The sequence below is a fragment of the Paracoccus aminovorans genome, from assembly GCF_001546115.1.
GTDB classification, from domain to species: Bacteria; Pseudomonadota; Alphaproteobacteria; order Rhodobacterales; family Rhodobacteraceae; genus Paracoccus; species Paracoccus aminovorans_B.
Genome location: NZ_KQ955208.1, coordinates 860,347 through 900,976 on the forward strand (window position 1 = coordinate 860,347; position 40,630 = coordinate 900,976).

The 40,630-nt window shown below is 66.2% G+C and carries 51 protein-coding genes and 1 tRNA gene (1 of these 52 cut by a window edge); 32 read left to right on the top strand and 20 right to left on the bottom strand.

Translation table 11 applies throughout. The features are described from left to right. Positions 1 to 148, top strand: the 3' portion of a protein-coding gene (locus ASV56_RS04425) for a hypothetical protein (RefSeq protein ID WP_018000124.1). It extends 59 nt beyond the left edge of the window; 148 of the gene's 207 nt are visible here — the last part of the coding sequence; its start codon lies beyond the left edge, outside the window; it ends in the stop codon at positions 146 to 148. A 113-nt stretch (positions 149 to 261) separates the two neighbouring features. Here ASV56_RS04425 and rpmE read toward each other — a convergent pair whose 3' ends face one another. From rpmE to ffh, 7 genes are all read right to left on the bottom strand, one after another. After that, positions 262 to 483, bottom strand: a complete 222-nt coding sequence (rpmE, locus tag ASV56_RS04430) for a 50S ribosomal protein L31 (RefSeq protein ID WP_062560942.1) — start codon at positions 481 to 483, stop codon at positions 262 to 264. 11 nt (positions 484 to 494) lie between these two features. Further along, positions 495 to 875: a 50S ribosomal protein L19 gene (gene rplS / locus ASV56_RS04435; protein ID WP_018000122.1), complete on the bottom strand. Its 381-nt coding sequence runs from the start codon at positions 873 to 875 to the stop codon at positions 495 to 497. After that, positions 872 to 1,735 carry a tRNA (guanosine(37)-N1)-methyltransferase TrmD gene (gene trmD / locus ASV56_RS04440; RefSeq protein WP_026155391.1) on the bottom strand — a complete coding sequence of 288 codons (864 nt, stop codon included), beginning with the start codon at positions 1,733 to 1,735 and terminating at the stop codon, positions 872 to 874. Before trmD ends, rplS begins: the two co-directional genes overlap by 4 nt. Next, a complete protein-coding gene (gene rimM, locus ASV56_RS04445) occupies positions 1,732 to 2,238 on the bottom strand; it encodes a ribosome maturation factor RimM (RefSeq protein ID WP_062560943.1) in 507 nt (168 codons plus the stop codon). The genes trmD and rimM overlap by 4 nt, the downstream gene beginning before the upstream one ends. A gap of 4 nt (positions 2,239 to 2,242) precedes the next feature. Next, positions 2,243 to 2,605: a 30S ribosomal protein S16 gene (gene rpsP / locus ASV56_RS04450; protein ID WP_062560944.1), complete on the bottom strand. Its 363-nt coding sequence runs from the start codon at positions 2,603 to 2,605 to the stop codon at positions 2,243 to 2,245. A 47-nt stretch (positions 2,606 to 2,652) separates the two neighbouring features. Then, the gene (locus tag ASV56_RS04455) at positions 2,653 to 2,949 is read right to left on the bottom strand and encodes a chorismate mutase (protein WP_062560945.1); all 297 of its coding nucleotides are present in this window, start codon (positions 2,947 to 2,949) and stop codon (positions 2,653 to 2,655) included. A 295-nt stretch (positions 2,950 to 3,244) separates the two neighbouring features. Next, positions 3,245 to 4,741: a signal recognition particle protein gene (gene ffh / locus ASV56_RS04460; protein WP_062560946.1), complete on the bottom strand. Its 1,497-nt coding sequence runs from the start codon at positions 4,739 to 4,741 to the stop codon at positions 3,245 to 3,247. Positions 4,742 to 4,970: 229 nt separating this feature from the next. Between ffh and ASV56_RS04465 the strand changes: the two genes are divergently transcribed. Beyond that, positions 4,971 to 5,540 carry a peroxidase-related enzyme gene (locus ASV56_RS04465; protein ID WP_062560947.1) on the top strand — a complete coding sequence of 190 codons (570 nt, stop codon included), beginning with the start codon at positions 4,971 to 4,973 and terminating at the stop codon, positions 5,538 to 5,540. Positions 5,541 to 5,660: 120 nt separating this feature from the next. On the opposite strand, the gene ASV56_RS04470 is transcribed toward ASV56_RS04465, so the two are convergent. Beyond that, positions 5,661 to 7,619 carry a protein meaA gene (locus ASV56_RS04470; RefSeq protein WP_062560948.1) on the bottom strand — a complete coding sequence of 653 codons (1,959 nt, stop codon included), beginning with the start codon at positions 7,617 to 7,619 and terminating at the stop codon, positions 5,661 to 5,663. A 257-nt stretch (positions 7,620 to 7,876) separates the two neighbouring features. Here ASV56_RS04470 and ASV56_RS04475 point away from each other — a divergent pair, with 257 nt between their 5' ends. From ASV56_RS04475 to ASV56_RS04490, 4 genes are all read left to right on the top strand, one after another. Further along, positions 7,877 to 8,746, top strand: a complete 870-nt coding sequence (locus ASV56_RS04475; RefSeq protein WP_062560949.1) for an alpha/beta hydrolase — start codon at positions 7,877 to 7,879, stop codon at positions 8,744 to 8,746. A 177-nt stretch (positions 8,747 to 8,923) separates the two neighbouring features. Next, a complete protein-coding gene (gene ccrA, locus ASV56_RS04480) occupies positions 8,924 to 10,213 on the top strand; it encodes a crotonyl-CoA carboxylase/reductase (protein ID WP_062560950.1) in 1,290 nt (429 codons plus the stop codon). A gap of 156 nt (positions 10,214 to 10,369) precedes the next feature. Beyond that, positions 10,370 to 11,722, top strand: a complete 1,353-nt coding sequence (gene gdhA / locus ASV56_RS04485; protein WP_062560951.1) for an NADP-specific glutamate dehydrogenase — start codon at positions 10,370 to 10,372, stop codon at positions 11,720 to 11,722. A 103-nt stretch (positions 11,723 to 11,825) separates the two neighbouring features. Next, the gene (locus ASV56_RS04490) at positions 11,826 to 12,431 is read left to right on the top strand and encodes a hypothetical protein (RefSeq protein ID WP_062560952.1); all 606 of its coding nucleotides are present in this window, start codon (positions 11,826 to 11,828) and stop codon (positions 12,429 to 12,431) included. Here the strand turns inward: ASV56_RS04490 and ASV56_RS04495 are convergent. Next, a complete protein-coding gene (locus ASV56_RS04495) occupies positions 12,419 to 12,871 on the bottom strand; it encodes a type II toxin-antitoxin system RatA family toxin (protein ID WP_062560953.1) in 453 nt (150 codons plus the stop codon). The genes ASV56_RS04490 and ASV56_RS04495 overlap by 13 nt on opposite strands. A 55-nt stretch (positions 12,872 to 12,926) precedes the next feature. Between ASV56_RS04495 and ASV56_RS04500 the strand changes: the two genes are divergently transcribed. Then, entirely contained in the window at positions 12,927 to 13,115 is a 189-nt protein-coding gene (locus ASV56_RS04500; protein ID WP_062560954.1) for a hypothetical protein, read from the top strand. Between the two features lie 119 nt (positions 13,116 to 13,234). On the opposite strand, the gene ypfJ is transcribed toward ASV56_RS04500, so the two are convergent. After that, the gene (gene ypfJ, locus ASV56_RS04505; RefSeq protein ID WP_062560955.1) at positions 13,235 to 14,083 is read right to left on the bottom strand and encodes a KPN_02809 family neutral zinc metallopeptidase; all 849 of its coding nucleotides are present in this window, start codon (positions 14,081 to 14,083) and stop codon (positions 13,235 to 13,237) included. Between the two features lie 162 nt (positions 14,084 to 14,245). On the opposite strand from ypfJ, the gene ASV56_RS04510 reads away from it, so the two are divergent. From ASV56_RS04510 to ASV56_RS04525, 4 genes are all read left to right on the top strand, one after another. Beyond that, a complete protein-coding gene (locus tag ASV56_RS04510) occupies positions 14,246 to 14,842 on the top strand; it encodes a DedA family protein (protein WP_062560956.1) in 597 nt (198 codons plus the stop codon). A gap of 54 nt (positions 14,843 to 14,896) precedes the next feature. Then, complete coding sequence (locus ASV56_RS04515; protein ID WP_062560957.1) at positions 14,897 to 15,391, top strand: disulfide bond formation protein B; 495 nt, start codon at positions 14,897 to 14,899, stop codon at positions 15,389 to 15,391. 72 nt (positions 15,392 to 15,463) lie between these two features. After that, positions 15,464 to 18,214 carry a DNA gyrase subunit A gene (gene gyrA / locus ASV56_RS04520; protein ID WP_172823729.1) on the top strand — a complete coding sequence of 917 codons (2,751 nt, stop codon included), beginning with the start codon at positions 15,464 to 15,466 and terminating at the stop codon, positions 18,212 to 18,214. A 59-nt stretch (positions 18,215 to 18,273) separates the two neighbouring features. After that, complete coding sequence (locus ASV56_RS04525; protein ID WP_253879866.1) at positions 18,274 to 19,347, top strand: AI-2E family transporter; 1,074 nt, start codon at positions 18,274 to 18,276, stop codon at positions 19,345 to 19,347. 14 nt (positions 19,348 to 19,361) lie between these two features. On the opposite strand, the gene ASV56_RS04530 is transcribed toward ASV56_RS04525, so the two are convergent. The 3 genes from ASV56_RS04530 to ASV56_RS04540 form a co-directional block, all read right to left on the bottom strand. After that, positions 19,362 to 21,884, bottom strand: coding sequence for a DUF3772 domain-containing protein (locus ASV56_RS04530; RefSeq protein ID WP_062560958.1), 2,523 nt, complete (start codon positions 21,882 to 21,884; stop codon positions 19,362 to 19,364). 7 nt (positions 21,885 to 21,891) lie between these two features. Then, positions 21,892 to 22,923 (bottom strand): cysteine synthase A, encoded by a 1,032-nt coding sequence (locus tag ASV56_RS04535; protein ID WP_062560959.1) that lies wholly within the window; start codon positions 22,921 to 22,923, stop codon positions 21,892 to 21,894. 78 nt (positions 22,924 to 23,001) lie between these two features. Further along, positions 23,002 to 24,063, bottom strand: coding sequence for an NUDIX domain-containing protein (locus ASV56_RS04540; protein WP_062560960.1), 1,062 nt, complete (start codon positions 24,061 to 24,063; stop codon positions 23,002 to 23,004). A gap of 128 nt (positions 24,064 to 24,191) precedes the next feature. Here ASV56_RS04540 and ASV56_RS04545 point away from each other — a divergent pair. Further along, a tRNA-Ser gene (locus ASV56_RS04545) sits at positions 24,192 to 24,281 on the top strand. Between the two features lie 179 nt (positions 24,282 to 24,460). On the opposite strand, the gene ASV56_RS23405 is transcribed toward ASV56_RS04545, so the two are convergent. Continuing rightward, positions 24,461 to 24,607 carry a hypothetical protein gene (locus ASV56_RS23405; protein ID WP_156429062.1) on the bottom strand — a complete coding sequence of 49 codons (147 nt, stop codon included), beginning with the start codon at positions 24,605 to 24,607 and terminating at the stop codon, positions 24,461 to 24,463. A 98-nt stretch (positions 24,608 to 24,705) separates the two neighbouring features. On the opposite strand from ASV56_RS23405, the gene ASV56_RS04550 reads away from it, so the two are divergent. Together ASV56_RS04550 and ASV56_RS04555 are read left to right on the top strand one after the other, a co-directional pair. Continuing rightward, positions 24,706 to 25,077 (top strand): hypothetical protein, encoded by a 372-nt coding sequence (locus ASV56_RS04550; RefSeq protein ID WP_062560961.1) that lies wholly within the window; start codon positions 24,706 to 24,708, stop codon positions 25,075 to 25,077. Positions 25,078 to 25,144: 67 nt separating this feature from the next. Then, a complete protein-coding gene (locus ASV56_RS04555) occupies positions 25,145 to 25,348 on the top strand; it encodes a hypothetical protein (protein WP_062560962.1) in 204 nt (67 codons plus the stop codon). A gap of 51 nt (positions 25,349 to 25,399) precedes the next feature. Here ASV56_RS04555 and ASV56_RS04560 read toward each other — a convergent pair whose 3' ends face one another. From ASV56_RS04560 to ASV56_RS04580, 5 genes are all read right to left on the bottom strand, one after another. Continuing rightward, complete coding sequence (locus ASV56_RS04560; protein ID WP_062560963.1) at positions 25,400 to 25,765, bottom strand: DUF983 domain-containing protein; 366 nt, start codon at positions 25,763 to 25,765, stop codon at positions 25,400 to 25,402. Between the two features lie 202 nt (positions 25,766 to 25,967). Continuing rightward, entirely contained in the window at positions 25,968 to 26,501 is a 534-nt protein-coding gene (locus tag ASV56_RS04565; protein WP_062560964.1) for a hypothetical protein, read from the bottom strand. Beyond that, entirely contained in the window at positions 26,498 to 26,707 is a 210-nt protein-coding gene (locus ASV56_RS04570) for a hypothetical protein (RefSeq protein ID WP_062560965.1), read from the bottom strand. The genes ASV56_RS04565 and ASV56_RS04570 overlap by 4 nt, the downstream gene beginning before the upstream one ends. Further along, positions 26,704 to 26,901: a hypothetical protein gene (locus ASV56_RS04575; RefSeq protein ID WP_062560966.1), complete on the bottom strand. Its 198-nt coding sequence runs from the start codon at positions 26,899 to 26,901 to the stop codon at positions 26,704 to 26,706. Before ASV56_RS04575 ends, ASV56_RS04570 begins: the two co-directional genes overlap by 4 nt. 1,004 nt (positions 26,902 to 27,905) lie before the next feature. Continuing rightward, complete coding sequence (locus tag ASV56_RS04580) at positions 27,906 to 28,397, bottom strand: YciE/YciF ferroxidase family protein (RefSeq protein ID WP_062560967.1); 492 nt, start codon at positions 28,395 to 28,397, stop codon at positions 27,906 to 27,908. A 296-nt stretch (positions 28,398 to 28,693) separates the two neighbouring features. On the opposite strand from ASV56_RS04580, the gene ASV56_RS04585 reads away from it, so the two are divergent. The 17 genes from ASV56_RS04585 to ASV56_RS23410 all read left to right on the top strand — a co-directional run bounded on the left by ASV56_RS04585 (position 28,694) and on the right by ASV56_RS23410 (position 39,192). Further along, positions 28,694 to 28,852 (top strand): hypothetical protein, encoded by a 159-nt coding sequence (locus ASV56_RS04585; protein WP_156429063.1) that lies wholly within the window; start codon positions 28,694 to 28,696, stop codon positions 28,850 to 28,852. 35 nt (positions 28,853 to 28,887) lie between these two features. After that, a complete protein-coding gene (locus ASV56_RS04590; RefSeq protein ID WP_062560969.1) occupies positions 28,888 to 29,355 on the top strand; it encodes a terminase small subunit-like protein in 468 nt (155 codons plus the stop codon). After that, a complete protein-coding gene (gene terL / locus ASV56_RS04595; RefSeq protein WP_062560970.1) occupies positions 29,342 to 30,733 on the top strand; it encodes a phage terminase large subunit in 1,392 nt (463 codons plus the stop codon). The genes ASV56_RS04590 and terL overlap by 14 nt, the downstream gene beginning before the upstream one ends. After that, entirely contained in the window at positions 30,733 to 32,124 is a 1,392-nt protein-coding gene (locus tag ASV56_RS04600) for a DUF4055 domain-containing protein (protein WP_062560971.1), read from the top strand. Before terL ends, ASV56_RS04600 begins: the two co-directional genes overlap by 1 nt. A 23-nt stretch (positions 32,125 to 32,147) precedes the next feature. Continuing rightward, positions 32,148 to 32,807: a phage scaffolding protein gene (locus tag ASV56_RS04605; protein ID WP_062560972.1), complete on the top strand. Its 660-nt coding sequence runs from the start codon at positions 32,148 to 32,150 to the stop codon at positions 32,805 to 32,807. Positions 32,808 to 32,846: 39 nt separating this feature from the next. Beyond that, positions 32,847 to 33,833, top strand: coding sequence for a major capsid protein (locus ASV56_RS04610; protein ID WP_216635369.1), 987 nt, complete (start codon positions 32,847 to 32,849; stop codon positions 33,831 to 33,833). 52 nt (positions 33,834 to 33,885) lie between these two features. Next, entirely contained in the window at positions 33,886 to 34,068 is a 183-nt protein-coding gene (locus tag ASV56_RS04615; protein WP_062560974.1) for a hypothetical protein, read from the top strand. Positions 34,069 to 34,121: 53 nt separating this feature from the next. After that, the gene (locus ASV56_RS04620) at positions 34,122 to 34,538 is read left to right on the top strand and encodes a hypothetical protein (protein WP_062560975.1); all 417 of its coding nucleotides are present in this window, start codon (positions 34,122 to 34,124) and stop codon (positions 34,536 to 34,538) included. Further along, complete coding sequence (locus ASV56_RS04625; RefSeq protein WP_062560976.1) at positions 34,539 to 34,913, top strand: hypothetical protein; 375 nt, start codon at positions 34,539 to 34,541, stop codon at positions 34,911 to 34,913. Next, positions 34,906 to 35,478 (top strand): HNH endonuclease, encoded by a 573-nt coding sequence (locus ASV56_RS22515; RefSeq protein ID WP_082724730.1) that lies wholly within the window; start codon positions 34,906 to 34,908, stop codon positions 35,476 to 35,478. Before ASV56_RS04625 ends, ASV56_RS22515 begins: the two co-directional genes overlap by 8 nt. A 3-nt stretch (positions 35,479 to 35,481) precedes the next feature. Then, positions 35,482 to 35,832 (top strand): hypothetical protein, encoded by a 351-nt coding sequence (locus tag ASV56_RS04630; protein WP_062560977.1) that lies wholly within the window; start codon positions 35,482 to 35,484, stop codon positions 35,830 to 35,832. Between the two features lie 123 nt (positions 35,833 to 35,955). Further along, positions 35,956 to 36,990, top strand: a complete 1,035-nt coding sequence (locus ASV56_RS04635) for a phage minor head protein (protein ID WP_062560978.1) — start codon at positions 35,956 to 35,958, stop codon at positions 36,988 to 36,990. 6 nt (positions 36,991 to 36,996) lie between these two features. After that, on the top strand, positions 36,997 to 37,416 hold the full coding sequence (locus ASV56_RS04640; RefSeq protein WP_216635370.1) for a hypothetical protein: 420 nt from the start codon (positions 36,997 to 36,999) through the stop codon (positions 37,414 to 37,416). After that, entirely contained in the window at positions 37,413 to 37,820 is a 408-nt protein-coding gene (locus ASV56_RS04645) for a phage tail terminator-like protein (RefSeq protein WP_082724731.1), read from the top strand. Before ASV56_RS04640 ends, ASV56_RS04645 begins: the two co-directional genes overlap by 4 nt. A 14-nt stretch (positions 37,821 to 37,834) precedes the next feature. Next, the gene (locus ASV56_RS04650; RefSeq protein ID WP_062560980.1) at positions 37,835 to 38,287 is read left to right on the top strand and encodes a hypothetical protein; all 453 of its coding nucleotides are present in this window, start codon (positions 37,835 to 37,837) and stop codon (positions 38,285 to 38,287) included. Between the two features lie 96 nt (positions 38,288 to 38,383). Continuing rightward, on the top strand, positions 38,384 to 38,905 hold the full coding sequence (locus ASV56_RS04655) for a hypothetical protein (RefSeq protein ID WP_062560981.1): 522 nt from the start codon (positions 38,384 to 38,386) through the stop codon (positions 38,903 to 38,905). A 113-nt stretch (positions 38,906 to 39,018) separates the two neighbouring features. Further along, the gene (locus tag ASV56_RS23410) at positions 39,019 to 39,192 is read left to right on the top strand and encodes a hypothetical protein (protein WP_156429065.1); all 174 of its coding nucleotides are present in this window, start codon (positions 39,019 to 39,021) and stop codon (positions 39,190 to 39,192) included. Position 39,193: 1 nt separating this feature from the next. Here ASV56_RS23410 and ASV56_RS22520 read toward each other — a convergent pair. Next, positions 39,194 to 39,981 (bottom strand): IS5 family transposase gene (locus tag ASV56_RS22520; protein ID WP_123130128.1). Its coding sequence is split into 2 segments (ribosomal slippage): positions 39,194 to 39,645 and positions 39,645 to 39,981, totalling 789 coding nucleotides; the frame shifts between segments, so codons are not numbered across the junction. Positions 39,982 to 40,136: 155 nt separating this feature from the next. On the opposite strand from ASV56_RS22520, the gene ASV56_RS22525 reads away from it, so the two are divergent. Beyond that, positions 40,137 to 40,630, top strand: a 494-nt coding sequence (locus ASV56_RS22525; RefSeq protein ID WP_216635371.1) for a DUF2806 domain-containing protein, incomplete at its 3' end; no start/stop codon positions are given.

Sequence of the window (40,630 nt, forward strand, 5' to 3'; positions counted from 1 at the left end):
CTATCGCAGCGTGCAAGGCCCGGTGCTGCGGGAATATCGTGACGGCCGCGTCATGATCGATACCGGCCATGGCCCGATGACCGGCCAGCCGCTGAACCGGCCGCCGCGCGCGCCCAGCTGGATGCCGATCCTGGGGCTCGGCTACTGACCCCGCCGCGCGTCGGCACACCTCTCTCCCGTCCGGGGCCGCCCACCGCCCCGCTGAAAACGCAAAACGCCGCCCCTCGGGGCGGCGTTTCCGTTGGCGCCGGTGGCGAGGGCTCAGAAGCCCAGGCCGGCGTATTTGTTCTTGAACTTCGACACGCGGCCGCCGGTGTCCATCAGCTTGGCCGAACCGCCGGTCCAGGCCGGATGCACGGTCGGGTCGATGTCCAGCGACATGGTGTCGCCTTCCTTGCCCCAGGTCGAGCGCAGCTGATAGGTGGTGCCGTCGATCATCTTCACGGTGATGAAGTGGTAGTCGGGGTGAATTTCTGCTTTCATGGCGCGTCTCCTCAGGCCTTGGCGTCGGCTTTGGGCTTGTAGTTGCTGACTTCGGCGATGCGGGCGGATTTGCCGCGACGGTCGCGCAGGTAGTACAGCTTGGCGCGGCGGACGCGGCCACGGCGCACGACGGTGATCGAGTCGATATTGGTCGAATACAGCGGGAAGACGCGCTCGACACCCTCGCCGAACGAGATCTTGCGCACGGTGAACGAGGCACCGATGCCGCCGCCCTTGCGCGAGATCACGACGCCTTCGTACATCTGCACGCGGGTGCGGGTGCCTTCGGTCACTTTATAGCCGACGCGGACGGTGTCGCCGGCCTTGAAGTCCGGGATTTCCTTGCCGAGCGAGGCGATCTGCTCGGCTTCCAACTGGGCGATCAGGTTCATCGCTTTGGTTCCTCTTGATGCTCGCGGTGATCCCGCGATTGGTCTGATGCGCCCGAGAGCTGTCGGTCCTTTGCCGGGTCCATGCGGGTTTCCCCGTATGCCCGCCACAGATCGGGGCGGCGTTCCTTGGTCAGCCTTTCGGCCATGTCGCGCCGCCATGTGGCAATAGCCGCGTGATTTCCCGAAAGCAGAACCTCGGGTATCGCGCGGCCTTCCCATAGGGCGGGCTTCGTGTACTGGGGGTGCTCAAGCAGGCCATCGGAAAAGGATTCCTCGGCCAGTGACTCCTGATTCCCCAGCACGCGCGGTATAAGCCGAACCGTCGCGTCGATCAAGACCTGAGCCGCCAGTTCCCCGCCGGTCAGGACATAGTCGCCGATGCTGATTTCCTCGACATCGTGGGCGTCCAGCACGCGCTGGTCCACGCCCTCGAACCGGCCGCAGATCAGGGTCATGCCGGGGCCGTTCGCCAGCTGGCGGGCGCGTTCCTGCGTGAAGGGCTTGCCGCGCGGCGACAGATAGATCACCGGCAGGCCGGGGCCGGCCTCGCGCAGGGCGGCGTCCATCACGTCGGGGCGGATCACCATGCCGGCGCCGCCGCCGGCGGGGGTGTCGTCGACATTGCGGTGCTTGCCGATGCCGAAGGGGCGCAGGTCGGTGGTGCGCAGGTTCCACAGCCCCTCGGCCAGCGCCCGGCCGGTCAAGGAAAGCCCCAGAACCCCCGGAAAAGCCTCGGGGAAAAGCGTGATGACCTGAGCGGTCCAGGCGCCCCTGACCTGCGGCTCCGCCAGCAGGTCGCGGGGTTGTCGGCTTTCACGGATCGAGAGCCGGCCGTGGGATTTCATCCCTTCCGCGCTCATTCCTCGGCATCCTCGGGCGGGTCGGCGATGATGCGGCCGGCGGCCAGGTCCACCGTCGGCACGAAGGCGCGGGTGAAGGGCAAAAGCAGGGTCTGCTTGCGGCCGGGGCAATGGATTTCCAGGATGTCGCCCGCGCCATGGTCATAGATGGCGCGGACCTTGCCCAGCAGCACGCCGCCGGCATCATAGACGGAAAGGCCAATCAGATCCGTATGATAGAATTCGTCGTCGGGCAGCGAGGGCAGCCGCTCGCGGTCGGCCCAGAGCGTCACGCCCTTCAGCGCCTCGGCATCCTCGCGCGTCTCGACGCCCGAGAGCCGGGCGCCCAGGCCGCCGGTCACCGGCCGGGTCAGCTTGAGGGTGAAGCTGCGCTTGCCATCCTCGGACCAGAGCGGACCATATGCAGCGACATCATCAGGTTGCGAGGTAAAGCTCTTGAGCCTTACCTCGCCCCGGACGCCGAAGGCGCCTGCGATCGCGCCGACACAGATCCGCTCGGCCATGGGATTATTCCGAAGCGGCTTCCGAGGCGGCGGCTTCGCGGGCGGCGCGCTTCTCGGCACGCTCTTTCGCGGCCTTGCCCGGCTCGCCTTTCTTCAGGTTCTTGCGCTCGGTTTTCTCTTTCGCGCCAGAGGCTTCCAGGAAACGCGCCACGCGGTCGGTCGGCTGGGCGCCCTGGGCAAGCCAGTATTGCACGCGCTCGAGGTCCAGCTTGACGCGGTCTTCCGAGTCTTTCGCCAGCAGCGGGTTGTAGGTGCCCAGCTTCTCGAGGAAGCGGCCGTCACGCGGCATGCGCGAATCGGTCGCGACGATGGCGTAGTGCGGACGTTTCTTCGAGCCACCACGGGCCAGACGGATCTTCATTGCCATTGGTTTTCTCCTTTGAAATGGCGGGGTTGACGCGGGCGGGCCCTGCGTCAGGTCTGGAAGGTCTCGTGATGCCGGATCACTTCGGCAATCACGAAGTTCAGGAATTTGCGCGCGAATTCCGGGTCGAGATCGGCCTCGCGCGCGAGGCGTTCCAGCCGCTCGATCTGGCTCGCCTCGCGGGCGGGATCGGACGGAGGAAGGTCGTGTTCGGCCTTGAGGCGGCCGACGTTCTGGGTGTGCTTGAAGCGCTCGGCCAGCGTATAGACCAGGATCGCGTCCAGACGGTCGATGCTGGCGCGATGCTCTTTCAAGAGAGCGGCGGCGCGGGCGGCGTCAGTGGTCACGCGGAAATCTCCAAGCCTTTGATTTCGTTCGGGGCGGCTGTACACCGCCCGTACACCGGGCGTACACCGCAGATGCAGCGCGCGTCGCTCATTGCGCCATGCCGGCCGAGGGCGGGCCCTGGTTGCAGACCGTGGCGGGGTATTTGAAAAACAGAGAAGCACCGAGGCCAGGCCCAGCTTTCTCTGTTTTTCAAATACCCCGGCCAGGCGGCCGCCAGGCGCCAGGCCCGAGCGGAACGAGACGACACCGCCCTCCCCGGCCTTGCGGCGAAAGTCTTGGCGCGCGCGGTTGCCATCACTTCTTCCCGAACAGCCCGGAAAGCCCGCCGGGCAGGTTCAGCTTGCCGAGATCGCCGCCCAAGCCCTTGGGATCCTGCAGCATCCTGGTGGCCTCGGCCATCTTGGCCGGATCGACGTCGGCCATGTCGGGCAGGCCGCCGCCCTTGCCGCTCATGGCGCGCATGGCCTGCTTCAGCATGCCGCCCTTGCCCATCTTGCCGAGCTTCTTCATCGTGTCGGCCATCTGTTTCTGCATCTTCAGCAGCTTGTTCAGATCGGCCACCTCCATGCCGGCACCGGCGGCGATGCGCTTCTTGCGGCTGGCCTGCAGCAGGTCCGGGTTGGCGCGTTCCTTTTTCGTCATCGAGTTGATCAGCGCGATCTGGCGCTTGATCGCCTTGTCGTCGAAACCGGCGGCCTCGGCCTGCTTGGCCATCTTGCCCATGCCGGGCATCATGCCCATGATGGACTGCATCCCGCCCATCTTCATCATCTGTTCCAGCTGGCTCTTCAGGTCGTTCATGTTGAACAGACCCTTCTGGAAGCGCTTCATCATGCGCTCGGCCTGCTCGACCTCCAGCACCTCCTGCGCCTTCTCGACCAGGGCGACGATATCGCCCATGCCGAGGATGCGGCCGGCGACGCGGCTGGCGTCGAAGGCCTCCAGCGCGTCCATCTTTTCGCCCAGGCCGACGAAGCGGATCGGCTTGCCGGTGACGGCGCGCATCGACAGCGCCGCGCCACCGCGGCCGTCGCCGTCCATCCGGGTCAGCACCACGCCCGAGATGCCGACCTTGCCGTCGAATTCGGTGGCGACGTTCACCGCGTCCTGGCCGGTCAGCCCGTCGACGACCAGCAGGGTCTCGCGCGGGTTGGCCACGTCGCGGACCGCCTGCACCTCGTCCATCAGCACTTCGTCGATATGCAGCCGGCCGGCGGTATCGAGCATGTAGACGTCATAGCCGCCGAAGCTCGCCTGCTGCTTGGCGCGTTTCGCGATCTGCACCGCGTTCTCGCCCGGGACGATCGGCAGGGTGTCGACGCCGATCTGCTGGCCCAGGATCGCAAGCTGCTCCATGGCGGCCGGGCGGTTGGTGTCCAGCGAGGCCAGCAGCACCCGCTTCTTCTCGCGGTCCTTGAGGCGCTTGGCCAGTTTCGCGGTGGTGGTGGTCTTGCCCGAGCCCTGAAGCCCGACCATCAGGATCGGCGCCGGGGGATTGTCGATCCGCAGCGCGTCGGGCTCGCCCTCGCCCTGCAGCACCTTGATCAGCTCGTCATGGACGATCTTCACGACCTGCTGGCCGGGGGTGATCGACTTGGTGACGGCGCTGCCGGTGGCCTTGGCGGTGACGGATTTCACGAAGCTGCGCGCGACCGGCAGCGAGACGTCGGCTTCCAGCAGCGCGACGCGCACCTCGCGCATGGCGGCGGTGACGTCATCCTCGGTCAGGGCGCCCTGCTTGGTCAGCCGGTCGAAGACGCCGCCAAGGCGGTCGGACAGGTTTTCAAACATCGGCGGCCCTCCAATGGTTGCCGTTGCCCGCAAGGGGCGCGAATAAACAATAACGCCCCCGTGGGCGCGACGCGCTGACGGGGGGCGATCCCCGGCAAGCGGGGACCGGAAGGCCAGACCTTCCGGGAATTGCGGGCTGAATATGCCGAAATCCGGGCCAAGTCAACCGCGGCCCCGGATTGACCCCGCCGCGGCAATGGCCAAAGCTTGGGCGGCAGAGGAGACAGCCATGACCCATCCGATCAGCCGCTTCCCGGTGCCCTCGCTTGACGAGATGCCCGAGGACATCGCCGCCCGCATCCGCAAGGTGGCCGAGAAATCCGGCTTCGTGCCGAACGTCTTCCTGGCGCTGGCGCATCGGCCCGACGAATTCCGCGCCTTCTTCGCCTATCACGACGCGCTGATGGAGCGCGAGGGCGGATTGACCAAGGCCGAGCGCGAGTTGATCGTGGTCGCGACCTCGGGGCTGAACCAGTGCCAGTATTGCGTGGTGGCGCATGGCGCGATCCTGCGCATCCGGGCCAAGAACGCTTTCATTGCCGACCAGGTGGCGGTGAACTGGCGCAAGGCCGACCTGACGCCCCGCGAACGCGCCATGCTGGCCTATGCCGAGAAGGTGGCGCTGCGGGCGCAGGACATCGCGGCAGGCGACCATGCCGCCCTGCATGATGCCGGCTTCTCGCAGGACGAGATCTGGGACATCGGCGCCATCGCCGCCTTCTTCGGCATGTCGAACCGGCTGGTGAATGCCGGCGACATTCGCCCGAACGACGAATTCTACATGCTGGGCCGGGGCTGATCCCGGCACGCCGGCCCAAGCGGCGCTGTCGTGACGTGGGTATTTGCGAAACAGAGAAGACAGAGGCGCGGCGCCCCGTCTTCTTCGTTCCTCAAATACCCATGCGAGCGTGCAACCGGCTCAGGCGGCGGCCTCCTCGGGCTCGACCAGCGCCACGATGTCCATCATGATGCGATTGAGCTCGAAGTCCTTGGGCGTATAGACGCGGGCCACGCCCATCTGCCGCAGCCGCGCCGCATCGTCGTCGGGGATGATGCCGCCGACGACCACCGGCACATGCACCAGGCCCGCCGCGCGCATGCGCGCCATCAGATCCTCGATCAGCGGCAGGTGGCTGCCCGACAGGATCGAGAGGCCGACGATATGGGCGTCCTGCTCTCCCGCGCGGGCGACGATCTGCTCGGGTGTCAGGCGGATGCCCTCATAGGTGATGTCCATGCCGCAGTCGCGGGCGCGGAAGGCGATCTGCTCGGCGCCGTTGGAATGGCCGTCGAGGCCCGGCTTGCCGACCAGGAACTTCAGCCGCCGGCCCAGGCGCTGGCTGACCGCATCCACCGCCTCGCGGATCGGCTCCAGCCCCTCGGTGCGGTTCGAGGGCGATTGCGACACGCCCGTGGGCCCGCGATATTCGCCATGCACCTGGCGCATGACCTGGGCCCATTCGCCGGTGGTGGCGCCGGCCTTGGCAGCGGCGATGGAAAACGGCATCACGTTCTGGCCCCTCTGCGCGGCATCGCGCAGCGCGACGAGAGCGGCCTCGACGGCCGCTTCGTCGCGAGCCCGCCGCCAGGCGTCCAGCCTGGCAATCTGGTCCTGCTCGACCGCCGGATCGACGACCATGATGCCGCCGTCGCCCGCCGTCAGCGGCGAAGGCTCGCCCTGCTGCCAGCGATTGACGCCGACCACCACGGTCTCGTTCGCCTCGATCCGGTTCAGCCGCGCGGCGTTCGATTCGACCAGCCGCGACTTCATGTATTCGATGGCGGCGATGGCGCCGCCCATCTCGTCCAGCGTCGCGAGCTCGGAGCGCGCGCCGGCCTTCAGCTCCTCGACCTTGGCGGCGATGGCCGGGTTGCCGTCGAACAGGTCGCCGTATTCCAGCAGGTCGGTCTCATAGGCGACGATCTGCTGCATCCTCAGCGACCATTGCTGGTCCCAGGGCCGCGGCAGGCCCAGCGCCTCGTTCCAGGCCGGCAGCTGCACGGCGCGGGCGCGGGCGTTCTTCGACAGCACCACGGCCAGCATCTCCAGCAGGATGCGATAGACATTGTTCTCCGGCTGCTGCTCGGTCAGGCCCAGCGAGTTCACCTGCACGCCATAGCGGAAGCGGCGGTATTTCTCGTCCTCGATGCCGTAGCGCTCGCGGCAGATCTCGTCCCAGAGCTCGGTGAAGGCGCGCATCTTGCAAAGCTCGGTCACGAAGCGGATGCCGGCGTTCACGAAGAAGGAAATCCGCCCGACCATGGCCGGGAAATCCGCCGGCTCGACCTTGCCCTTGAGGTCGTCGAGCACCGCGATGCCGGTCGCCAGCGCATAGGCCAGCTCCTGCTCCGGCGTCGCGCCGGCCTCTTGCAGGTGATAGGAGCAGACGTTCATCGGGTTCCATTTCGGCAGGTTCCGTGCCGTATAGGCCGCGACGTCGGTGATCATCTTCAGCGAGGGTTTCGGCGGGCAGATATAGGTGCCGCGCGACAGGTATTCCTTGATAATGTCGTTCTGCACCGTGCCTTGCAGCTTCGTCACATCCGCGCCCTGCTCCTCGGCCACGGCGATATAGAGCGACAGCAGCCAGGGCGCCGTCGCGTTGATCGTCATCGAGGTGTTCATCTGCTCGAGCGGGATCTGGTCGAAAAGCGCGCGCATGTCGCCCAGGTGGCAGACCGGCACGCCGACCTTGCCGACCTCGCCCCGCGCCAGCACATGGTCGCTGTCATAGCCGGTCTGGGTCGGCAGGTCGAAGGCCACCGACAGCCCGGTCTGGCCCTTGGCGAGGTTCGAGCGATAGAGCGCATTCGATTTCTCGGCGGTCGAGTGGCCCGCATAGGTGCGGAAGAGCCAGGGTTTGTCTTTCTCGGCCACGGGATTCCCTCGCAAGATTATTACGACGCGACAAGCGATAGCGTAACATTCCTGCGCCGTCAATTCGCCGCATTGCAGAAAGAACCATGCTGCGCAACGACTGCGCATGTGATGAATCGGCAGGCGATCAAGGCTGTCGCGGCAAGGCCCTTCGCCACGACAGGCGCCGTGCAGAGGTGGGACCGGTTCTGGCTTTGACGATCAATGCGCCTGGAGCCTAAGGTGTCGGCCATGCAGACGAACGAGGGGCAAGACGGATGCCGATGACGCGCCGGGCGGCGCTGGCGCTGCTGGCCGGGCTGATGGCGGGGCCGGCGCGGGCCGGGCCGGGGCTGGTCGATCTGGCCTATTCCCCAGCCTCGCCGCGCAACCGGCTGGACGTGCACCTGCCCGAGGGCGACGGGCCGTTTCCCTGGCTTCTGGACCTGCACGGCGGCGGTTTCCTGGCCGGCGACAAGCGCAGCCTGCCGGTCCCGGCGCAGGTGCTGGCGCGGGGCATCGCCGTGGTGCGGATGAACTATCGCCTGTCGCACCAGGCGCTGTGGCCGGCGCAGGAGCAGGACGTGCTGGCGGCGCTGGATTTCCTGCACCGGCGCGGGCCGGAGCTGGGGCTGATCCCGGACCGGATGGCGCTGGGCGGGCGCAGCGCCGGGGCGTTCCTGGCGGTCTCGGCGGCGCTGACCCTGGCCGAGACCGGGCGGGCGCCGCGCGCGGTGGTGGATTTCTATGGCCCGATGGATTTCGGCAGCATGGATGCCGACATGGCCCGCCTGGGCCGCAAGGTGCGGCGCGCCCCGGCCGATTCGGCGCGCAGCGTCGAATCGCTGCTGGTCGGCTATCCGGTCGGCGCGCGCCGGGCCGAGGCCACCGCGCTGTCGCCGGTCGGCCGGCTGGGCGCCATGCCGCCCGGACGGCACCTGCCGCCGCTGATGATCCGGCACGGCGCGCAGGACAGCATCGTTTCGGCCGGCCAGGCCGAGCGGCTGCGCCGGGCCTGGAAGGCCGCGGACCCGCATGCCGAGATCGACTTCGCCCTGCTGCCGCACGAAGGCCATGGCACCGCCGCCTTCGGCCGGGACGCCGTGCTGCGCCCGCTGGCGGATTTCCTGGCGCGGCATCTGGCCTGAGCGCAAGCACCGGGATTTGCTGCCGCATCGCGGCGTGGCCCTGGCGAAAACGACAGAATATTACAAATTCTGCATCTGCGATGTTGCAATATTGCGCAGCCATTCGTAAAACAGGCCCTGCACCCCGCGTCGATTCTGCGCCGCGGCACGAGGAACGCGCAGCAAGAGGAAAGCAAGATGGCCCTGGACCAACCGACCCCGATCGCGCCCTATGATGCGCCGGAAAAGGACCTCTATGAGATCGGCGAGATGCCGCCCCTGGGCTACGTCCCCAAAGAGATGTATGCTTGGGCGATCCGGCGCGAGCGGCATGGCGAGCCCGACAAGGCCATGCAGGTCGAGGTGGTCGAGACGCCGCCGATCGACAGCAACGAGGTGCTGGTCCTGGTGATGGCGGCGGGCGTCAACTACAACGGCATCTGGGCCGGCCTCGGCGTGCCGATCAGCCCCTTCGACGGCCATGGCGCGCCCTATCACATCGCGGGTTCCGACGCCTCGGGCATCGTCTGGGCGGTGGGCGACAAGGTCAAGAACTGGAAGGTCGGCGACGAGGTCGTCATCCATTGCAACCAGGACGACGGCAACGACGAGGAATGCAACGGCGGCGACCCGATGTATTCGCCCAGCCAGCGCATCTGGGGCTATGAGACGCCGGACGGCAGCTTCGCCCAGTTCACCCGCGTGCAGGCCCAGCAGCTGATGCGCCGCCCGCAGCACCTGACCTGGGAGGAATCGGCCTGCTACACGCTGACGCTGGCCACCGCCTATCGCATGCTGTTCGGGCACGAGCCGCATGAGCTGAAGCCGGGCATGAACGTGCTGGTCTGGGGCGCCTCGGGCGGGCTGGGGTCGTTCGCGATCCAGCTGATCAACGCGGCCGGCGCCAATGCCATCGGCGTGATCTCGGACGAGGACAAGCGCGAATTCGTCATGTCGCTGGGCGCCAAGGGCGTCATCAACCGCAAGGACTTCAAGTGCTGGGGCCAGCTGCCCACGGTGAACACCCCGGAATACAAGGAGTGGTTCACCGAGGCGCGCAAGTTCGGCAAGGCGATCTGGGACATCACCGGCAAGGGCAACAATGTCGACATCGTCTTCGAGCACCCGGGCGAGGCGACCTTCCCGGTCTCGACCCTGGTCTGCAAGAAGGGCGGCATGGTAGTGATCTGCGCCGGCACCAGCGGATTCAACTGCACCTTCGACGTGCGCTACATGTGGATGCACCAGAAGCGCCTGCAGGGCTCGCACTTCGCGCATCTGAAGCAGGCGTCGGCCGCGAACAAGCTGATGCTCGAGCGCCGCATCGACCCCTGCATGTCCGAGGTCTTCCCCTGGGCCGAGATCCCGGCGGCGCATGTCAAGATGCTGCGCAACGAACACAAGCCCGGCAACATGGCCGTGCTGGTGCAGGCCCCCGTCACCGGGCTGCGCACCTTCGAGGACGCGCTGGAAGCCGGCCGGCGCTGAGACCGCAGCCGAGGGGCCGCCTGCGACAGGGCGGCTCCTGCCCGGCAATCCGGCAGAAAATTCGGCAGATTGCCTGAAAACTGTCACTTGCCCATTCAAATTGCTGAAACCTTGGGCTATGCGCGACTCCGTCTCTTGAGGGAAGGATTGCGCGCCATGCCGCAGATCGATGACAAACTTGCGCCCATCTACGAACAGGTCGTCCGCCGCAACGCCGGCGAGCCCGAGTTCCACCAGGCGGTGCGCGAGGTGCTGGAAAGCCTGGGCCGCGTCGTGGCCAAGCGCCCCGACTACCTGGAAGACGCGCTGATCGAGCGCCTCTGCGAGCCCGAGCGGCAGATCATCTTCCGCGTGCCGTGGACCGACGACAAGGGCCAGGTGCAGATCAACCGCGGCTTCCGGGTGCAGTTCTCCTCGGCCATGGGCCCCTACAAGGGCGGGCTGCGCTTCCACCCCTCGGTCAATGTCGGGATCATCAAGTTCCTGGGCTTCGAGCAGATCTTCAAGAACGCGCTGACCGGCCTGCCGATCGGCGGCGGCAAGGGCGGCTCGGACTTCGATCCCAAGGGCCGCTCGGACGGCGAGGTGATGCGCTTCTGCCAGAGCTTCATGACCGAGCTTTACCGCCACCTCGGCGAATATACCGACGTGCCGGCGGGCGACATCGGCGTCGGCGGGCGCGAGATCGGCTATATGTTCGGGCAATACAAGCGCCTGACCAACCGCTACGAGGCGGGCGTGCTGACCGGCAAGGGCCTGTTCTACGGCGGCTCGCTGGCCCGGACCGAGGCCACCGGCTATGGCAACACCTATTTCACCCGCGCCATGCTGCAGACCGGCGGCGAGGATTTCGACGGCAAGACCACCGTGGTCTCGGGCTCGGGCAACGTGGCGATCTACACCATCGAGAAGGTGCAGTCCTATGGCGGCAAGGTCATCGCCTGTTCGGACAGCTCGGGCTATATCGTCGACGAGAGCGGCCTTGATCTCGACCTGATCAAGGAGATCAAGGAGGTCCGCCGCGGCCGCATCGGCGAATACGTCCGGCTGAAGGGTCAGGGCTATTTCGTCAAGTCCGGCGAGGGCTCGATCTGGGACGTGCCCTGCCAGGTCGCCATGCCCTCGGCCACGCAGAACGAGCTGACCGGCAAGGATGCCGCGAAACTGGTCAAGAACGGCGTGCAGGCGGTCGGCGAAGGCGCCAACATGCCCTCGACCCCCGAGGCGATCCGCACCTTCCAGCAGGCCGGCGTCAAGTTCGGCCCCGGCAAGGCGGCGAATGCCGGCGGCGTCGCCACCTCGGCGCTGGAGATGCAGCAGAACGCCTCGCGCGACCGCTGGAGCTTCGAGCAGACCGAGGCGCGGCTCGCCACCATCATGCGCGACATCCATGACAGCTGCTACGAGACGGCCGAGGAATTCGGCGCGCCGGGCGACTATGTCATCGGCGCCAATATCGCCGGCTTCATCCGCGTGGCCGAGCCGATGCGCGCCTTCGGCGTGATCTGAGCCAAGGCGGGTGGGCCGGGATCAGCCGGCCCACCCGCAACCCGCTTGCCAGCCCCCATCACGGCCGCTAATCCGCACGGATGTTTTCGACCGTGAGTTGTCCATGCTGATCTTCGTCAAGCCCCGGATCGTGCTCTTGTCGGTGCCCAAGACCGGCACCACGGCGCTGGAACAGGCGCTGTCCGAACGCGCCGAGATCGCCTTTCGCGGCCGCGCCGAGATCAAGCACCTGAACCTGCGGCAATATATCAACAAGATCCGCCCGCTGCTGCATCCCCTGGGCGGGCCGCGTTTCGAGACGGTGGCGGTGATGCGCGAGCCGCTGGACTGGCTGGGCAGCTGGTATCGTTTTCGCGCCCGCGACGCGCTGATCGGCCGGCCGAACAGCACCGCGCACCTGTCCTTTTCCCGTTTCGTCGAGGATTACCTGCACCCTGGCGAGCGCCCCAGCCACGCCAATCTGGGCCGGCAGTCGGACTTCCTGATCGACAACGACAACCGCATCGCCGTCGACCACATCTTCCGCTACGAAGCGATGCCGGCCCTGGTGGATTTCCTGGCCGCGCGCCTGGGCCAGGCGATCACCCTGCCCCGCGTCAATGTCTCGCCCGAGGCCGCGACCGATCTCGATGCCGAAACCGAAACCCGGCTGCGCACCGCCATGGCGCCGGAATACGCGATCTGGGAACGGGCGCGTCAGGCGCCGTAAAGCGCGCGGGCCCGGTCCTCGAAGGCGCGGACGATGCGGCTCATCGCCTCGCCGAAGACCACGCCGATGACCTTGCCGAGGATGGCGTTGCGGAATTCGAAATCGACGAAGAATTCGACCTTGCAGCCGCCTTCGGGCAGGTCGGCGAAACTCCAGCCGCTGCGCAGGTATTTGAACGGCCCGTCCAGATATTCGGTGTCGATGCGCCTGCCGGCCGGCCACAGCGTCACGCGGCTGCCGAAACGCTCGCGAAAAACCTTGAAGCTGATGACCAGATCGGCCTCGATCACCTGGCTGCCGCCCTCGCCCGGGCGACGGGCGCGGATGCGGGCGGCGGAATTCCAGGGCAGGAACTCGGGGTATCTTTCGATATCGGCCACCAGCGCATACATCTGGTCGGCGGTATAGGGCAGGATGCGGCTGTCGCTGTGCTGAGGCAAGACGTGGTCCCGGGCGGTTTTCCGTTTCGGCGATCCCTAGCAAAGGAAGGGGCGCATGAACAACCTCCTCTGGCTGATCCGGGCATCGCGCTGGGCGCGCAACCCGCCCAGCGCGCGGATGGTCAAGCTGGTGCTGGCCATCGTCGCGCTGGGCTTGGTGCTGGTGGGCCTGGAACATTTCGGCCTCTGGCCCGACTGGGCGACCATGGACCGGCCGCGCGGCATGCCCCGCATCCGGCCCTGACCGCCCGGCTTCTTTGCTCCGCAAATACCCCTGCGGCCGCGCCGCCCGCGGCACCGCCCGCGCCTTTCACCGTTTGCCAAATACTCCGGCAGCGGCGCCATGCGCGCGGGCCGGCCGGCCTACATCCCGGCCGCCTTGAACGTGTCGCACTGCGCCATCTGCCCGGAGCTGAAGCCGCGCTTGAACCATTCCTGCCGCTGCGCGCTCGACCCATGGGTAAAGGCATCGGGCATCGGCGCGCGGCCGGCCTTTTCCATCAGCGTGTCGTCGCCCACGGCGGCGGCGGCATTGATCGCCTCGTCGATGTCGCCCTCGTCGATGCTGTTGAACTGCTGGCTGGCGTGGCTGGCCCAGACCCCGGCGAAGCAATCCGCCTGCAATTCGGTCAGCACCGAGATCCGGTTCGCCGTTGCCTGGTTCGACTGCTGGCGGGCCTGCATGGTCTGGCTCAGGATGCCGAGCTGGTTCTGGACATGGTGGCCGACCTCATGCGCGATGACATAGGCATAGGCGAAGTCGCCGCCCGCGCCCATCTTCTGGCTCATGGTGCGGAAGAAATCGGTGTCGAGATAGATCTTGCGGTCGTTCGGGCAATAGAACGGCCCCATGGCCGATTGCGCCGTGCCGCAGGCCGAGCTGTCGATGCCCGAGAACATCACCAGCCCCGGGTCGGCATATTGCTCGCCCGCCTGTTCGGGCAGGACGCGGGCCCAGACCTCCTCGGTATCGGCCAGCACCACGCTGACGAACTGGCCCGATTCCTTCTCCTCGGCGGTCAGCTCACGCGGCTCGCCCGATTGGCTGCCCTGGTCCAGCCCGCCGACGATGGGCGAGATGTCGATGCCGAAGAAATAGCCCACCGCCAGAATCGCCAGCATCCCGACGATGCCGACGCCCCCGGCGCCCGCCCGGCCCATGCCGCGCCGGTCCTCGACATTGCGGCTGCCGCGTCTGCCCCGCCATTCCATCGCACCCCTCCCGCCGGCGGCCGCGCCGGTCAAATCGCCGTCATGCCAGCTTTATCCAAAGCCCTGCCCGGCGCAACACCGACGCGGGCCCGACAGTTCCGCCGCCCCCTTGACAGTTCCGGCCCGGCCCCGCAGCACGGGGCGCAAACGAAGGGGGCGGGCATGTTCGACTGGGTGGTTTCGACGATCGAAAGCTGGGGCTATCTGGGCGTCTGGGCGCTGATGGTGGCCGAGAACGTCTTTCCGCCCATCCCGTCCGAGGTCATCATGCCGCTGGCGGGCTTCCTCGCCGGCGCGGGCAAGCTGTCGCTGACGCTGACCATCCTGGTCGGCACGCTCGGCTCGGTCCTGGGCACGCTGATGTGGTATTGCGTCGGGTTGTGGTTCGGCGAAGAGCGGCTGAAGCGCTTCGCCGCCCGCCACGGCCGGCTCTTGACCCTGTCGCCCGGCGACATCGAGGCGGCGCATGACTGGTTCCAGCGCCACGGCGCCATGGCGGTGTTCTTCGGCCGCATGATCCCGGCGATCCGCACGCTGATCTCGGTCCCGGCCGGGCTGGCGCGGATGCCGTTGTGGAAGTTCCTGGCCTATACCACGGCGGGCAGCGCGCTCTGGACCGGGGTGCTGACCTTTGCCGGGCTGATGCTGCATGAAAATTATGCGCTGGTCGCCCACTGGATCGACCCGCTGTCGAAACTGGTCGTGGTCACGGTCGTGGCGGTCTATGTCTGGCGGGTGATCCGCTGGAAGCCGCATTGACGCTCACGCATTTGGCACTTGCCGAGCGCGCGCCGCCGGCCTAACCCAAGGCGCATGAACGGATTTCCAAGCAAATCGCTGGCCGCCGTGGCCGGCGCAGGATCGGCCGCGCTGCTGGCGGCGGCGCTGACCTTCCAGTCGCTGGGCTATGCGCCCTGCGAGCTTTGCATCCTGCAGCGCTGGCCGCATCTTGCCGCCGCGATCATCGGCGGGCTGATCTGGTTTCTGGGCTGGCGGCGCTGGCTCGCGTTCCTGGGCCTGCTGGCGGCGCTTTGCGCCACCGGCTTCGCGATCTACCACGCCGGGGTCGAGCTGAAACTCTGGGCCGGGCCGCAGCATTGCGCGGGCGGGGTCTCGGGCCTGGCGCAGCTGTCGACGCAGGACCTGATGGCCGCCATCGAGGCGGCGCCGCTGGTGCGCTGCGACCAGGTGGCCTGGAGCCTGTTCGGCATCTCGATGGCCGGCTGGAACGCGATCTGCTCGGCGGCGCTCTCGGGCCTGTGGCTGGCCTCGGTCCGGGGCCGCAACCGCGTTCCCGGCACCGCCTGAGGGCCGCTAAAGATTGCACCGGCTGCTGGTATGGGATAGACCGTCACCCAACAAGATGTTGAGGCGAACCCCGTGGCTGATACCCCCGAAAACGACGACGATTCCCCCGAGAACGGCACGGCCGAACGCGCGGTGATGCATCACGACGGGCCGGTGATCGACATCTCGCGCGAGATGCGCTCGTCCTATCTGGACTATGCCATGTCGGTCATCGTCAGCCGGGCGATCCCGGACCTGCGCGACGGGCTGAAGCCGGTGCACCGGCGCGTGCTTTTCGCCATGCACGAGACCGGCAACACCCATGACAAGCCCTATCGCAAGTCGGCCCGCCCGGTCGGCGACACCATGGGCAAGTATCACCCGCATGGCGACGCCTCGATCTATGACGCGCTGGTGCGGATGGCGCAGCCCTTCTCGATGTCGCTGCCGCTGCTGGACGGCCAAGGCAACTTCGGCTCCATGGACGGCGACAGCCCGGCGGCCATGCGCTATACCGAGGTGCGGATGGACAAGCCCGCCGCCTATCTGATGATGGACATCGACAAGGATACCGTCGATTTCCAGGACAACTACGACGGCAAGGACCGCGAGCCGACCGTCCTGCCGGCCCGCTTCCCGAACATGCTGGTCAATGGCGCCGGCGGCATCGCCGTCGGCATGGCGACGAACATCCCGCCGCACAACCTGGGCGAGGTCTGCGACGCCACCCTGGCGCTGATCGAGAACCCGGACCTGCCGACCGAACGGCTGATGGAGATCATCCCCGGCCCGGACTTTCCGACCGGCGGCGTGATCCTGGGCCGCTCGGGCATCCGCAAGGCCTATCTGGAGGGCCGCGGCAGCGTCGTCATGCGCGCCAAGACCCGGATCGAGGAAGGCCGCAACGGCCGCCAGCTGATCGTGCTGGACGAGATCCCCTATCAGGTCAACAAGGCCACGCTGATCGAGAAGATCGCCGAACTGGCCAAGGAAAAGCGCATCGAGGGCATCGCCCATGTGCAGGACGAATCCGACCGCATCGGCGTGCGGGTGGTGATCGAACTGAAGCGCGACGCCACCGCCGAGGTGGTGCTGAACCAGCTGTTCCGCTTTACCCCCATGCAGACCAGCTTCGGCTGCAACATGCTGGCGCTGAACGGCGGCCGGCCCGAGCAGCTGACCCTGCGCGACTTCCTGACCCATTTCATCGCCTTCCGCGAGGAGGTGGTCGCCCGCCGCACCGCTTACGAACTGCGCAAGGCGCGGGAACGCGCGCATGTGCTCTGCGGGCTTGCGGTCGCGGTCTCGAACGTCGATGAGGTGGTGGCGACGATCCGCAGCTCGGCCGATGCCGCCGAGGCGCGGGCGCGGCTGATGGAGCGGCGCTGGCCGGCGCATGAGATCGTCGAATACCTGCGGCTGATCGACGACCCGCTGCATCCGGTGAACGAGGACGGCACCTACAACCTGTCCGAAACCCAGGCCCGCGCCATCCTGGAACTGCGCCTGCAGCGCCTGACCCAGCTCGGCGTGCAGGAAGTCACCGACGAGCTGAAATCGCTGGCCGAGTCCATCCGCGACTATCTCGCCATCCTGGCCTCGCGCGAGCGGATCATGGCCATCATCTCGGGCGAGCTGGCCGAGGTGAAGGGGCTTTTCGCCGTGCCGCGCCGGACCGAGATCGTCGACTGGGCCGGCGACATGGACGACGAGGACCTGATCGAGCGCGAGGACATGGTCGTCACCATCACCTCGGGCGGCTATATCAAGCGCACCGCCCTGGCCGAATTCCGCAGCCAGCGCCGCGGCGGCAAGGGCCTGTCCAGCATGGCGACCAAGGAGGACGACCTGGTCACCACGCTGTTCGTCGCCAATACCCACACTGAGCTGCTGTTCTTCACCACCGATGGCATGGTCTATCGGCTGAAGACCTGGCGCCTGCCGCTGGCGGGCCGCACCTCGAAGGGCAAGGCGATCGTCAACATCCTGCCGATCCAGGCCGGGGTCTCCATCGCCGCGCTGCTGCCGATGGATGCGCCCGAGGCGGATTGGGACGATTACCAGGTGGTCTTTGCCACCTCGGACGGCGACGTCCGCCGCAACGCGCTGTCGGATTTCACCAATATCATGCGCAACGGCAAGATCGCCATGAAGCTGCCCGAGGGCGTCGAGCTGATCGGCGTGCGGCTGGCGACCGAGAATGACGACGTGATGCTGGTCACCGCCTCGGGCCGGGCGATCCGCTTCCAGACCACCGACGTGCGCGTCTTCAAGGGCCGCGATTCCACCGGCGTGCGCGGCATCCGGCTGGTGAACAAGGGCGACCGTGTGGTTAGCATGTCGGTGATCCGCCACTTCGAGGCCGATCCGGCCGAGCGCGCCGCCTATCTGAAGATGCGCCGCGCCGTCGAGGGCGCGCTGGACGACGGCGCCGAGGCCGACGAGGACGAGGACAGCGTCGCTGCGGGCGAAATCAATCAAGCCCGCTATGCCGAGATGTCGGCGGCCGAGGATCTGATCCTGACCATCACCGCCAAGGGCGCGGGCAAGATCAGCTCCAGCTTCGACTATCCGCTGCGCGGCCGCGGCGGCCAGGGCGTCACCGCCATGGACAAGGCGATGCGCGGCGGCCCGCTGGTCGCCAGCTTCCCGGTGGAACGCGACGACCAGATCATGCTGGCGACCTCGACCGGGCAGTCGATCCGGGTGCCGGTGGACGGCATCAGCTTCCGCTCGCGCTCTGCCGGCGGCGTGCGCGTCTTCAATACGGGCACCGATGAAACCGTGGTTTCTGTTGCCCGCATCGCCGAGAATGGCGAGGATGACGAGGCCGAAGAGGCATAAGCGACCGCAAATCAGCGGGCTGGGGCGCCCTGCCCCGGCCCTCACCAACGGGGACGGCATTGAGGCCAAGCGACTCGCAACTGGCGGAACGGTTGCAGACCGGCTTTCTGGGCGTCATCGCCTTCGGCCTGGTGCTGGCGCTGATGGTGCAGGCGCGGTTCATCCTGATCTGCCTGGTCTTTGCGATCATCATCTTTTCGCTGACCTCGGACGCGATTTCCGCCTTTGCCCGGCTGAAGGTGCCGAACTGGCTGGCGACCACGCTGGCGCTGATCGCCATCGCCATCGGGCTGCTCTGGACCGCGACCACGGTGGTGGCGCAGGTCAACGAGGTGCTGTCCACCGCGCTGAACTATGCCGACCGCGCCCAGGCCGCGCTGGAGCGGCTGAGCCAGCGCTGGGGCCCCAACGTGCAAGAGGCGATCAACACCTTCCTCGGCAGCGTCGATTTCGCCGGCTGGATGCGCTCGGCCGCCGGCCAGGCCTCGAACCTGGTCTCGGCCTCGGTGCTGATCCTGACCTTCGTCGGCTTCATGTTCAGCGAGCGGATCTGGTTCCCGATCAAGATCGAGCGGCTGACCGGCGATCCCGACCGCGCCCGGCAGGTGCTGGCGACGGTGCACAAGATCATGCGGCGGGTGAACCGCTATCTGGTGGTCAAGGCCGCGATCAGCGCGGTCACGGCGGCGCTGATCTGGCTGACCTTCCGCTTTTTCGGGCTGGAGCTGGCGGGCGCGGTCGCCATGCTGACCTTCATCCTGAACTTCATTCCGACGCTGGGCTCGATCATCGCCACGGTCATCACCGTCGCCATCGTGCTGGCCCAGACCGGCGATCCGACCACGACGCTGGTGATCGGCAGCATCACCACGGCGGTGCATTTCATCATCGGCAATGTCTTCGACCCGATGCTTCTGGGCCAGACGCTGCGGTTGTCCTCGTTCGGGATCATCCTGTCGCTGGCGTTCTGGGGCGCGGTCTGGGGCATTTCGGGCACCTTCCTTGCGGTGCCGATCATGGTGGCGGTGATGATCGTCTGCGCGCAGATCCCCTGGCTACGGCCGGTCGCGATCCTGCTGTCGCAGGAGGGCGTGCCCGAGGCCGAGCCGCGCCACCCCCGCCTGCGCGGCTGACCGCAGCGCCAGGATCAGTCGCGGTCGGTGTCGTCGCGGCCGTCGTTGTTGACGCCGGCGGGACCGTATTCGCCGCTTTCATGACCCTCGAACTCCTGCGTGGGCCGCTGGTCCTCTGCGACAGGCCGCGCGGGCGCCTCGGGCGGGATCGCGGGGGTGGCGGCGGGCGCCTCCTCGGCCGCAGGCTCGGCCCGGTGCAGGTAGATGTCCTGCGATCCCCTGACGACGCCGGGCAGGACGATCCCCGCGGCGGCGAAGCGTTCCAGGATCTGGTGGTTGATCTCGGAGACGACCGAGACGCCGGCATTGATGTCCGACAGCATCGCGCGCAGTTCGTAATTCTGTCCCGTCGGGGTGATGCTGCGCAGCAGGACGGCTGGGGCCGGGTTGACCAGCACGGTCGGCTGGTCCTCGGCGATGTCGCGCAGCAGGGCGGCGACCATGCGGCCGTCCGAGCCGACGCCGACCGTGATCGGCACGATGATCCGGCCCTGCAGGCTGCCGCGCGTCCAGTTCGTCACCGGCTGCGTGATCAGGTTCGAGTTCGGGACGATGATCTGCGTGCGGTCGAAGGTCTGGATCTGGGTGGCGCGCACCGCCATCTTCTTGACCACGCCCTGCTGGCCGCCGACCTCGATCCAGTCGCCGACGGCGATGGGGCGCTCGACCAGCAGGATGATGCCCGAGACGAAGTTCGACACCACCTGCTGCATGCCGAAACCGATGCCGACCGACAGGGCACCGGCGACCACGGCCAGCGAGGTCAGGTTGATCCCGGCCGCGGTAATCGCCAGCAGCGCCGCTAGCCCCAGCCCGCCATAGCCGATCATCGAGACGACCGCGTTCTGCCCGCCGCGGTCCAGCCGCGTCTTGGGCAGGATCGAGCTGCGGAAAGCGCCCTGGATGAAGTTGGTCAGGAAATAGCCGACGGCAAAGACCAGCACGAAGGTCAGGATCGCCATCGGCGACAGCGTGACCCCGCCCAGGCTGAAGCCCTGCTGGGTGCGGGTCCAGGCCTCGGCCAGGTCGCTGACCCGCGCGCCCCAGATCAGCGCGAACAGCGGCAGCGAGGCCAAGACCAGCGCAAAGCCGATCAGCGCCGGCATCAGCGCGTCGCGGGCCGCGGCGCCGCCGCCCTTGGCCATGGCGTAGAGGTCGCCGATGAAGTCCTGCAGCACGATCAGCAAGCCGACCAACCCCAGCGTCATGACCGAGGACCACAGCGCCGCATTGGCCGCCGTGACATAGCCCACCGCCGCGGCCAGCGGCGCGGCCAGCGCCACGATCCGCGCCATCGCGCCCAGGAAGGCCACGATGCGCACGCGGTAATCCGGCGCATCCGAGACCTCCGAAGGCTTGAGCCGGCGCAGCAGATTCGCCAGCTGGAACAGGCAGAAGGCGCCGAACAGGATCAGCAGGAAATGCCAGACCCCGGCCGAGGCCTCGCCCAGCCGTTCCGGCACGGTATTCGCGTCATTGTCGCTGTTGAAGCCCGAGAGCGGCAGCACCGAGCGCGCGATCAGCTGGTGCAGCGCCAGCGACATGGCCAGCAGCGTGGCGCGGAACCGCGCCTGCCGCCGCTGCGCCTCGTTCATCGGCAGCGGCGCCTCGCCCGCGGTGCCCTCCTCGGGGAACAGCCGGCGCGCCAGCCAGATGCCGCCGAAGAACGACAGGCCCGAGGCCGGCACCGAGCGCAACAGCGGCATGCCCCAGTCGTCGAAGAGATCGGTGGCGATCAGCGTCGCCGCGGCCAGCATCACCCCGATCAGCGGAATCGCGATCTGGCCCAGCGACACGCCAAAGACCAGCGCCGCGCGCGAGCGTTCGCCGGCCCGCGCCGACAGCCGCGAGGGCAGCGAGTCGATCCAGTGCCGCCCGCGCGTCAGCAGGATCAGAGCGACCAGCAGGAAGCCCCCGACCAGCGGCAGCCGGTCGGTAAAGCCCGAAAGCCCGCCGATGTCGTCCCAGCGGCTCCGCGCCTCGGCATAGATCTGCCGGCCGACATTGGCCGCCTCGACCATCGCCGGGCCCCAGTTCGCGGGGTTCAGCGGCGAGGGCGTCTTGCGGATCAACGCATGCGCCTGGCGCTGGCGGATGGTCTGGTCGATCTGGGTGACGATGCCGTCGGCGCGGCCATAAGCCTCGACAGCCTGCAAGCCCGGCGCCTGCAAGGTCGAAAGCTGCTCGTTCAACTCCTTGCGGCGCGCGGCGATGTCGTCGGATTCGGTCTGGCCCTCGGCCGGGGGCGGCCCCAGGGCGTTGATCTGGTCCTTCAGCGTCGCGATCCGGGTCGCGTTGATGCCCTGGGCCTGCTTCAGCCGCTCGCGCCACTCGACCACGGAATCGCGGATGGTCTGCAGCCGCTTGTCGTTGGCCTGGTCGGATTGCAGGATCTGCTCGGCCTGGTCGGCGAGCTTGTTCCAGGCGTTGTAATCCGGCGCCTGCGGGTCCTGCGCCACGGCCGGCAGGGTCAGCGCCAGAAACAGCGCGACGACAAGCGCGGCGAGGCGCGGCAGCACGGCAGCAAGACGGGGCATGGGTCGGTCAGTCCTCGAACACTTCGGGCAGATCGGCGGGTTTGCGCGCCATCCATTCCGGCACCGGCAGGCCCTTGGCGCGCAGGAACTCGGGGTTGAACAGCTTGGTCTGATAACGTGTGCCATAGTCGCAGAGCACCGTCACGATGGTGTGACCCGGTCCCATCTCGCGCGCCATGCGGATCGCGCCGGCGACATTGATGCCGGACGAGCCGCCCAGGCACAGCCCCTCGTGTTCGAGCAGGTCGAAGATCACCGGCAGCGCCTCGCTGTCGGGGATGCGCCAGGCCATGTCGGGGGTGAAGCCTTCCAGGTTCGCGGTGATGCGGCCCTGGCCGATGCCCTCGGTGATCGAGGAACCGGGGCTCTCGAAGATGCCCTCGGTATAGAAGCTGTAGAGCGCCGCGCCCTCGGGGTCGGCCAGGCCGATCTTCACGCCCTTGGGTTGCAGCGCCATGGCGACGCCGGCCAGCGTCCCGCCCGAGCCCACGGCGCAGACGAAGCCGTCGACCTTGCCGCCGGTCTGTTCCCAGATCTCGGGGCCGGTGGTTTCCAGATGCGCCTGGCGGTTGGCGATATTGTCGAACTGGTTGGCCCAGATGGCGCCGTTCGGCTCGGTCCGCGCCAGCTCTTCGGCCAGCCGGCCGGAATAGCGCACATAGTTGTTCGGGTTCTTGTAGGGCTGCGCCGGCACTTCGACCAGTTCGGCCCCGGCCAGGCGCAGCATGTCCTTTTTCTCTTGGCTCTGGGTTTCCGGGATCACGATGACGCTGCGAAAGCCCATCGAGGCGCCGACCAGCGCCAGGCCGATGCCGGTGTTGCCCGCCGTGCCCTCGACGATGGTGCCGCCCGGCTGCAATTCGCCCCGCGCTACCGCGTCCCTGATGATGTAGAGCGCGGCGCGATCCTTGACCGACTGGCCTGGGTTCATGAACTCGGCCTTGCCCAAGATCTCGCAGCCGGTCTCTTCCGAGGCGCGGTTCAGCCGGATCAGGGGAGTATTGCCGATGGCAGAGGCGAGGTCGGGGCAGATGCGCATGGCGTGGCCTTTCGCGGAAGGGATCGCCCTTGGTTTACACGCCACAACCGGATGGCGGCAACCCCGCCCCGGCGCAGGTCACGACCCGCGTCGCAACGCCTCGTGGCGCAGTTCCAGCCACAGCGCCAGGTTCAGCAGCGGCCCGTTGCGGATCTCGCCCGCCAGCGCCATGCGGGTCAGTTCGGCGCGCGGGATCAGGTGGCTGCGGATGTCCTCGTCCTCGCTGTCAAGCCCGCCGATGCCGGCCGCCTCGTCCGGCAGATCGGCGATGCCGATGTAAAGATACAGGTATTCCGCCACCGCCCCCGGGCTGGGATAGTTGTGCGGGCCGGGAATCAGCCTCTCGATCCGGAGCCCGGCCTCTTCGACCGCCTCGCGCAGCGCCGCCTCGGCCGGGGTCTCGAGCGCATCGACGCGGCCGGCCACGGTCTCGTGCAGCCAGGGCTGGGCATCGCCGCGCAAGGCCGGGCCGGCGCGGAACTGGTCGATCAGCATCACCCGGTCACGGCGCGGATCCCAGGGCAGCACCACCGTCGCGTCGCCCGAGACGAAGACCGCCCGCAGCAACTCGGGCGTCCAGCCGCCGCCGTGGCGCAGGTGACGCAGCCGCGCCTCCTCGACCGAGAAATAGGCGGCATATGGCTCGCTGATCGAGAGCAGGTCCCAGCGCCCCTGCCCCGCCGGCCCGACGCCGGGCAAGGCGGCGGTCTCGGCGGCGCGCAGCCGCGAGGCGACCCAGGTCGCGATCATCGGCAACCGGCGCCGGACCTGTTCGGCCGGCTGGTCCTGGGGCAGCGCGAGCAGTTGGTCGGCCATGGCGGCGGCCAGTTCGGGCTGCCAGCCGGTCTGGTCCTGCGGACCCGGACCGTCGAGCGAAGCCCCCAGCGCGTCGCGCCCGCCGACCTGGCAGGGTTCCAGCTTCAGGATCGCGGCATAGCGGCGCAGCGCCGGCGTCCATTCCGCCTGCCACAGCGGCAAGTCGGTTCCGGCCGGTTGCAGGCGCGGCCAGCAGCCGGCCGCAATGCCGGCGCATGGCTCCGGCACCAGCGCATGCCCGACCAGTGGCTCGGCCGGCGTGGCCTCGGGCGCAAGGCGTTGGCGCAGCAGGGGATGGGCCAGCGGCCCGATCAGCAGCGGCATCGGCGGGTTCCTTTTCTGCGGCCGCGACGGGAGTTCAGGACCGGTTGCAAAACTTTCGCGTTTTTGGCGCGAAGCCCCTTGCGCTTCAACCCCGCTGCGGCTAAATCCCCGCCACCACCCAAGAGCGCGGAGAGGTGCCGGAGTGGTCGAACGGGGCGGTCTCGAAAACCGTTGAGCCTTCACGGGTTCCGTGGGTTCGAATCCCACCCTCTCCGCCAATTCACATTGTTTTTATTGAATAAAATATGCTCATTGGCGACTTACCCGCCAAAGCGTCCGCCTTACCGTTTGTGGTTGCGCGCTACCAATCGCGGTTTATTGCGGTGCAGATTTGGCACACCCCGGCGGATATCCTCTAACCAAGAGCGCTGCCCGACCGTAGCCGGGGGCACCCGCATCAGTCGAACTCGGACAGCAGCTGGTCGCACAGCGACTTCATGTTCTTAGCCGAGATCAGCGCGGCATAGTCGCGCTCGATTTGGCCGATCAGGGCGTGAAGCCGGCGGGCCTTTTTTGCCGGGTCGAATGCCTGTTCCTCTGTCATGCCGTCACCGACGTGCGCGCCTCGTGGACCGGGGTCATAACCGGCCATAACGCGCTGAGCCCTTGCGTCCCGGCGGGAATATATGGATCAGTCAGAGCATGACGGACCCGCAGGCCCTTGAAACCGCGAACCCATCGCATGCGGCAAAGCTGTGGCTGGCCCTGCTGCTGGCCCTGCTGGTCATCATGTTACCGGGTCCACAGGTCACCGTAGCGGCCAGCAAGTCCAAGCAACTGACCACGCCGACGCTGACCTTGGCGGCAATCCATGGGCGCGACCTGATCGCCCGCAAGGATGCGGTGCAGGTCCGCCCTCTGGCCGCAACTGCACTGCCCCCGTCGGAGCCCCCGCCTCCACCGCCGCGCACCGCCGCGTCGGTCGCCCATGCCTATCAACCGCAAATCAGGGTCTGCGCCGGCAGACTCGCACCCTGCGCCCGCGCGCCTCCGTTCTTCCGCATGACCGCCTGACCTCGCTCGCTCTGCCTCCGGCACCGGACTGGCAGATCATGACCCTTGCGTTCACGAAGGACGACAGATGAACTTACCCAATGATGAACCGGCCGTGCGCCGGACTCCGTTTGCCGAAAATCCAAAGACCGACGACACACCGCCCGCCGAGCCCGCAGCGCCGCCGGCAGCCGGAGAGGTCCAGGCCGGCAAGACCGTGCTGCTGAACTGGTGCATCATGCTTGCCGGCCTCGGCGCTATCGTCCTGGCCGGCTACTGGCTGGCCGGCTGATCATACCTGCCCCCGCGATTCGGATTCGCGGGGGTTCTCCTCAGTCCAAGCTCAGGCGCCCCGGTCCTGTTCATCCTTGGCCCATAGATATCCCACGAACGCACCCTTCACGAGACGGAGAATGATCAGGGTGAGCGCGGTCGTAGCCAACCCCACCGATGCCAGCAGCGTGACTGGATCTGGCCGATAAAGCACCCAGGAAAATCCGATCATCGGGATAAGCAGTAGCAGCATGATGGTCATGGTGAAAAAGGCCGGGCCATCGGCGGCCCGATAAAGCCCCAGCGACTCGCCGCAGGATTCGCATTCCTGCACGATAGTCAGGTATCCCTTAAACAATCGACCCTTGCCGCAATGCGGGCATCTGCCGATGAGCCCTCTTGTTGCTGCGGTCCGCTCGTCCCGTTCCTCTACCATCGCTACGCGTCCCGTCTGCTTCTGCCAGAGGATAACATCATGTGGCGAGGATCGGATGCCGCAAGATTCCCGACAATGTTTTTCCCCACGCCGTGCAATCTTGCGGATTTTTCAGCAACAACACTGGCTGTATATGCACTTGGCGCACTGCTATCGCAGCGTGAAACGGCCCCCGCTTGAGCAGAAGCAGGGGCCTTCTCATTCAAGCTCCGACCCTGTGCAGTTGATGCTCGGTGCACTCGGCCACCGAGGAACCCCCGATGAGAGCCCTAGCCTCGGCAAAGATGCGCTGCGCCCTATCGCCTTCCGAGAGATCGTGGTCGCCGTTGATCGTGTAGCCCATGATTTTGCGCAGCATGTCGTCTGCGTTCTGGGCCGGAAGATCAACGATCCGGTCCGCCAGCGCCACCGTCTCCATGTTGTAGGCTTCGAAATCGTCCTCGGACAATCCGTGGTCGCCGTTCAGAAACGTATTCCTGCGGACGATTTCCCGATGCAGCGCAGCGATGGGGCTTCCGCCTGGGCGCGGCCGGCCAACGTCATACTCGGCATCAAGCAGTTCCTGCACCTTTTTGACCCTTTCCGCCACAACCTGGATCAGGTTGATGATGCCAGAGGCGATGGGGGCATCATCCTGCGTCAGATGGTCGAATGCTGCCATTTCCAAGATGCAGAGCAACGCCCCAACGGTATGAAGCTCGCTCTCGGTTTTGCAATGCGCATCGAAATAGCTCATGCCACAGCCCCCTTCGGAAGGTTCACAATGTCCAAGCCATCGTTCAGGCCACGGCTCAGGCTGACTGCCTTTTCGGCCAGATCAGCCAAGAGGGCGCGGGCATCGTCCTCGCGGCGGGTGGACAGGGCACGGATGGCGCGGTTGATGGCTTCCAGCGTGGCCGCGTCGTCCTGCATCTTTTCCAGATATTTTTCGAGCGCGCTCATGCCCCACCCCCGATCAGCCTGTCAGCCTGCCGCAGGGCCGCGCGCACGTAGCTGCGGGCCTCGCGCTCGGCCTGGGAGTAGCCATGTCGCTTTTCGGAGGCATCTAGCGCCAGCACGAGGCTGTCGCGAATATCGGCAAGTCGCGCCTGTGCAACGACAGGGGCGAACGCTTCCGTTCTGGGTTGAATGGTCATTTCAGTTCTCACTCAGCTTATGGCTTTCCACGGCCATTGCCAGCGACGGGCTGGCGCCGGGACGTTGGAAACCTGCTGAGTGACAGGCCGGACGTTTTTCCCTTTCGGGTCTTGCATGGCGCCCGCGTCCCGACATAAGCTGTCGGTAACGAACGGCCGCCAAGCCGTCGCAGCGCACCCCGCCAAGGGTGCATTCGCCCACAACCTCCGCGCCAACGGAGGGCCTATCCGGCAGGTGGGTATAACTCAGTCCGGGTTTCCACGCCCACGGACACGCTACACCCGACTTGTCTAAAAGGTCAAGCCTGCCCCTCGGGGCAGACGCATGGCCTGTTTACGATCCAGCGCTTTATCGTGCGGGCACCATAGGCGCGCCATGGCGCTGGCGAGGCCGGTCCAGACTGGCGTCCCTACCCCGGCGCAATTTGCACCGGCTCATTAGCGATTCTTGCGATTGTCGCGATTGTTGGGGTGTTCCGGGGGCTGGAATCGCAGGAATCGCGGAAATCGCAACGCCGGGTTGGGTTTCGCGACGGGTTCCCGCTCGCCCCTCATTCAGCGCCGCGTCATAAGCCAGCCAGCCCTCGATATGCGCAAACGCTTGCCTCAACCTTTTATTGATTGATCGATCAATCAATAAACCAAGCACGACCGCTCAGGGCAACACGAAAGAGAGTGACCAGGTGGGCCACTCTTATTTCGCCGACGACCAAGCCGCCAAGACCGGGCTATCTGAGAAGCTGATCGCTGCGATTGTCGCGATTCCCGCGATTCTCGCCCTGGCCCAAGGTGTCTCCGTAGTGGAGATGCCCTCTACCGGCGGTTCCCCAGCTGCGATTCCTGCGATTCCGCGATTCTGGCTGCGATGATCCAGCCGAGCACGGTTCGGAAAAAGAACGCATAAGTTGTTGACTGCGCCGTCAGAACTTGCTTTATTGCAGCAGGTCGAACTGCGCCCGGAGGAATGAACCCCTCACGGGCGCTTTTCATTTCAGGCAGGACGGCTACTTCTTTTTGGCCTTACCAGCTTCGTTCACAGAGGTGACGGCGAGCGCGGTGAGTTTCGAATTGGCCGCCTTTTCTTCATCGAGAATCGTGGACAGCAGGGTATGCGCTTCTTCGTGGCCGAGAACCTTCGCCCACTCGCGAAGGGTGCCATAGCGGGCGATTTCGTAATGCTCCACCGCCTGGGCGGCGCCAATCAATGCAACGTCCAAGGCATGGCCGGAGGCTTCCTCGATGATGCCATCGGCCTCCTTAAGAAGCCCGTCCATCGCGTCGCACTTTTCGCCCTTCGCTTCCTGGCCCAGGGATTTGAAGACAGCCTCCAGCGTCTTCACATGGCCCTTGGTTTCTTTGAGATGCTCGTCAATGGCCGTCTTGAGTTCGGCATTGTTCACCGACTTCGAGACTTTCGGCAAAGCCTTGGTCAGGGCGTTCTCGGCCCAATAGACGTCTTGCAGCGTGTGTTCGAATGCTTCGGCCAAGGTCTTCATCAAGTGGTTCCTCCTGGTGGGGTGCCTGGTTGCACTACCGCATCCAACGACACTTGGAGGTCAGCAGTTCCGCTGTTGCTCTCCACCTATCCGCCCACCTTGCCGGGCGGGGAAGGTTGGCCCCGGCTTCGCGCTGTGCGGGCCGCCTTCCGAAATTCACGCTCCCCTCGGGCCGGCCTGGGGATGGAACATGCGCACCTTCTGAATGTTCAGACCCGAACACACAGGAGCGCACCATGCCAGACCACCGAGAACCGAAACCCAGCCCGCGCCGGTTCGCTCGCGCGGGAACGGCCGTGCTGGCCATCCTGGCGGCAATCATCGTCCTGTTCTTCGTCGGTCGCCTGATCTGGCACGACGAAGTGCAGGAGGCTGACCCTGCCAGCGTCGCGGCGCCTGACGATGCGCGCGGTGGCGAGGGAGACCCAGGCGCGGGTGGGGCTGTCAGCCAGTAACCGGGCCGCTACCCGAACCAACAGAGGAAATCACCATGGCACGCCGGAAGAGCGCCGGGGCGCAGCCGGCCGAGCGCAAGGGAAGCTCGACGCATGGCAACGCCTTCCCATGGTCCAGCGAGATCGAGGACGAAATCCTTCACCGCCTGATGAGAGGCGAGAGCATTGCCACGATCTGCGGACCTGGTCGCGACGACTTCCTGCCGGGTGAGGTGACGTTCTACAAGCACCTGACCGAGGACGAGGGTTTCGCGAAGAAATACACCCGCGCGCGCGAGGTCCAGGCGCATCGCGAGTTCGATGAAATCCGCCAGATCGCCGAGGATGCGACCCCCGAGGACGTGGCGGTTGCCCGGCTCCAGATCGACGCCCGCAAGTGGCGCGCAGGCAAGCTGGCGCCCAAGGTCTACGGCGACAAGGTCACCCACGCGAACGACGCCGAAAACCCGCTGCCTGCCGCGCAGGTGACCGTTTTCGCATTACCGGACAATGGGCGCGATTAACGAGATCAGGCCGCAGCCGGGTCCGCAGACGCAGTTCCTCAGCTCGCCGGCCGACATCGCCATCTACGGCGGTGGTGCGGGCGGGGGTAAGACCTGGGCGCTGCTGATGGAGCCGCTGCGGCATAGCGCTAACCCGGACTTCGGGGCGGTGTTCTTTCGCCGCACAACCGTGCAGATCCGAAACGAGGGCGGCCTATGGGATGAGAGCGTCAAGCTCTACCCGCTGATCGGCGCCGCGCCGAAGGAGGTCACGCTGGAGTGGAAGTTCCCCTCGGGGGCTTCCCTCTCGATGGCCCACCTGGAGCACGACAAGACGGTCGCGAACTGGCAGGGCTCGCAGATCGCCCTCCTGCTGTTCGATGAGCTGACGCATTTCAGCGAGAAGCAGTTCTTCTACATGCTCTCGCGCAACCGCTCCATGTCGGGCGTGCGGCCCTATGTGCGCGCCACCTGCAACCCCGATGCGGATAGCTGGGTGGCGCGGTTCATTGCGTGGTGGATCGACCAGGAGACCGGATATCCGATTCACGAGCGGGCTGGCGTCCTGCGCTATTTCGTGCGGATCGGCGACGCGATTCATTGGGCTGACCGCCCCAAGGATCTGGCGCATCACACGACGACGGACGACGCGGGCAATCGCATCCCGATCCCGCCGAAATCCGTGACGTTCATCCCGGCGAAGCTGACCGACAACAAGGCGCTGATGGCGGCCGACCCCGGGTATATGGCCAACCTGCTGGCCCTCTCGACGGTCGAGCGCGAACGCCTGCTCGGGGGCAACTGGAAAATCCGCGCGGCTGCCGGGCTTCTGTTCAGGCGCAGCTGGTGCGAGGTGGTCGACGCCATCCCTGCCGGGACGCGCTTCGCAAGGGGCTGGGACTTGGCCGCGACGCCAAAGACCGATGCTACCCCGGACCCCGACGCCACCGCCGGGACCAAGATCGGCCTCATGCCGGATGGGCGGTTCATCGTTGCGGATCACGTCAAGGACTGGCTGACCCCACAAGGCGTGCGGGCGACCATCAAGAACACCGCCAGCCAGGACGGGAAAGGCTGCCTGATCTCGCTGCCGCAAGACCCGGGCCAGGCCGGCAAGGATCAGAAAAGCAACATGGCCGCGCTCCTCACGGGGTTCGACGTGCGGTTCTCGCCCGAGACCGGCGACAAGGTCACGCGCTTCTCGCCCTTCTCGGCGCAGGCCGAGGCCGGCAACGTCGTGGTGCTGCGCGGGTCGTGGAACGAGGACTGGTTCACCAGCCTGGAGGGCTTCCCCGAGGCCACCCATGACGACGACGCGGACAGCACCAGCCGCGCATTCAACGCCCTGACCAAGCGCCGGGCGAAAAGCACAACCAGCACAGTTACAGGGCTCACCTGATGGCATCCGTAAACGACCGGCATCCCGAATACACCGCCGAGCGCGTCGCGGAATGGGAGCTGATGCGCGACGTGTTCACCGGCGAAAGCGCGATCAAGTCCAAGGGCGAAATCCACCTGCCCATGCCCTCGGGCTTCACCGCTCTGCCCGACAAGGGCGCCAAGGCCTATGCCAGCTACAAGGCCCGCGCCCAGGTGGCCGAGATGCTGGCCCCGACCATCGCCGGCATGATGGGCATTGCCCATGGCGTGGAAATCAAGATCGAGCTGCCCGCCGGCCTGGAATACCTCTGGGAGAACGCGGACGGCAAAGGGACGCCCCTGGAGGCCCTGCACCGCCGCATCACCCGCAACCTGCTGCTGTCGGGGCGCTACGGCCTTCTCGCGGATGCCCCGGAGGCTGGCGGCGACCCGCGTCTCGCGGGCTATGCGGCCGAGACCATCATCAACTGGGACACCGAGTTCTTTGTCCTCGATGAGAGCGGCAAGACCCGCGTCGGCTTCGCCTGGTCGGACGTGAAGCGCTTCCGGGTGCTCAACATCGTGAAGGGACGCTATTGGCAGGATGTCTATGAGACGGATCTTGCCAGCCCGGCCCGCAGCATCGCCCCGGCAGCCAGAGGCGGCAAGGCAATGACGCGCGTGCCCTTCGCGGTCGCCTCGTCGGTGGATCTGGACCCGGCCATCCGCACGCCCCCGCTGATCGGCGTGGCGCGGTCGGTCATCGCGAACTACCAGCTCTCGGCCGACTACCGGCACCAGCTCTACATGAGCGGCCAGGAGACGCTGGTGGTGATCAACGGCGAAGCCCCCGAGGCGGTCGGCGCTGGCGCCTGCATCGCAATCCAGGGGGCCGAAGGCGTCACCCCGGACGTGAAGTATGTCTCGCCCACCTGCTCGGGCATCGACGCGCACCTGAAGGCGATGGAGGACAACCGCACGCTGGCGGTCATGGCCGGCGCCAAGCTGCTGGAACAGTCGGACAAGGTCGAGGAAAGCGGCAAGGCGCGCTCGCTGCGCTTCCGGTCGGAAACGGCCACGCTCCTGTCCATCGTGCAGTCGTCCTGCGCGCTGCTGGAGATGGGCCTGCGTCATGCGGCCGTCATCGCCGGATCTGCGCCCGAGGAAGTCATCGTTCACGCCCCCGACACGCTCGCGGCCGGCGAGCTGTCCCCCGAGGACGCCGCCAAGCTGGTCGACAGCTGGGAACGCGGGGCCATCAGCTACGACACGCTCTATGCGCAGTTGCAGAAGGGCGGCATCGCCAGCGCCGAGCGCACGGCACAGGAGGAATTCGCCCTGATCGAGCGCGAGCGCGACGCCCGCGAATTCGATGACGACGAGGAAGAACCCGGGGCGACGCCCCAGCAAACGCCGCCGAGGGCGGCTTAACCACCACCGAAAGGACCGGGCCGATGGCTCTGAAGACCGTTGTCGATACCCTCGACGGCCTCGATGAGGCTATGAAGGCGCTCTACACCGAGAAGGACGGCAAGTTCGTCCTCGACCTGGAGGGCGTCGACGCTCACCCCGAGGTCGCCAACCTGAAATCCGCCTATGAGCGCGTCAAGGCCGACAAGGCCACGCTCAAGACCGAAGCCGACAAGGCCAGGGACGATCTGGCCGCAGCGCTCAAGGGCAAGCCCGACGAGGCGGCGCTGGTCGCCGAACGGCAGCGGCTCGAAAAGGAGCGCGACGACTGGAAGACCAAGGCTGAGAATGCCGAAGTCCAGATTACCGGCATCACTCGCGACAATGCGCTGACTACGGCACTAACTGCCGCCGGCATCACCGACCCCGGCTTGCAGCGCGGCGCCGTCGCGATACTTCGTGATCAGGTGAAAATGGTGGATGGCAAGCCTGTGGTCGAAACCGACATGGGGCCGAAGGCCTTGGCCGATCACGTGAAGCACTGGACGGCGAGCGAAGGCAAGTCATTCGTCACCCCTCCTGTGGGCGGCGGTGCAGAAGGTGGCGATAAAGCAGGCCGTAAATCGCTGGCCGAAATGGGCGATGCGGAACGGCTCGCGCTCGCGCGCGAAGGAAAGCTCAAGCCTGCCATGAGCAGCGAATAATCATCAGAGGACACCATGCCCTACACTACCCTTGGCGACGTGTTCGCCCGCGACCGCGACGCCGCGTATGAAGTCGTCCAGTCCTACATGGACACCGATCCCGTCACGAAAACGCCGTTCTTCGAAAGCGGCCTGATTGTGACGAACCCCATCATCTCGGAACTGGCGCAATCGGCGACCGGCATCGTGGATCTGCCGTTCTGGCTTCCAATCGACGCCTCGGTCGAGCCGAACTACAGCAACGATGTCTATGAGGACATCGCGGTTCCTCGCAAGATCGGCACCGGCTCCATGAAGGCCCGGAACTGCCATCTGAACGAAGGCTTCGGGTCGATGGACTTTGTCACCGACCTGACGGGGAAGGACCCGCTGGCCCGTGTGGCCTCGCGCCTTGACCTCTACTGGCGCCAGGAAGCCGAACTGCGCATCGTTGCCACCCTGCGCGGAATTCTGAACGACGCCATCGCGGCGAGCACCGGCATGGTCCATCAGGCCACCAACGCCGAAGGCATCACCTTCAACGGCCTGATCGACGCACAGATGACCATGGGCGATGCCTTCGGCGGTATCGGCGGTTACGTCATGAACTCGGCTGCCTTCGGCGTCCTGGTCAAGGAAAAGCTGGCGCAGGCCAACTTCGACGCCGAGCGCAACTTGCTGGTGCGCACCCTGAACGGCCTGCCAGTAATCGTAAACGACACCGCCATGACCTTGAACGGCTCGCCGGTGGTGGCGCTGATCGGCCAAGGAGCCTTCGCGTATGGCATGGGCAATCCCAAGGTGCCGCTGGCCTATGAGCGCGAGGAAGCGCGAGGCAACGGTGGCGGCGCGGAAACGCTGTGGACCCGCCGCAACATGATCGTGCATCCCATCGGGTTCAGCTTCACCAGCACCTCGATCACCGGCAATGGCACCGAAACCGTCGCTCGTGGCGCCGGCTGGACCGACTTGGCCAATGCCGCGAACTGGCAGCTGGTGGCAAACCGCAAGCAGGTTCCCATCGCGTTCCTGACCGTCGCGGCGTGATCCGAAACAGGCGGGGCCACGTGGCCCTGTCATTCCCAACAAGGAGGCCATCATGGCGAACCATTCTCCCGATCCCGATAACTACGTGGAAAAGAAGACCTGGGACGAGGCCATTACCGACGCCCCGGCTTCACAGCCCACGAACGAACAAAAGGCCGCCGACGCCACGAAGCGCGCCAAGGACAAGGGCGCTGCGGCGAACAACGGCGGCGGCGCCGGGCAGACCACTGACTGATCTTTGGTGCGGGGCTGGTGATCCGGCCCCAATCCAAAGCACAGGAGGCGCTCATGCTGAGCATGACAGAACTGGCCGTGACGGCCGACGAGGCGCGGGACTACACCGGGCAGGCGGGGCTGGAGGTGGTCTTGCACGAGACCGACCTGATGCGGGGGCAGCGCTACGTGGCCGTGCGGTTCAATTCCCGCTGGCTGGGCGAGTGGGAGAACGACGAGGCGCCGGAGCCGGTCAAGCACGCGGTCATCGAGGCCGCGCTGGTCGAGCAGCGGGCGCCCGGTTCCCTCTCGGCCGTGTCGACGCCGGGGACCGACAAGGTACTGGTCGCCGCCGGCAAGCTGCAATGGGAGCGCGTCAAAGGCCCTGCCGGGGCTGACGGCTATATCCCCCGCATCTCGGCAGTCGAGGGCCTGCTTGCCGGGCTGGTCCGCGCCGGATCTGGCGGCGTGTCTTTTCTGATGAGGGCTTGAATGGCCGCGCAAACCGTCGACTGCGACCACATCATTTTCGTGGAATGGCTTCGGCAGTCGGTCCTCGTGTTCAACGACCTGGCGGCCGCGCGGGCCGAGCTGGAGCCCTTCGGCGGCTCGCCTGAGGCCGGGGCCGGTGGGGCGGGCTATGCCGTCAACGAGGACGGCGGATCTGCCGTCTTCTGGATGGTGTTCCCCGGCGGCCGGCCCGGCATTGGCACGCTCGTGCACGAGGCAATCCATATCGTGGACTACCTCTGCGAGTTCGCCGGCATCCCGATCACCTCGGAGGCGGCCGAGGTGCGCTGCTACATGGTCGAATGGCTGACTGCCCGGCTGATGGATCTTTACGGACTGGTGGCATCCTATGGCTGAGCGCTTGTTCCCCTCCCCGGAGGCTCTTCGTCAACTTATCCGCTATGAGCCGGATACCGGTCATCTGCTCTGGAAAGAACGCGGGCCGGAATGGTTCATCGCAGGCGAAGGCCGCTACACTGCAAACCGCGCCGCCCGTGTCTGGAACAGCAAATATGCCAGGAAAGTCGCCATTGATTGCCTCGACCCAAGCAATGGATACCGCAAAGGCACGGTCCTCGACACCAGGGTCTATGCCCATCGGGTGATATGGGCATTGCAAGTCGGGGCGTGGCCGGATGGTGATATTGACCACATCAACGGCAATAGGGCGGATAACCGTTGGGAAAACCTTCGATCTGTTCCGCGCAAGATAAATGCCAGGAACACAAAGCGGCGTGAAACCAACACCAGCGGAATGATGGGGGTTTCTCAGTATGGCGCGCACGGACGATGGCGAGCCCGGATTATGGCAGACGGCAAAACAACCAATATAGGTTGCTTTGACACTTATGAGGCCGCCTGCGAGGCGAGGCAGGCAGCAGAGGCGGCGATGGGGTTTCACCCTAATCACGGGAGGGAGTGACCCATGGAAAACTGGAACGCCATCGCCGCAGAGGTCGCGGCGGCCGTGAAAGACACGGGCCATGGCGCGACCCTGATCCGCAAAGGCCCCCCGACCGGCCCCGAATGGGACCAGACCCCCGGCGCCGATCAGCGCATCCCGGTCAATCTCCTGGGCGACACCATCGCCTTGGGGCTGGTCAACGGCAGCGCCATCCAGGCCGGGGACCGCCGGGAGATGATGGCGGCAGAGGGCACCACGCCGACGCCCGCCGACCGGCTCCAGATCGGCGCCGTCACCTTTTCCATCGTCCGCGCCGAGCCTTATGCGCCGGGCGGCGTGGCGCTGTTCTTCGACCTGATCCTGAGGGCGTGACGATGACCGACCTTCTTGCCGTGCTGGCCTCGCTCACCTTCCTCGTCGCTCTGCTCTTCCTGACCGTCGGCGCCTGGGCCATCGGCATCGTGCGCATTTTCAGCTGGGTCTTGGGGATATGACATGGCTCGGCTTCCCAAGAACGTGCAGGCCCTGCTTGATCGGCTGGAGCCTGAAATCCGCGATGCCTTCCTTGAGGCCATCGACCAGGTCACCAACGCGGCCCAGCTGAACAGCTTCATTGCCGCGCTGGAGGCGAACGACCTTGACGCCGCCGTCGCCGCGCTGCGCATCGAGGCGCCTTTCTTCGCTCCGGTCGACCGGGCGATTGGCAATGCCTTCGCCAGCGCGGCGACCGCCGCCCTGACCGACCTGCGGCTGAAAGACCCGAACAGCGGCGACGCCTTCCTGCTGGGCTTCGACGGCCGTCACACCCGCGCCGAGCGATGGGTTCGCGACAGGTCCTCGGGCCTGATCGTGGAGATTGTCGAGCAGCAGCGGGAAATGGCCCGCGAGGTGATCGAAACCGGGCTGGCAGGCGGTCAGAACCCCCGGCAGGTCGCCTTGGACATCGTCGGGCGCATGAACAAGGAGACCGGCAAGCGCGAGGGCGGCTTCATCGGGCTGACCAGCCAGCAGGCGCAATGGGCCAAGAACGCGGAAAAGGAACTGCGCAACCTCGACTCGGCCTATTTCCAGCGAAAGCGCCGCGACAAGCGATTTGACGGCACGATCAAGAAGGCCATCGAGAGCGGCAAGCCCATCCCCGAGGCCGATCTGCGCCGGATCGTCACCCGCTACCGGGACCGGCTCAAGAAATACCGTGGCGACACCATCGGCCGCACCGAGGCGCTGAATTCCATGCGCTCCGGGCAGCACGAGGGTTTCGCGCAACTGGTGGACAGCGGGCAGGTTCGGGCCGATCAGATCGAGATCGGCTGGGGCGCCACGATGGACGCGCGCACCCGCGACAGCCACAGATATATGAACGGCCGCAAGGTGAAGTTCGGCGAGCTGTTCGAAGTGGCCCCGGGCGTGCGCATGGAATACCCCGGCGACCTGGAGCACAGCACCGACCCGAAGCGCCTGGCCGCCGAAAGCATCCAGTGTCGCTGCCTGGCCACCTATCGGGTCAGGTCCGACCTGATGCAGGATTGATTGGCCATGTCGCAAAAGACCTTCACCGCACAGCTCGGGGCCTTTCGCGACAAGACCGTCGAGCAGATGCGCGCGGTCCTGTCGGCCAGCGTCCAGGACGTGATGGACGAGGCCCAGAAGCCCGAGGCGCAGGGCGGCAGGATGCCGGTCGACACCGGCTTTCTGCGCAACTCCCTCGTCTCCGAACTGAACGGGGCGCAGATCGGCCAGGGCGCGACCAGCTACCTGCTGGCGACGACCGCCATTCAGCCCGGCGACGTGGCCCGGTTCGGGTGGACCGCTGTCTATGCCCTGCGGATGGAGGCGGGCTTCGTCGGAGAGGACAAGCTGGGCCGAACCTACAACCAGGCCGGCCGGCACTTTGTCGAGGCTGCGGCCCTGCAATGGGACCGCATCGTTCAAGCGAACATCGCGAGGCTGAAATGAAGCATGCCCCCGAGGTAGCGGTGAGGGCGCGGCTGGCGGCGCTGGCCGGCATCCCGAAGGCCTGGCCGAATATCGACTTCGACCCGGCCAAGCCGGGCAACCTGCCCTATGTCTCCTGCACCATCGTCAGGTCGAGGACCGCCGACGACACGCTGGACGGCGAGGCCCCCATCGTGGCGGGCGCGTTGATCGCGACCGTAGTCGTTGCCAAGGGCACCGGCGAAGTCGCCGCAGACAGCCTGGCCGAACAGATCGCAGCCCTTTTCCCGATGGGCGCAACCATCCCTGCGGCGGGGATGACGACCCAGATCCTGCAACCGCCGCACATTCGCGAGGGCATCGGTGACGGCACCTATTGGCGCGTTCCCGTGTCCATCCCCTTCCAGACCTTCAAGACGCCCTGACAGGAGCCCGGAACATGACCGAGACCAGCATCAAGAAACGCTGCTACATCAGCCTCACCAAGCCCGCGACCAATACCATCGCCGGTTATACCGCCCTCACCTGGAGCAAGATCGGTGGCGTCGTCACCATCGGCCAGATCGGGTTCAACCACGCCACCATCGAGGCGCCCGACCTGGAAACCGGCATCACGCAGACGCTCAAGGGCGCGCGCAGCGGCACCGGCGGCCAGATCGCTTTCCGCCAGATCACCGCCGATGCGGGCCAGACTGCCGTCGCCACCGCGAACGAGGGCGAAACCGAAGTGGCGCTTCAGATCGTGGACCCGGACGGCACGAACTCGGACTACTGGACCGGCATCATTCACTCGCTGGTCGACAATGAGGCGAGCACCACGACCTACGAGGGCTCGACCTTCACGTTCGTTCCGAACTACGCCCGCGTGCGCGGCGCCAGTGATATCACCTGATCCGGTCGCGAGTCTTTCCCTCTTGCCGGCCGGCGGGGCGGTGGACGTGGTTCGCCCGCCGCCCCTTCCTGAACCAGAACCACCCAAGGGATAGACATGGATTTCACCAGCTTCGACAGCCGGGGCGTGGCCGACGAGGGCCGCCCGCTGCACCTGAAACACCCCGCGACCGGCGCCCCGCTCTGGGATGACGACGGGCCGCACCTTGACGACAAGGGCGCCGAGCTGCCGCGTGAACGTCCCTGCATCGTGCATGTCCTGGGCACCGAGGGCCGGATTGCGCAGGAGGCGTTCCGCGAGGTCGCCAAGCTCGAAAAGCTGCCCGACGACGCCACGCAGGAGGACTATCACGAGCGCCTGTGCGTCACCGCGCGCAAGCTGATCGTGGGGTTCGAGAACATCGAGCGCGGCGACCGCCCGGCGACGGCCTCGGATGCCGACTGGTTCCTCGGGCTGAACATCAGCAACCCGATCCGGGGCACGGGCCGCAGCTTCGCCGAACAGGTGCTGGCCTTCGCTGGCGACCGGGGCGCCTTCATGGGAAAGCCCGGCGCGGCCTCGTCACCGCCGCGCACCAAATCGGCTGGCAAAACGCGAAGCCCGAAGGCTGGACGCTGACCCGTGGCCAGCAGCTTGTCGAGGACGGCGCCGCGCTGCCCCGGTTCGAGGATCTGGAGCGCGCCGACCTTCTGACCGCCTGCGCCAGCCTCGGTTTCGCTCAGCCCTTCGGCATGGGGGGATGGACTCCTTTGCCCTATGTCGAGATGCGGGCCTATGGCAAGGCGACGGGCCGGCTGTCCACCCCCTGGGAATACGAGACGGTGCGCGCCATGTCCGAGGCTTATGTCGCCGGGCTGGTCGAGGGCCGCGACCTGCTGTCTATCCCGCCGATGGAGAGGGGTTAGGTCATGTTGACAAATGGCGGAGCCAGAGGCGGATCGACGTGATATCGATGAAGCCAAGGAAGCTTTCGGCGGTCTTGTCGTAGCGGGTGGCGACACGGCGAGCGTTCTTGAGCTTGTTGAAGCACCGCTCGACAAGGTTCCGCAGCCGGTAGAGCCTGCGATCGACAGCGACACGGAGCCTGCGAGACTTGCGCATCGGGACCACCGGCAGGATGCTACGCGCCTCCATGGTTTTGCGAACCTTGTCGGAGTCATAGCCGCGATCGGCCAGCAGGATGCAAGGCTCCGGCAGGTTGTCGTCCATGACCAGATCAAAGCCCAGGTAGTCCGATGTCTGGCCCGGCGTGATGTCCGACCTCATTGGCAGCCCGGCAGCATTGACGCGCAGGTGGACCTTGGTCGTGAAACCACCTCTTGAACGGCCAAAACCCTGTCTTGGAGTCCCCCTTTTGCGCCCGCTGCCTGATGATGGGCGCGGATCACGGTGCTGTCGATCATCTGGAGCGCATCCGGCACGATCCGACTTTCGTTCAGCGCTTCGAGGATCTGCTCCCACAACCCCGCCAGGGTCCAGCGCCGGAACTGGCGGTAGACACTGGACCACTTCCCGAACTCTTCTGGGAGGTCGCGCCAAGGAGAGCCGGTCCGCGCGATCCAGAAAATCCCATCAAGAACAAGGCGGTGATTTGCGGGCTTGCGCCCGTTCGGGGCGCGCACGGCCAGAATGAAGCGCTCATGAAACGCCCATTCCTCGTCCGACATCAGGTCTCGTGCCAAGCTGGTCTCCATTGCAGGTACCAGCTTGAATCACGATCAGGCCACCCTGTGAATCCCTTTTGTCAACACCACCTAGAGAAGGTGCAGCAAACTGTGTCTACCTGAAAAATGACTCGCAGAATCGATAAGCATCAGTCCTCAATGGCGGAAAGCTTTGGGGGCGCAATATGTCGGATGATCATCTTTCAAACGAAATAGCAGTTGCTGGAGAGCTAACCGACACTGGCGTCAAGGCATCGGTAAGAAGCAGGGCGATATCGGCATTTGACCGGCTGGTGGGGGCTGCAGTGGATGTCATGAATGCTCACGTGGAAGGTTTTGCCGAGCGCAAGCGCGCAAAGAACCGAGGCGAAGTGGCAATGATCGAGCAAATCACCCGATACGGCGTGGAGCAGCTGGGTGCCGATCCTGATTTGGCGCAAAGGGCGGTCGAAAAGCATTTCCGAAAGGTGATCTCTCAGCAAGAGAATATCGAAGCTGTCGTGCGGGAGGCCCATGCCGATCTCATCGACGGAAACCAAGATTACGAGGACGTGCCCGGAGATATTGCAGCGGAATTCTTTGACAAGTTCGAGCAATACAGTGCTTCGGCAAGCACTGACGAACTGCGCCATCGATGGGGGAGGGTATTGGCCTCCGAAATTCGTAAGCCAGGCACTTT

Excerpts from the sequence above, each read along its gene's own strand:
- ASV56_RS04650 (WP_062560980.1), top strand. The coding sequence starts at position 37,835 with ATGACCGAGACCAGCATCAAGAAACGCTGCTACATCAGCCTCACCAAG.
- ASV56_RS04645 (WP_082724731.1), top strand. The coding sequence starts at position 37,413 with ATGAAGCATGCCCCCGAGGTAGCGGTGAGGGCGCGGCTGGCGGCGCTG.
- ASV56_RS04490 (WP_062560952.1), top strand. The coding sequence starts at position 11,826 with ATGCTGATCTTCGTCAAGCCCCGGATCGTGCTCTTGTCGGTGCCCAAG.
- gdhA (WP_062560951.1), top strand. The coding sequence starts at position 10,370 with ATGCCGCAGATCGATGACAAACTTGCGCCCATCTACGAACAGGTCGTC.
- ASV56_RS04630 (WP_062560977.1), top strand. The coding sequence starts at position 35,482 with ATGGAAAACTGGAACGCCATCGCCGCAGAGGTCGCGGCGGCCGTGAAA.
- ASV56_RS04620 (WP_062560975.1), top strand. The coding sequence starts at position 34,122 with ATGCTGAGCATGACAGAACTGGCCGTGACGGCCGACGAGGCGCGGGAC.
- ASV56_RS04625 (WP_062560976.1), top strand. The coding sequence starts at position 34,539 with ATGGCCGCGCAAACCGTCGACTGCGACCACATCATTTTCGTGGAATGG.
- ASV56_RS04530 (WP_062560958.1), bottom strand. The coding sequence starts at position 21,884 with ATGCCCCGTCTTGCTGCCGTGCTGCCGCGCCTCGCCGCGCTTGTCGTC.
- ASV56_RS04515 (WP_062560957.1), top strand. The coding sequence starts at position 14,897 with ATGAACGGATTTCCAAGCAAATCGCTGGCCGCCGTGGCCGGCGCAGGA.
- ASV56_RS23405 (WP_156429062.1), bottom strand. The coding sequence starts at position 24,607 with ATGACAGAGGAACAGGCATTCGACCCGGCAAAAAAGGCCCGCCGGCTT.
- trmD (WP_026155391.1), bottom strand. The coding sequence starts at position 1,735 with ATGAGCGCGGAAGGGATGAAATCCCACGGCCGGCTCTCGATCCGTGAA.
- rplS (WP_018000122.1), bottom strand. The coding sequence starts at position 875 with ATGAACCTGATCGCCCAGTTGGAAGCCGAGCAGATCGCCTCGCTCGGC.
- ASV56_RS04475 (WP_062560949.1), top strand. The coding sequence starts at position 7,877 with ATGCCGATGACGCGCCGGGCGGCGCTGGCGCTGCTGGCCGGGCTGATG.
- ASV56_RS04510 (WP_062560956.1), top strand. The coding sequence starts at position 14,246 with ATGTTCGACTGGGTGGTTTCGACGATCGAAAGCTGGGGCTATCTGGGC.
- ASV56_RS04580 (WP_062560967.1), bottom strand. The coding sequence starts at position 28,397 with ATGAAGACCTTGGCCGAAGCATTCGAACACACGCTGCAAGACGTCTAT.
- rpmE (WP_062560942.1), bottom strand. The coding sequence starts at position 483 with ATGAAAGCAGAAATTCACCCCGACTACCACTTCATCACCGTGAAGATG.
- ASV56_RS22515 (WP_082724730.1), top strand. The coding sequence starts at position 34,906 with ATGGCTGAGCGCTTGTTCCCCTCCCCGGAGGCTCTTCGTCAACTTATC.
- ASV56_RS04555 (WP_062560962.1), top strand. The coding sequence starts at position 25,145 with ATGAACTTACCCAATGATGAACCGGCCGTGCGCCGGACTCCGTTTGCC.
- ccrA (WP_062560950.1), top strand. The coding sequence starts at position 8,924 with ATGGCCCTGGACCAACCGACCCCGATCGCGCCCTATGATGCGCCGGAA.
- ASV56_RS04500 (WP_062560954.1), top strand. The coding sequence starts at position 12,927 with ATGAACAACCTCCTCTGGCTGATCCGGGCATCGCGCTGGGCGCGCAAC.
- ASV56_RS04655 (WP_062560981.1), top strand. The coding sequence starts at position 38,384 with ATGGATTTCACCAGCTTCGACAGCCGGGGCGTGGCCGACGAGGGCCGC.
- ASV56_RS04575 (WP_062560966.1), bottom strand. The coding sequence starts at position 26,901 with ATGACCATTCAACCCAGAACGGAAGCGTTCGCCCCTGTCGTTGCACAG.
- ASV56_RS04605 (WP_062560972.1), top strand. The coding sequence starts at position 32,148 with ATGGCTCTGAAGACCGTTGTCGATACCCTCGACGGCCTCGATGAGGCT.
- ASV56_RS04560 (WP_062560963.1), bottom strand. The coding sequence starts at position 25,765 with ATGGTAGAGGAACGGGACGAGCGGACCGCAGCAACAAGAGGGCTCATC.
- ASV56_RS04540 (WP_062560960.1), bottom strand. The coding sequence starts at position 24,063 with ATGCCGCTGCTGATCGGGCCGCTGGCCCATCCCCTGCTGCGCCAACGC.
- ypfJ (WP_062560955.1), bottom strand. The coding sequence starts at position 14,083 with ATGGAATGGCGGGGCAGACGCGGCAGCCGCAATGTCGAGGACCGGCGC.
- ASV56_RS04600 (WP_062560971.1), top strand. The coding sequence starts at position 30,733 with ATGGCATCCGTAAACGACCGGCATCCCGAATACACCGCCGAGCGCGTC.
- rimM (WP_062560943.1), bottom strand. The coding sequence starts at position 2,238 with ATGGCCGAGCGGATCTGTGTCGGCGCGATCGCAGGCGCCTTCGGCGTC.
- ASV56_RS04535 (WP_062560959.1), bottom strand. The coding sequence starts at position 22,923 with ATGCGCATCTGCCCCGACCTCGCCTCTGCCATCGGCAATACTCCCCTG.
- ffh (WP_062560946.1), bottom strand. The coding sequence starts at position 4,741 with ATGTTTGAAAACCTGTCCGACCGCCTTGGCGGCGTCTTCGACCGGCTG.
- rpsP (WP_062560944.1), bottom strand. The coding sequence starts at position 2,605 with ATGGCAATGAAGATCCGTCTGGCCCGTGGTGGCTCGAAGAAACGTCCG.
- ASV56_RS23410 (WP_156429065.1), top strand. The coding sequence starts at position 39,019 with ATGGGGGGATGGACTCCTTTGCCCTATGTCGAGATGCGGGCCTATGGC.
- ASV56_RS04590 (WP_062560969.1), top strand. The coding sequence starts at position 28,888 with ATGGCACGCCGGAAGAGCGCCGGGGCGCAGCCGGCCGAGCGCAAGGGA.
- ASV56_RS04465 (WP_062560947.1), top strand. The coding sequence starts at position 4,971 with ATGACCCATCCGATCAGCCGCTTCCCGGTGCCCTCGCTTGACGAGATG.
- terL (WP_062560970.1), top strand. The coding sequence starts at position 29,342 with ATGGGCGCGATTAACGAGATCAGGCCGCAGCCGGGTCCGCAGACGCAG.
- ASV56_RS04565 (WP_062560964.1), bottom strand. The coding sequence starts at position 26,501 with ATGAGCTATTTCGATGCGCATTGCAAAACCGAGAGCGAGCTTCATACC.
- ASV56_RS04550 (WP_062560961.1), top strand. The coding sequence starts at position 24,706 with ATGACGGACCCGCAGGCCCTTGAAACCGCGAACCCATCGCATGCGGCA.
- ASV56_RS04640 (WP_216635370.1), top strand. The coding sequence starts at position 36,997 with ATGTCGCAAAAGACCTTCACCGCACAGCTCGGGGCCTTTCGCGACAAG.
- ASV56_RS04570 (WP_062560965.1), bottom strand. The coding sequence starts at position 26,707 with ATGAGCGCGCTCGAAAAATATCTGGAAAAGATGCAGGACGACGCGGCC.
- ASV56_RS04635 (WP_062560978.1), top strand. The coding sequence starts at position 35,956 with ATGGCTCGGCTTCCCAAGAACGTGCAGGCCCTGCTTGATCGGCTGGAG.
- ASV56_RS04615 (WP_062560974.1), top strand. The coding sequence starts at position 33,886 with ATGGCGAACCATTCTCCCGATCCCGATAACTACGTGGAAAAGAAGACC.